Origin of the sequence: Acidovorax sp. MR-S7 (assembly GCF_000400995.2) — a bacterium.
GTDB lineage: Bacteria > Pseudomonadota > Gammaproteobacteria > Burkholderiales > Burkholderiaceae_C > MR-S7.
In genome coordinates, this window is sequence record NZ_DF238987.1 from 1 (window position 1) to 54612 (window position 54612).

Genomic DNA, 54612 nt, shown 5'->3' on the forward strand with positions numbered 1-54612 from the left:
CAGGCTCATTTGCTTCATGTCGGCAATGTCTCACATCACGCGGGTGGCGGCAGGGTTGTGCAGACCTTCCCTAACCTACTGTCCCATATACGGTTTCAATCCTTGCGTGCTTTGCACGAAAGACTTGACACCAGAACTTTTTTGTTGCCCGATTTCTTTTGAACTTTTCTGAGGGCGGCATCCATCATGGAATTCCTGCTTGTGTTTCTGGGCGGCGGCGTGGGTGCCGCGCTGCGCCATGGCGTCAACATGCTCGCGGCGCGGCTGCTGAGCGGCGCGTTCCCGTGGGGTACGCTGTGCATCAACGTGCTGGGCTCGTTCGTGATGGGCGCGGTGGTGGAGTTCTGGGCGCAAAAGAGCGGGCTGCCGCAGCAGGCGCGCCTGTTCCTGACCACCGGCATCCTCGGCGGCTTCACGACCTTCTCCACCTTTTCGCTGGAGGTGGCGCTGCTGCACTCGCGCGGCGAGACGGCGATGGCGGCGCTCTACGCGGCGGGTTCCGTGGCGCTGGGCGTGGGGGCGCTGTACCTGGGCATGGCATCGGTACGCTGAACCGCTTCACATTCGCCTCACAAACTTCATCGCCTTCTCACCCGCGCGGCGAACACTGCTCCTCCATGAACCACCCATGGAGGAGCCGTCCCTTGAAACATCCCTTGTTCGCAAAAATCGCCGCGCTCGCGGCCGTCGGCATGCTGCTGCTGTTCGGCCTGGGCCTGATCAAAGACGTGGTGCGCGACCGGCAGCTCTACCGCAGTGCGGCCGCCCACGGCGTGGCGCAGAGCCTGGCCGGCCCGCAGACGCTGATCGGCCCGCTGGTGCACAGCGCCTGTGTGGAGAGCTGGGACGAGACCGTGGGCACCGGCGCCGAGCGGCGCACCGAGGAGCGGCGGCGCGAGTTCCTGCTGACGGCCCCGCCCGAGCGGCTGCAGGTGCAGTCCGCCGCACTGATGCAGGAGCGCGCGCGCGGCCTGCACAAGGTCAACGCCTACACCCTGAAGGCCCACCTGACGGCCCAGTGGCCCGACCTCGCGGCCCTGCGTCCCGAAGGCACGGTGCGCGGCTCGCGCATGCAGTGCGGCGCGCCCATCCTGATGCTGGCGGTACAGGACGCGCGCGGCATCCGCGCCGCGCAGGTGGATGTGGACGGCAGCGCGCAGGTGCTCAGGCCCGGCACCTTCCACCCGGTGTACGCGCGCGGCCTGCATGCGGCACTGCCCGAGGGGCTGCGCCACCGCGAGGGCGTGCTCACGGCCGCGCTCGACCTGGAGCTCGTGGGCACCGAGCGCCTGGCCATCGTGCCGCTGGGCGGCACGACCGAGGTGCAGATGCAGAGCACTTGGCCCCACCCGTCGTTCGCGGGGCGCTTCCTGCCGTCGGAGCGCGAGGTGGGCGACGGCGGCTTCACCGCGCGCTGGCGCCTGTCGTCGCTCGCCACCACGGCGCAGCAGGACATTGCCAAGGGCCGCACGGTCTGCGATACGCCCGGAGACGGCGGCGACCGCTGCGCCGACAGCTTCAGCGTGGCCTTCGTCGACCCGGTGAACCCCTACACGCTGTCGGACCGCGCCGCCAAGTACGGCGTGCTGTTCATCGCCCTCACCTTCGTGGCCGTGGGCCTGTTCGAGCTCATGAGCAATGGCCCCCACGCTCCGCCGCTGCGCGGGTCGCTGCCCCCCGAGGGGGCCGCTTTTTCGTCTTGGGACGGCCCGGCGACGAAAAGGCTGCGCGTGCACCCCGTGCAGTACCTGCTGGTGGGCAGCGCGCTGTGCAGCTTCTTCCTGCTGCTGGTGAGCCTGTCGGAGCATCTGCCCTTCGGCCTGTCCTATGCGCTGGCGGCCGGGGCCTGCGTGCTGCTGCTGGGCTACTATGCCAGCCACATGCTGGGCGGGCGCTGGCGCGGCCTGCCGTTCGGCGCGGGCATCGCGCTGCTCTACGGGCTGCTCTACGTGCTCCTGCAGCTGGAGCAGACGGCGCTGGTGGTGGGCGCGGTGGCGCTGTTCGCAGTGCTGGCGGCGGTGATGGTGCTCACGCGCAAGGTGGACTGGTATGGGCTGGCAGCACGGCGCATGCCCGTGCAGGAGGTGGCAGCATGAATGCACCCCTCACCCCCGCCGAGGCCCGGCGTGTGCAGCGCTACCACGACCGGCTGATGCGCGCGCTGCAGGAACGCGACCGCGCCGCCCTGCGCCACGCCAAGCAGCGCGTGCTGGCCGCGGCCTACACGCCCCGGCGGCGCGGCATCACGCCGGCGCTGCGGCAGGCGCTGCGCGAGCTCGCGTGGCGCATGGCGGGGCTGTTGCCCGCGCGGCGCTGGTGAGGTGCGTCAGGCGTGCGCTTCGGCTTCGTGCTCGGCCGACGAGCAGGCACCGCCGCAGCCATGGATCAGCTCCTGCGGCAGCGCATCGGGCGACTGCACGGTGCCGGTGGCGGGGTCGAAGCCCACGCGGCGCAGGTGCAGCGCGAGCGCGGCGTCCATGGCCTGCGTGTGCTGCGGAAACCAGACGGCCAGCTCGGCCGCCATGCCGCGCAGCACGTGCAGCTCGCCCTGGGCCGCGCGCTCGGCGCCTTCGCGCATGACCTTCAGCACCACCTTGTGCTGCAGGCTGTGGCAGTTGCCGGAAGCGAAGCGCGTGGCCTGCATCCAGCGGTCCTCCTGGTCGAAGTGGGCCTGCGTGTGTTCCACCAGTTCCTGCCAAGCGGACAGCAGCCGCGCATCGTCCGCAAGTTCGACGGACTGCAGCAGCGCCACGAATTCCTGGTGGGTGTCGTCCATGAGGGGCAGATCGAGCGCCAGTCCTGCGGACCATTCCAGTGCGGCCATGGCCTGTATTCCTTCCATTGCGAAGCCGTTTCCAAAGCGGCGCGAGCATAGGAGCGATGGCCGCAGCACGTGTTGACACAGGTCAGGGCGCTCCGCTGCGCCCATGAAAAAACCCCGCCAGCGTCGGGCTGGCGGGGTCTGCGGCATGCGGGGCGGGCGCCAGGCGCCTGCCGGTCACTGGCCGTACATGCGCTTGGCGTCAGCCACGCAGGCGTCCTTGGCGTCGCCGCTCATGGCATCGCAGCGTTCCTTGGCGGCCTTGTAATCGGCTTCGCGCTTGGCTTCCGCGGCGTCCTTCTTCGCGTCGGCCACATCGGCCTGCTTGGCAGCGGCGCTGTCGGCGCCCTTGGCCTGGGCGCGCGCCACCTTGGCGTTTTCCTTGGCGGCCACGTGGGCGGCCTTGGCGTCCTTCACGCAGACGTCCTTGGCGTTGCCCTGCTGGTCGTCGCACTTTTCCTTGGCGACATCGTAGGCGGCGTCGGCACGGGCTTCATGCACCTTGTAGGTGGCCTTGTCGCTGGGCTTGTACTGGGCTTCCAGCTCGGCCTTGGCGATCTTTTCGTTGCCCTTGGCCTCGGCCATGCAGATGTCCTTGGCGTTGGCCTTCAGCGTGTCGCACTGGGCCTTGGCGGCCTTGTAGTCGGCGGAGATGCGGTCCTTGGCGGCGCTGTGCTCCTCGCGGGTCATGGCCATGCCGGACGTGGCGAGCAGGCCGGCCGCGACCAGGGCGATCAGATTGCGTGTGTTTTTCATGGATAGTCCTCCTGCGGAATGTGGAAGGGCGCGGGCGGCGCGACAGACGCGCCGCACACGGACATCAGTCGTCGAAACGGAAGTCGGGGTTGCGTTGCTGCCAGCTCTTGAGCTGCTCTTCCGCTGCGTCCTTGGCCAGGCCCTGGCGCTCCTGCAGCTTGCCCAGGAACTGGTCGCGCTTGCCGGCGATCACGTCGAGGTCGTCGTCAGTGAGCTTGCCCCACTGCTCCTTGATCTTGCCGGTGAACTGCTTCCAGTTGCCCTTGATGCGATCCTCATTCATGACTGGCTCTCCTTGGGAATGCTTCGCCGCCTGCCCGTCCCGCCGGCGGCGGGAATCGCGGTGCGTGGGGCGATGGAGAGACTGTAGGCAGCGTGCGCTGCGCAGCCCGTCGGCGCAGGTGCGCGGGCCGCGTCAGCGCGGAGCGACAGCCGCATGTAGGCCGAAGGAGTACGGACCGGGCAAAAAAAAGACGTGCAGCGCACGTCTCTCGGGGGTGGCGGGAAGCGCGGCTCAGTGCGCTAGGTGCAGCCCGCACTCGCGGTTGTCTTCGCCCTTGGTGGGGTCCACGTAGTCGAAGTTGTTGGGCAGGTCGTGGGCCACGAGGTATTCGTAGAGCTGCTTGGACGTCCAGTGCAGCAGCGGCGCGACCTTGACGAGCCCGTCGGGGTTGATGGACACGGGCTCCATCTGCGCACGCACGGCGGTGTCGCTGGCGCGCAGGGCCGTGAACCACACCTGGGGCGCGGTCTCGCGCAGCGCGCGGGCGAAGGGCTCGAGCTTGACCTCCTCGGTGAACGCGGCGTGGCGCGGATCATCCAGCGCCGGCACAGGGCCGTCCACGGCCTCACGGTGCGCGCGCGAGCGGCGCGGCAGGTAGATGCTGAGGTTCAGCCGCAGGCGCCGGGTCACCTCGTCGGCGAAGCGGTAGGTGGCCTCGGTGTTGTAGCCGTTGTCCATCCACACCACGGGCATGTCGGGCTGGGCACGCGTGCACAGGTGCAGGATCACCGCCTCGAACGGACGGAAGTTGGTGGTGACGATGGCCGGCCGGCCCAGGCCCACGGCCCAGTCCACCAGCCCCTGGGCGTCGTGGCCGAGGGTGGCGTTGATGTGTGCGAGGTCGATGCTGCTCATGGCAAGGTGCTTGCGGGGGAGAAAACCGCCCATTGTGCGCCCTCGGTGTTTGCGCGCTCAGCGCCCCTGCTGCTCCAGCCACTGCGCCAGCTCCTCGGCGGCCTGGGCCGAGGCCTCGGCCAGGGCGCGCGCGCCGCCCGCGGCGTCCTGCGTGGCGGCGGGGCGCTGCACGGCGAACACGCGCTGGGCCACCAGCGTGTCGCCGGCGCTGGCGGCACGCGCCACGGAGGCGCGCAGGCGCACCAGGCCGACGCTGCTGGCCCGGGCGCTGAAGACCTGGCTGAACTCCTCCAGCTCCACGCGCACCACGGTGGGCCAGCCGGTGCCTTCGACCTGCTGGGCGATGCCGTCCTCGCCCAGCACCACCACGCGGCGCTGGCCGAGCCGGTCGCGCAGCGCCTGCTGCAGCAGCTGCGCCGGCGGCTGGCTCCAGCGCGCGTGGGCATAGGGCCGCAGTTGCTGGGCGTTGGCGTAGGCCAGGCGGTAGAGCAGCGCGGAGCTGCCTTCGGGGATGCCCACGGTGGAGATCTCGGCCAGCGCGACCGGGGGCAGGCTGGCCTGCCGGCCTTCGGGCGCGGGGGCCATGAGGCCGGGGCCGAAGTCGTACACATCGGCGCGCGCGGGCGGCTCGGGCAGGATGGAGCAGCCGGCGGCCAGCGCCGCGAACATCAAGCCGAAAACGGCTCTAGCGCTTGCTGAATAAGCGCGACCAGCTATGGATTTGGTAGTAGCAGTCATTCCACTGGATCTCCATTGCGCGCGTTGGGCGGCACGAAGCCGGGCTCGCCCGGCCCGGCGGATGCGCGGCCCGCGCCGTAGATGAGCGATTGGGGGTTGTCGCTGATGCCCGAGGCCGTGCGGCCCAGGCGGCGCGCGGCGCGCGCCGTTTCGTCCGCCGCATGGTTCAGGCGCGGCAGGGACACGCGGCCGAAGCGGTCCGCCGCGGCCGAGAGGCTGCGCGCGCCGCTGGCGATCTCGTCGAGCGCGCCGCCTTCGGCGCTGAGGGTGCGCACGGCCTGGCTGACTTCCTGGGCGGCCGTGGCGGCGCTGCTGCCGGCCTGGCGCAGCGACTGCAGGGTCTGGCGCGCATCCTGGGCGACGTCGGGCACCACGGCCAGCGCCGGGTCGAGGCGCGTGGTGACGGTGTGGTCCAGCCGCCGCGCCAGCGCATCGACGCTGCCGGCCGCGCGGCCGAGCTGGTCCAGCGCCGTGCCGAAGCGCTCCTGGTTCTCGTCGCCCAGCAGGGTGTTGATGCGCTCGGTGGCCTCCTGCACCTGGGCCAGGATGGCCGGGCCCTGCTCGGCCAGCTGGCTGAAGGGCGAGCTTTGCAGCGGCAGGCGCGGCAGCCCGCTGGGGCCGGAGGCGGGGCGCGGCACCGGGGCGTCCGCGTCGTCGAGCTGGACGTGCGCCAGGCCGGTGACGCCCTGGTAGCCCAGGGTGGCGAAGGTGGTGGGGCTGATGGGTGCGTCGGTGTTGACCGCGATGCGGATGAGCACGTTGCCCGAGGTCTGCGGGTCGAAGCCGATGCGGGTGACCTTGCCCACGGCCACGCCCTTGTAGCGCACGGCGGCCTGGGGCTGCAGGCCGCTCACGCTTTCCTTGCTGGACAGCTCGTAGAGCGTGTAGTCGGTGGTGTCGCGCGTGAGCCAGAGGCCCAGGCCGGCCAGCAACGCCGTCACGACGATCACGAAGAGGCCCGCTGCCAGGGCATGGGACTTGTTTTCCATCAGGGTTCCTTGGCCGCCGGCGCGGCAGTGGGAGCGTCTGCGGGCGGGGCCGCCATGGCGCGGCGGCCGCGCTCTCCGAGAAAGAAATGATCGATGAAGGGGTGCGGGAAGTGCGCCACCTCCTGCGGCGTGCCTTCCACGATGACACGCTTGTCGGCCAGCACGGCCACGCGCGTGGACAGGGCGAACAACGTGTCCAGGTCGTGCGTGACCATGATGACGGTGAGGCCCAGCGCCGCGTGCAGCTCGCGCAGCAGCGCGCAGAACTCGTCGGAGCTGTTCGGGTCCAGACCCGCCGTGGGCTCGTCGAGCAGCAGCAGCGGCGGGTCCATGATGAGCGCGCGCGCCAGGGCCACGCGCTTGATCATGCCGCCCGACAGGTCCGCTGGCATGCGCAGGGCGTGCTCGGCCTTCAGGCCGGTCAGGCGCAGCTTGACCATGGCCGCGTCGTTCACCACCTCCTGCGGCAGCGTGCCCAGCTCGCGCAGGGCGAAGGCCACGTTGTCCAGCACGTTGAAGGCCGAGAACAGCGCGCCGTGCTGGAACAGCATGCCCACGCGGCTGCTGGCGCCGTCGCCGCCCAGTTCGCCAGCGGGCCGGCCCAGCACCGTCACGCTGCCGCGCGTGGGCCGCGTCAGGCCCAGGATGTGGCGCAGCAGCACCGTCTTGCCCGTGCCCGAGCCGCCCACGAGCGACAGGATCTCGCCGCGGCGCACGGTGAGGTCGAGGTTCTGGTGCACGGCGAAGGCCTCGCTGCCCTTGCCGAAGACGGTGGACAGGCCCCGGATGTCGACGACTGCGGTTTCGTCGCTCATTGTTCAGAATCCAACGTTCTTGAACGCGATGGCGAACAGCGCGTCCACGATGATGACCATGGTGATCGCGCTCACCACCGATGCGGTGGTGCCCTCGCCCAGGCTCTGGGTGTTGGGCTTGACGCGCAGGCCCCAGTGGCAGCCGATGAGCGCGATGAACACGCCGAACACCACCGACTTGGCCATGGCCAGCCACAGGTTGCCCACCTTCACCGCGGCAGGCAGCGCCTGCGCGAAGTAGGCCGGCGAGATGCCCATGGCCACGTCGGCGGCGAGCATGCCGCCCGCCAGCGCGGCCAGCGTGGTCCACAGCGCCACGAGCGGCATGGCCAAGCCCAGGGCCAGCGCGCGCGGCATCACGAGGCGAAAGCCGTGCGGGATGCCCATGACGCGCATGGCATCCAGCTCCTCGGTCACGCGCATCACGCCGATCTGCGCGGTGATGGCCGAGCCCGAGCGCCCCGCCACGAGGATGGCGCCGAGCATGGGCCCCAGTTCGCGGATCAGCGAGATGCCCAGGATATTGACGATGAAGGTTTCCGCACCGAACTGCCGCAGCTGCAGCGACATCAGGTAGGCCAGCACCACCCCGATCAGGAACCCCACCAGCGCCGTGATCGGCAGCGCCGTGGTGCCCATGCGGTACAGGTGCCCCGAGATGTCGCGCCACGGCCCGCGCCGGGGGGTGCGCAGCAGCCGCAGCACGTCCAGCAGCAGCTGGCCCGTGAGTTCGACCAGGTGCTTCAGGTGGTCCAGCGCATGCAGCACCAGCACGCCCAGGCGGTCCACCTGGTCGCCCAGGCGCCAGCGCTCGGCGCCCGCCTGCTCGGTGGTGAACTGCGCCACGCGCTCGAGCATGGCGCGCTGGGCGTCGTCGAGCTCGACCTGCGCGGGCCAGGCGCGCCCCCAGTGGTTCCACAGGACCTGCGCGCCCACGTGGTCCAGCCGCTCCAGGCCCTGCAGGCTCCATGCATGGCCCGGCCCGCAGGCCTTGAGCTGCGCGGCCAGGCGCCGCCAGGCCTGGCGGTCGGCGAAGGCGGCCGCCACCCAGTCCCCCTGCGGCAATGCGCGGGGTGTGGCGGCGTTGTCCAGGGCGACCGATGGCGGAGTGAACAGGGGCATGTAGGAACGACGGAGGGCGCGAGGCCCGGTGCGCGCCCAGTTTTGCACAGTCCGCGGCGCTGGGCCGGGGGCTGGCGTGGGGGAGCGGCGCGTGCCGATGTAGTACGGCGCCGCATCATTCCATAGTTTCGGTCAAGAAAAAAGGCGCGTTGCGCGCCTTTCTTCACACGGCGGGAGCTACCGAGGCCGTCAGGCCACGCGCAGCCGGGGCTGCGCCTGCGTGTTCGCCGGGGGGGCGGAGAAATGGGCCATGATGGCCTCCACGCCGCTGCCCGCCACCGGCACGCCGCTGAGCTTGAGGCCCATCTCCACGCCGGCCACCATGGCCACCAGCGTAAGGTCGTTGCTGTCGCCCAGGTGCCCCAGGCGGAACATGCGCCCGCGCAGCTTGCCCAGGCCCTGGCCCAGCGAGAGGTCGAAGCGCTCGTAGATCAGCGTACGCACGGCGTCCGCGTCCACCCCTTCGGGCAGGATCACGCCGGTGAGGATGGGCGAGTAGACCGCCGGGTCCGCGCACTGGATGGGCAGGCCCCAAGCCTGCACCGCCGCGCGCACGCCCGCGCCCCAGCGCTGGTGGCGCGCGAACACCACTTCCAGGCCCTGCCCCAGGATCATGTCCAGCGCCTCCGACAGGCCGTAGAGCAGGTTGGTGTTGGGCGTGTACGGCCAGTAGCCGTTCTTGTTCATCTCGATGATCTCGTCCCAGGCCCAGAAGGCACGCGGCAGCTTCGCGGTCTTGGAGACCTCCAGCGCCTTGGGCGACACGGCGTTGAAGCTGATGCCCGGCGGCAGCATCAGCCCCTTTTGCGAGCCGCTCACCGTCACGTCGATGCCCCAGGCGTCGTGCTCCAGGTCGGCCCCGGCCAGGCCGGAGATGCTGTCCACCATGAGCAGCGCCGGGTGGCCCGCCGCGTCGATGGCCTTGCGCACGGCGGCGATGTCGGAGGTGACGCCCGTGGAGGTTTCGTTGTGCACCACGCACACGGCCTTGATCGTGCGTTCCGTATCGCGGCGCAGGCGGTCCTCGATCATGTCGGCCTGCACGCCGCGGCGCCAGCTCGGCGCGTGCGGCAGGTCCTTGTCCACGCCGTCCCAGGCCAGCACCTCGGGCCGCAGGCCCAGGCGCGTGGCCATCTTGATCCAGAGCGAGGCGAAGTGGCCGGTCTCGTACATCAGCACGTGGTCGCCGGGGCTCATCACGTTGGTGAGCGCGGCCTCCCACGCGCCCGTGCCCGACGCCGGGTAGATCACCACGGGGTGCTGCGTCTTGAAGATCTTGCCGATGTCGCCCAGCACCTTGCGGCCCAGCGCACCGAACTCGGGACCCCGGTGGTCGATGGTGGGCAGGCTCATGGCCCGCAGAATGCGGTCCGGCACGGGGCTGGGGCCCGGGATCTGCAGAAAATGGCGGCCTGTGGGGTGAAAATCCAGTTGCAGCATGATGAACTCCTTTCCGGCCCTATTTTGCATGCAAAAAACAAAATTGGATAAGCGTTAACACCTAAAATTGGGTTCGGAGGGGTTAAAAATGAATTCATTTTTATGACCAAAGCACAACCAGCCAGCAAACCGGCGGAGATCCCGCGCGTGGCCCTGCACGAGCAGGTGGCCGAGCGCCTGCGCGCCATGCTCGTCGAAGGGCAGATCAAGCCGGGCGCCAAGCTCAACGAACGCGAGCTGTGCGAGCTGCTCAGCGTCTCGCGCACGCCGCTGCGCGAGGCCATCAAGCTGCTGGCCGCCGAGGGGCTGGTGGAGCTGCTGCCCAACCGGGGCGCCGTGGCGGCGTGCATGGACGAGAGCGACATCATCAGCACCTTCGAGGTGCTCGCCAGCCTGGAGGGGCTGTCGGGCGAGCTCGCGGCGCAGCGCGTCACGGACGAGGAGCTCGACGAGATCCGCGCGCTTCACTACGAGATGATGGCCTGCTTCGCGCGCAAGAACCTCGCAGGCTACTACGAGCTGAACGCGCGCATCCATGCGGCCATCAACGCCGCCGCCAAGAACCCCGTGCTGAGCCAGGTGTACCGCAGCGTGAACGCCCGCGCCCACCCCATGCGCTTCCACACCAACCAGGACCCCAACAAGTGGCAGCACGCGGCGCGCGAGCACGGCGAGATGCTGGAGGCCCTGGCCGCGCACGACGCGCCGCGGCTGCGCGCGCTGCTCATGGCCCACCTGCATTCCAAGCGTGACACGGTGCTGGACCAGATGCGCCGCGGCGCACTGGGCGCCGCTACCAAGTAGCGGGCCGCAGTCAGGCCACCGCGGGGTCGTCGCGCCGGCCGCGGATGCGGGCCAGCACGGCGCTGATCACGGGCCACAGCAGCAGCACCAGGGCCAGCGTGATGATGGAGCCCGACAGCCCGTTGTGCCAGAACACCCCCACGTTGCCGCCGCTGCCCAGCATGCTCTGGCGGAACGCATCCTCCATGCGGTCGCCCAGCACCAGCGCCAGCACCATGGGCGCGAGCGGGTAGTCGAGCTTCTTGAACACGTAGCCCACCACGCCGAAGACCAGCATCATCCAGATGTCCGACGCCGAACCGTTCACCGTGAAGGAGCCGATGGCGCAGACCATCAGGATCATGGGCGCGACGATGGAGAACGGGATGCGCAGGATGGCCGCGAACAGCGGCACGGTGGACAGCACGATCAGCAGCCCCGCGAGGTTGCCCATATACATGCTGGCGATCAGGCCCCAGACGAAGTCCTTCTGCTCGGTGAACAGCAGCGGCCCCGGCTGCAGGCCCCAGATCATCAGCCCGCCCAGCAGCACCGCCGCCGTGGCCGAACCGGGGATGCCCAGCGCCAGCATGGGCAGCAAGGCCGAGGTGCCGGCCGCGTGGGCGGCCGTCTCGGGCGCCAGCACGCCCTCGGGCTCGCCCTTGCCGAAGTGGTCGCCGCGGCGCGAGAACTTCTTGGCCAGGCCGTAGCCCATGAAGCTGGCGGCCACCGCGCCGCCCGGGGTCACGCCCATCCAGCAGCCCACGGCCGACGAGCGCAGCATGGTGAGCCAGTAACGCGGCAGGCCGGCCCAGGTCTTGAGCACCACCTTCAGGTCGATGCTGGCCTTCTTGCCCTTGAAGGCCAGGCCTTCCTCGATGGTCATCAGGATCTCGCTGATGCCGAACAGGCCGATCACCACCACCAGGAAGTCAAAGCCGCGCATCAGCTCGCCCGAGCCGAAGGTCATGCGCAGGTCGCCCGAGATCGTGTCCATGCCCACGGCGGCCAGCAGCAGGCCCAGGCCCATGGCCGCGACGATCTTGGCCTTGGGCTCCTTGCCCATGCCGATGAAGCTGCAGAACGTGAGGAAGAACACGGCGAAGAACTCGGGAGGGCCGAACTCCAGCGCGAACGAGGCCACCAGCGGCGCGAGAAAGGTGATGAGCAGCACGCCCGAAATGGCACCCACGAAGGAGCCGGTGAAGGCCAGCGTGAGCGCCTCGCCCGCATGGCCGCGCTGGGCCATGGGATAGCCGTCGAACGTCGTGGCCACCGACCACGCCTCGCCCGGGATGTTGAACAGTACCGAGGTGATGGCGCCGCCGAACAGCGCCCCCCAGTAGATGCAGCTGAGCAGGATGATCGCCGACGTGGGCGACATGCCGAAGGTCAGCGGCAGCAGGATGGCCACGCCGTTGGGCCCGCCCAGGCCCGGCAGCACGCCCACCACGATGCCCAGCAGGATGCCCACGAGCATCAGCCCCATGTTGCTCCACGACAGCACGACGCTGAAGCCGTGCAGCAATGCACCTAGGTCTTCCATCATTTACTCCGATCTGTATTGCCGGCGACACGCAAGCAGCGCGCGCCCTGAGCCAGCGGACGCCGTGGAGCGGGCTTTGCCCGGCCACCGGCGGCGTCCCTCCTCCCGCAGGAGAGGGGGGAAGGCGCGCAGCGCCTCAGGGGGGTGTCCCACATCAATAGCCCAGCCAGGCTTCCAGCGGCCCCTTGGGCAGCGGCACCTTGAACTGGATCTCGAACACCACGAACAGCAGGAGGTTGGTGAACACTCCCAGCGCCAGCGACTTCCACCAGGCATAGCCACCCGCGAAGCGCATGAAGGCGGCGATGAACAGGGCCGAGGCCACGTAGATGCCCAGCGTCGTGATCAGGGCGACGTAGACCAGCAGCGGCACCAGCACCTGCGACACGCTCCTGAGCTGCTCCCAGGTGGCGAACAGCTCCTGCGCCCGTTCGCGCCGGGCCTGCCATGCCACGGCCAGCGCCGCGATGCCGACCGCCACGCCCACGCGCAGGGGGAAGTAGCCCGCCTGGGGCCCCGAGTCGTCCCAGCCCGCGCCGATGCGCAGGTTGTCCCAGACCACCAGCGCCGCGATGGCCAGCAGGAGCGCGGCCACGCCCCACTCCACCGCGCACCGGGTCAGGCCGCGCGGCTCCTGCACCGCGTGGCCGTGCGCCGCATCCGTCATGGCGGGCCCGCTCACTTCTTGGCCATGAAGCCGGCCGACTTCATGATTTCCGCATGGCGGGCCTCATCCTTGGCGAGGAAGTCCGCGAACTGCTGGCCCACCATGAAGTCGGGACGCAGCGCGTTCTTCTCCAGGTACTCCTTGAACTCGGGCGTCTCCACCACCTTCTTGAGCAGGTCGGCGTAGAACTTGGTCTGCTCCGCCGTCACGCCGCCCGGCAGGAAGAAGCCGCGCAGCATGTTGTAGGACACGTCCAGCCCCTGCTCCTTGCAGGTGGGAATGTCGGCCCAGCTCTGGGCTTCGGTGACCTTGGCGGTGTAGCCCGAGCGCCTGTCGGAGAACAGGCACAGCGCCCGCACCTGCCCCGCGCGCCATTGCGCGATCGACTCGCTGGGGTTGTTGGTGTTGGAGTCGATGTGCTTGCCCACGAGCTGGGTGCTGGCCTCGCCGCCGCCCTTGTAGGGGATGTAGGTGAATTTCACGCCCGCCTTGTGCTCGACCTCGGCGGTGATCACCTGGTCCTCGCGCTTGGAGCTGGTGCCGCCCATCTTGAGCTTGCCGGGCGCCTTCTTCACTTCCGCCAGGTAGTCGCCCGCGGTCTGGTAGGGCGTGGCGGCATTCACCCACAGCACGAACTCGTCCTGCGCGACCATGCCCACGGGCGTGAGGTCCTTCCAGTTGAAGGGCAGGCCGGTGGCCATGGGTACGGTGAAGATGCCGGTGGAGGCGACCAGCACCTTGTGCGGGTCCTTGGCCGCGCTCTTCACGTCCAGGATGCCCTCGGCGCCGGAGGCGCCCGCCTTGTTCTGGATCACGATGGGCGTCTTCACCAGCTCGTGCTTGGTGATGGCCGCCTGGATGACGCGCGCCATCTGGTCGGAGGCGCCTCCGGGCGAGAACGGCACCACGAACTCGACGGCCTTGGTGGGCGCCCAGTCGGCATGCGCGGAGCCCAGCAGGCTCAGCAACGAGATGGCGGCGCCGGCGACGGCGCGGACGGGGTTTCTTGCGTACATGGCTTGTCTTCCTCGATGGGGGTGGGGGGCTGCAATGGCTGCAGCGGCTCCGGCGTGCCGCCGCGCAGACGCGAGACATTCCTTGCGAAGGCAGGGCACAGTTTTGCATTCAAAAGACAAATGCAAATCATGGATTTCCCTGAATCACAGAGGATTGGCGCATTGTGTTTATGAATACAAAATTCAAATTGACACCATCCCACGTTCCGGCGGATGCTCGGGCCGTCCACGACCGCGCCGCGCATCCCCACCCAGAAAGCCGCCATGCACAGAGATCCGCAAGCCCGCCTCGCCCCTGCGGGGACCGTCCTCCCGTCCAACGAAGTCAGCCACGCGCTGGAACAGCGCCTGCGCAAGGAGACGCAGGCGGAGGTGATGTTCGACGCCGCCTCGCGCGGCCGCTACGCCACGGATGCGTCGATCTACCAGATCATGCCGGTGGGGGTCATGGTGCCGAAGACGGAGGACGACATCGCCACCGCCCTGGCCGTCGCGCGCGAGCTGCAGGTGCCCGTGCTGCCGCGCGGCGGCGGCACCAGCCAGTGCGGCCAGACCACGGGCGCGGCGCTGGTGGTGGACAACACCAAGCACTTCCGCAAGGTGCTGCACGTCGATCCGCAGGCGGGCACGGCCACGGTGGAGCCCGGCATCGTGCTCGACCACCTCAACGCGCAGCTCAAGCCGCACGGCCTGTGGTACCCGGTGGACGTGTCCACCAGCGCCCAGGCCACGCTGGGCGGCATGGCGGGCAACAATTCGTGCGGCTCGCGCTCCATCGCCTACGGCAACATGGTGCACAACGTGCTGGGCGCCAGCGCCTGGCTGTCCAGCGGCGAGCTGCTGGACTTCGGGCCCGTGGCAGCCTTGAGCGGGCGCGCGGCGGAGATCGCGGCCTTCGTGCGCGACCTGGCGGGCCAGCACCGCGCCGAGATCGAGGCGCGCTGGCCCAAGGTGATGCGCCGCGTGGCGGGCTACAACCTGGACATCTTCCACAACCAGAGCGAACGGCCCTACACCGCCGACGGCTCGGTGAACCTCGCGCACCTGCTCATCGGCTCCGAAGGCACGCTGGCCTATACGCGCGGCCTCACCCTGCAACTGGCCGAGCTGCCGCGCGCCAAGGTGCTGGGCGTGGTGAACTTCCCCACCTTCCACGCGGCGATGGACGCGGCGCAGCACATCGTCAAGCTCGGCCCCTGCGCGGTGGAGCTGGTGGACCGCACCATGATCGACCTGGCGCTCACCAACCCGGCCTTCCGCCCCACGATGCAGACGGCGCTGATCGACGGCACGCCCGCCGCCATCCTGCTCGTGGAATTCGCCGGGCCCGAGAAGGCCGGCCTGCGGCCCAAGCTCGACCAGCTCGTGGAGCTGATGGGCGACCTGGGCCTGCCCGGCAGCGTGGTGCGCATGCCCGAGGACGCGCCGCAGAAGAACCTGTGGGAGGTGCGCAAGGCCGGCCTGAACATCATGATGAGCCTCAAGGGCGACGGCAAGCCGGTGAGCTTCATCGAGGACTGCGCCGTGCCCCTGGAGCACCTGGCCGAGTACACCGACGCGCTCACCGAGGTCTTCGCGCGCCACGGCACGCGCGGCACCTGGTACGCCCACGCCTCGGTGGGCACGCTGCACGTGCGCCCCATACTCGACATGCGCGTGGACGGCCCCGAGGGCGGCGCCGCCAAGATGCGCGCCATCGGCGAGGAGGCGGCGGAGCTGGTGCGCAAGTACAAGGGCGCCTACAGCGGCGAGCACGGCGACGGCCTGTGCCGCGGCGAGTGGATCGGGTGGCAGTTCGGCCCCGCGATCAACGAGGCCTTCCGCGCCATCAAGCAGCACATGGACCCGGTCGGCCTGTTCAACCCCGGCAAGATCATCGATCCGCCGCGCATGGACGACGGCGCGCTCTTCCGCTTCGCACCGCCCAGCGCGCCGCGGCCTTACCAGCGCATTCCCATCACGCCCGTGCTCGACTGGTCGGCCTGGAACGTGAACGCCGACCCGGTGACCGAGGAAGTCACCGCGCCCGGCACCGGCGGCGACGTGACCGGCGGCTTCGCCAAGGCCGTGGAGATGTGCAACAACAACGGCCACTGCCGCAAGTTCGACGCGGGCACCATGTGCCCGAGCTACCGCGTCACGCGCGACGAGCAGCACGCCACACGCGGGCGGGCCAACACGCTGCGCCTGGCGCTGTCGGGCCAGCTCGGCCCCGACGCCTTCACCAGCGAAGCCATGCGCGAAACCATGGACCTGTGCGTGGGCTGCAAGGGCTGCAAGCGCGACTGCCCCACGGGCGTGGACATGGCCAAGATGAAGATTGAATTCACCGCGCACTACAAGCGCCGCCACGGCCACACGCTCAAGGACCGGCTCATCGCCCGCCTGCCCGAGTACGCCGCCAGCGCCAGCCGCATGCCCTGGCTCATGAACCTGCGCAACCGCGTGCCTGGCGCCGCCTGGCTGGGCGAGAAGCTGCTGGGCCTGTCGGCCCGCCGCAGCCTGCCCGCGTGGCGCAGCGACACCTTCTGGCGCATGCAGGAAGCCGACCGCGCGCTGTTCTCCAGCCATGCCGACACGCTCGCCGCCGCCCGCACCACGGGCAAGGCTGCCGTGCTGTTCGTGGACACCTTCAACGGCACCTTCGAGACCGAGAACGCGCTGGCTGCCGCCCGCGTGCTGCACGCTGCCGGCTACGCCGTGCACACCGTCGAGAAGGGCCATGGCAGCCACCACTGCTGCGGCCGCACCTACCTGGCCGGGGGCATGGTGGAGGAGGCGCGCGAGCGCATGGAGCAGCTCATCGACGCGCTGCTGCCCCTGGCGCGCGAGGGCGTGGCCGTGGTGGGGTTGGAGCCCTCGTGCCTGCTCACGCTGCGCGACGAGGCGCTGGCCATGGGCCTGGGCGACAAGGCGGTCGCCGTGTCGCGGCAGGCACTGATGTTCGAGGAATTCGTCGCGCGCGAGGCCCAGGCCGGGCGCTTCGCACTCGCGCTGCGCCCCGCCGGGCGGCAGGTGCTGCTGCACGGCCACTGCCACCAGAAGGCGTTCGGCGCGGTCACGCCCATCATGGAGGTGCTGGGGCTCATCCCCGAGACGCGCGCCGAGCTCATCGAAAGCTCCTGCTGCGGCATGGCCGGCAGCTTCGGCTACGAAGCCGCGCACATCGACATCAGCATGCAGATGGCCGAGGCCAGCCTGCTGCCCGCCATCCGCAAGCAACCCGACGCCATCGTGGTGGCCGACGGCACGAGCTGCCGCCACCAGATCGCCGACGGCGCCGCGCGCGAGGCCATCCACGTGGCGCGGCTGCTGGAATCGCTCATGGCTCGTTCTTGAAAAAACATCAAAATCCGGCCCCAGCGCTTATACAGCAAGCGCTAGCAGCTATATAAAACATAGCTGCTAGCGCTTTCCCTCTCGACACCCGCGCCGGGGCTCGCACAATGCGCCGCCAGCCCCTTGCACTTCTTTTCTTCCACCGCGCGGGCTGCCCTTATCCATGAGCGACACCACCTTCGACTACATCATCATCGGCGGCGGCACGGCCGGCGCCCTGCTGGCCAACCGCCTGTCGGCCGACGCGAGGAACCGCGTGCTGCTCGTGGAGGCCGGCCGCAAGGACGACTACCACTGGATCCACATCCCCGTGGGCTACCTCTACTGCATCGGCAACCCGCGCACCGACTGGCTCTACCAGACCGAGCCCGACGCGGGCCTGAACGGCCGCCAGCTGCGCTACCCGCGCGGCAAGACGCTGGGCGGCTGCAGCAGCATCAACGGCATGATCTACATGCGCGGCCAGGCGCGCGACTACGACCAGTGGGCGCAGATCACCGGCGACGACGCCTGGCGCTGGGACAACGTGCTGCCCGCCTTCCGCCGCCACGAAGACCACTGGCGCCTGGACCGCCCCGAGGGCGTGAACGAGAATTTCAAGCGCCTGCACGGCAGCAAGACCACCGGCGGCGGCGGCGAGTGGCGCGTGGAGAAGCAGCGCCTGCGCTGGGACGTGCTGGACGCCTTCGCCCAGGCCGCACAGCAGGCCGGCATCCCCGCCACCGACGACTTCAACGGCGGCGACAACGAGGGCGTGGGCTACTTCGAGGTCAACCAGAAGGCCGGCTGGCGCTGGAACACCGCCAAGGCCTTCCTGCGCCCCACCTGCTACGGCCGGCCGAACTTCGAGATGTGGACCTCGGCGCAGGCCTCGCGCCTGCTCATCGAGACGCAGGCCGACGGCAGCCGCCGCTGCACCGGCGTGCAGGTCTGGACGGGCGAGGAGATGGTCACCGCCCACGCGCAGCGCGAGGTGATCCTGAGCGCGGGCGCGGTCAATTCGCCGCAGCTCCTGCAGCTCTCGGGCATCGGCCCCGGCGCGCTGCTGCAGCGCCACGGCATCGCGGTGGTGCACGACCTGCCCGGCGTGGGTGCCAACCTGCAGGACCACCTGCAGATCCGCGCCGTCTACAAGGTCAAGGGCGTGCCCACGCTGAACGCGCTGGCCGGCACGCTGCTGGGCAAGGCGCGCATCGGGCTCGAATACGCATGGAAGCGCAGCGGGCCGATGAGCATGGCGCCCTCGCAGCTCGGCGCCTTCACGCGCAGCGACCCGGACCGGCCGCACGCCAACATCCAGTACCACGTGCAGCCGCTGTCGCTCGAAGCCTTCGGCGAGCCGCTGCACGGCTTCCCCGCGTTCACCGCCAGCGTGTGCAACCTCAACCCCACGAGCCGGGGCAGCGTGCAGATCAAGAGCGCCGACTTCAAGGCCGCGCCCGCCATCGCGCCCAACTACCTCTCCACCCCCGAGGACCGGCAGGTGGCCGCCGACAGCCTGCGCGTCACGCGGCGCATCGTGGCCCAGCCCGCGCTCGCGCCCTACCAGCCCGAGGAATACAAGCCCGGCCCGCAGTACCAGAGCGACGAGGACCTGGCCCGCCTGGCGGGCGACATCGCCACCACCATCTTCCACCCCGTGGGCACCACCCGCATGGGCCGCGCCGACGACCCGATGGCCGTGCTGGACGCGCAGATGCGCGTGCGCGGCATCCAGGGCCTGCGCGTGATCGATGCCGGCGCCATGCCCACCATCACCAGCGGCAACACCAACTCGCCCACGCTGATGATGGCCGAGAAGGCGGCCGAATGGATCCGCGCGCAGCCGCGCTGAGTGCCTTCTAGCGGATGCCGCCCACGTAGCGCGGCGCGGGAGCCTCCCGCCGCTCCAGCAGGGGCTTGCGCGCGCTCGCCTCGGCCAGTGCCTCGGCCGTGGCGCGCTCCAGCTTGGCGGCCCATTCGGCCAGCTCGGGCGCATCGTCCTGCTGGGCACGCTGGCGCGCGAAGCGGATGATCTCCTGCGCATAGTCGGCGTTGGCCGCCATCCATTCGGTGTCGGTCACCCGCCCCGTCCTGCGCCGCAGCAGCACGTGCAGGTGGGCGGCGATGGCCAGTCTGTCGCTGTCGTTCATGTCCGCTCCTCAACCGCCCACGCGCTCGCGGTGCTGCGAAAGGTCCAGTCCCGCGGCCTCGCCCTCCTCGTCCACGCGCAGGCCCAGGGCGAAGTCCACCATCCAGAGCAGCACCAAGGAGGCCGCCAGGCTGAAGGCCAGCACCGCGCCCACGCTCAGGGCCTGGGTGAGCACGTTGCCCTCCACGCCGCCCACGGTGCGGCTGGCGAACACGCCCGTGAGCAGCGAGCCCACGATGCCGCCCACGCCGTGCACGCCGAAGACGTCGAGCGAATCGTCTGCGCCCAGCAGGCGCTTGAGGGCCGTGGCGCCCCAGTAGCAGGCCAGCCCGGCCACGGCGCCGATGGCGAGCGCCGCGCGCGGCGTGACGAAGCCGGCCGCCGGCGTGATGGCCACCAGCCCCGCCACCAGCCCGGAGCACAGCCCCAGCAGCGAAGGCTTGCCGCGCAGCACGGCCTCGCCCAGCATCCAGGCCAGCGCGCCGGCCGCCGCGGCGATGTGCGTCACCGCCATCGCCAGGCCCGCGCGCCCGTCCGCGGCCAGTGCGGAGCCGGCATTGAAGCCGAACCAGCCCACCCACAGCAGCGCCGCCCCCGCCATGGTGAAGCCCAGGTTGTAGGGCTCGAAGGCCTCGCGCCCGTAGCCGCGCCGGGGGCCCAGGTACCACGCGCAGGCCAGCCCCGCCGCGCCGGCGTTGACGTGCACCACCGCGCCGCCGGCGAAGTCCAGCGCGCCCATGCGCGCCAGCCAGCCGCCCGGCTCCCACACCCAGTGCGCGATGGGTGCGTAGACCAGCAGCGACCACAGCCCGATGAAGACCAGCATCGGCGCGAAGCGCATGCGCTCCACGAAGGCGCCCACGACCAGCGCCGCCGTGATGATGGCGAAGGTGAGCTGGAACATGGCGTAGACCGACTCGGGGATGTGCGGCGCCACGTGGCTCACGGCCACGCGCCCTGCCGCCAGGTCGAACTGCAGGCCGTCGAACCCCATGCGCGCGAACCCGCCCAGCCAGGCCGTGTCCGGGGTGAAGGCCAGCGAGTAGCCCGCCGCGAACCACAGCACGCTGACCAGCGCGGCGATGGCCACCACGCTGGCCATGGTGTTGAGCACGTTCTTGCGCCGCACCATGCCGGCGTAGAACAGCGCCACGCCCGGCAGCGTCATGAGCAGCACTAGCGCCGTGGCCGTGAGCATCCAGCCCGTGTCGGCCGCGCTGAGCGCCTGCGCGTCCACCATGCCGGGCCGCACGGGCGCGCCCGCGGCCTGCGCCTGCACGGCGCAGGGCAGCAGCCCCCAGCCCGCCACTCCCACCAGGACCCCATGCCATCCGTACCGCATCGCTCGCCCTCCTTGTAACGTCGGGAAACGCATCGCACAAGTTGTGCCAAACGGGAAAACGAGAGGTATCGGGGAGCGGGCGCCCTGTCCAGGGGGTGCGGGAAATCACCGATGCACCATCGGGGTGCGAGGGTTACATTGCATGCACTCGAAGCGCGCCTCGGCACGCCACACGAGGGGACCGAGGAGACAGCCCTAAATTCCAAGAACACACAATCATTAGCATCCGCGTCGAGATGCTCGCAATTCCCAAGGCACCTGTGACCCAGGTGCTTTTTTTTTGTCCTCCGGCACCGCCCCGGGCGGGCTGCAGGGCGGTGCGACAATCCGGCGGATGGAATGGATCATCGTCTCGCTGGCCTCGCTGCTGGCTGGTTTCGTGGACGCGATCGTCGGCGGAGGCGGTCTGATCCTGCTGCCGGCCCTGTTCGCCACCTTCCCCGCCGCCCCGCCCGCCACGCTGCTGGGCACCAACAAGAGCGCCGCCATCTGGGGCACGGGCGTGGCCGCCTGGCAGTTCAGCCGCCGCGTGCGGATGCGCTGGCCGGCCATGCTGCCGGCGGCGCTGGCCAGCTTCGCCGGCGCCTTCGCCGGGGCGTGGGTGGTCACCCTGATCTCGGCGGACTTCCTGCGCAAGCTGCTGCCCGTGGTGCTGGCCGGTTTGCTGCTCTACACCCTGGCGCGCAAGGACCTCGGCCGCGAGCACGCCCCACGCTTCGCGGCGCGCCGGGAAACCCTGGCGGCCAGCCTGATCGGGGTGCTGATCGGTTTCTACGACGGCTTCTTCGGCCCCGGCACGGGCAGCTTCTTCGTCTTCCTGTTCGTGCGCGTGCTGGGCTACGACTTCCTGAACGCCTCGGTGTCGGCCAAGCTGCTGAACCTGGCCACCAACCTGGCGGCGCTGATCCTGTTCACGCTCAAGGGCCACGTGTGGTGGCACATCGCGCTGCCGCTGGCCGTGGCCAACGTGGTCGGCAGCGTGCTGGGCACGCACCTGGCGCTCAAGCACGGGGCGGGCTTCGTGCGCGGCATCTTCATCCTGGTGGTGGGGCTGCTGATCCTCAAGACCGGGTACGACGCATTCCTACGCTGACGAAGCGCCCGCGGGTGCAGCATGCCCCTTTCGTTCCACCCCACCTGCCGGAGAAGCCCATGCCTGCCCTGACCTTGATCGGCGCGCCCACCGACGTGGGCGCCAGCGTGCTCGGCGCCAGCATGGGCCCGGACGCGCTGCGCATCGCGGGCATCGCCCGTGCGCTGCGCGAGCGGGGCTTTACCGTGCGCGACATCGGCAACCTGGCCGGCCCGGGCAATCCGCAGGACGCGCCCTCGGAGGGATTTCGCCACCTGGCCGAGGTGGTAGCCTGGAACCAGGCGGTCTTCGCCGCCACGCACGCTGCCCTGGAGGCCGGCGAGTTGCCGCTGCTGATGGGCGGCGACCACTGCCTGGCGATCGGCTCCATCAGCGCCGTGGCCCGGCACTGCCGCGCGCGCGGCAAGCGGCTGAAAGTGCTCTGGTTCGACGCCCATGCCGACGCCAACACGCCCGACACCACCCCCAGCGGCAACCTGCACGGCATGCCCGTGGCCTGCCTGCTGGGCCAGGGCCCGCAGGCGCTCACGCAGCTGGCCGGCAGCGGCCCGGCCCTGCACGCGGGCGAAATCGCCCAGGTCGGCGTGCGCAGCGTGGACCCGAACGAAAAGCGCTTCGTGGACGAGCACGGCATCGAGGTGTTCGACATGCGCACCATCGACGAGCTGGGCATGCGCGCCGTGATGCAGGCTGCCCTGAAGGACGTGGACCGGGACACGCACCTGCACGTGAGCTTCGACATGGACTGCCTGGACCCCTCCGTGGCCCCCGGCGTGGGCACGGCCGTGCGCGGCGGCCCCACCTACCGCGAGACGCAGCTGTGCATGGAGATGCTGGCCGACAGCGGCGCGCTCGGCTCGGCCGACCTGGTGGAGCTGAACCCGGCGCTGGACGTGCGCAACCAGACGGCCGAACTGGCCGTGGACCTCCTGGAGAGCCTGTTCGGCAAGTCCACGCTGATGCGGATGTGACAGGGTTTGTGGCGATGCGCGCCGCCCAGGCGGGCTCCCTATAATGTGACCGCCTCGTGACGCGCCCCACCCGGGCCCCTTTGCGCGGGCAACGGTTTTCCGGCTTGTGATCCGCAAGGCCGGATTTTTTGTACCTGAAAACACTCCCACGCAGGAACACGTTCATGCAGATGCTCAAGACCCTGGCCGCCGCCGTGCTGGCCGTGTGCACCGCTGTCGCCGTGCAGGCGCGCCCGCTGGAGGACATCCGCAAGAGCGGCACCATCGTCCTTGGCTCCGAGGGGCAGTACGCGCCTTTCAACTTCTTCAAGGGCAAGCAGCTCACGGGCTACGAGATCGAGGTGGCCGAGGCCGTGGTCAAGAAGATGGGCCTCAAGCACGAGTGGAAGACCGTGGGCTTCGACGCCCTGCTCACCGGCCTGGCGCAGGACCGCTGGGACCTGGTGATCGCCTCGCATGCCATCACCGACGAGCGTTCCAAGGCCGTCACCTTCACGCTGCCGCACTACTGCTCGGGCGGCCAGATCGTCTCCATGAAGGCCGAGATCGGCAAGGCCGGCGACCTGGCCGGCAAGGTGGTGGCCGTGCAGACCGGCACCACCTACCTGGAAGCCGTGAAGAAGGTGCCCGGCGTGAAGGACGTGAAGAACTTCCCTACCGACGAGGCCGCCCGCAACGCCCTGGCTTCCAAGCGCGTGGACGCCTGGGTGACCGACCGCTTCGTGGCCAAGGAAATGCTGGCCAAGGCGCCCCAGGCAGGTTTCCACACCGGCGACATGCTGTTCGTCGAGCAGGTGGCCGCCGCCGTCTCCAAGGGCAACCAGGGCCTGGCCGATGCCTGGAACAAGGCTTTGAAGGAGGCCATCGCCGACGGCAGCGTCGCGGCGATCTCCAAGAAGTACTTCCAGGAAGACGTGACCTGTAAGTAACCTCTTTCATACTCCCGGCCGGGCGCGGCGCGCCCTGCCCGCTTCTCCCATGCTTCTCGCTCTCTGGCCCGCACACTGGAGCCGTTCCCAGCGCAGCAACGCGACCCTGGTGGCGGCCCTGGTGCTGATGGCCCTGGTCCTCTCGCTGCTCGGCCAGTTCCTCTCGTTCTTCCCCGAGCCCATCGGCTCCAACGCGGCCCTCTTCTCCGAAGGCGCGCTCACCACGCTCACCCTCACGCTGGTCAGCGGCGCCGTGGGCCTGGTGCTGGGCACCGCAGCGGCGCTGGCGCGCACCTCGCGCCTGGCATGGCTGCGCTGGGTGGCCAGCTTCTACATCTGGGCCATCCGCGGCACACCGCTGCTGGTGCAGATCCTGTTCGTGTATTTCGCGCTGCCGGTGCTGGTGCCGGGGCTGAACCTGCCCGACTTCGCCGCCGCCGTGGTGGCGCTGGGCCTGAACGTGGGCGCCTACAACGCCGAGGCCATCCGCGCCGGCCTGCAGGCCGTGCCGCGCGGGCAGACCGAGGCGGCGCGCGCACTGGGCCTGTCCCGCACCCATGTCTTCTTCGACGTGGTGTTCCCCCAGGCGTTCAAGATCGCGCTGCCGCCGCTGGTGAGCAACTTCGTGGCGCTGCTCAAGGATTCGTCGCTGGCCTACGCCATCGGCGTGGTGGAGCTGACCAACGTGGGCAACCGCATCCAGTCGGCCACCTTCCAGCCCGTGGCGACGCTGGTGACGGTGGCCATCACCTACCTGATCCTGACCACGCTGGTGACGCAGGTGACGCACGCGATCGAGCACCGCTTCGACGTGGAAGGGCGCGTGAAATGACGCAGGACACGAACGCCACGCCCTACATCGTCTGCCAGGACGTGCGCAAGGCCTTCGGCAGCCACGAGGTGCTCAAGGGCGTCTCGACCGTGTTCCGCACGGGCGAGGTCACGGTCATCATCGGCGCCTCGGGCTCGGGCAAGAGCACGCTGCTGCGCGCCATCAACCGCCTGGAGCCGCACGACAGCGGCAGCATCGCCATCGACGGCGTGGAAGTGACCGACGACCCGCGCACGCTGCAACTGCAGCGCAGCGAGGTGGGCATGGTGTTCCAGCAGTTCAACCTGTTCGGCCACATGAGCGTGCTGGACAACGTGACCCTCGCGCCCCGGCGCATCCGCCGCACGCCGCGCGGTGAGGCCAACGACAAGGCCATGGCGCTGCTGCGGCGCGTGGGCATGCAGGACCATGCGCACAAATACCCCTGGCAGCTCTCGGGCGGCCAGCAGCAGCGCGTGGCCATCGCCCGCGCGCTCGCCATGCAGCCGAAGGTGATGCTGTTCGACGAGCCCACCAGCGCCCTCGACCCCGAGATGGTGCAGGAGGTGCTGGACGTGATGCGCGAGCTGGCACGCGGCGGCATGACGATGATCGTGGTGACGCACGAAATGGGCTTCGCCCGCGAGGTGGCCGACCGCGTGATGTTCTTCGACCAGGGCTGCATCGCGCACGACGCGCCGCCGGCCGAGTTCTTCGCCCGCCCGGCCAACGACCGCATCCGCGCGTTCATCGGGCGCATGGGCGCCTGAACCCTCATCCCCCAAAAACCATAGCTGCTCGCGCTCGCTATACAAGGGTTTCAGCATCGAAGCATACTGAAACCGGCTTACAACAAGCGCGACCAGCTCCTTTTTTTGACAAGCAACCGCATGCGTCCCGAACGCCAGGGCCTGCTGGCCCTCCTGGTGGTGGTCGTCGTCTGGGGCACCACCTTTCCCGCGATGAAGATGCTGTCGGCGTACCTGGACGCGCCGCAGATCATCTGGGCGCGCTTCGCCATCGCCCTGCTGGTGCTTGCGCCGATGTGGCGCGGCCTGCGCGCGGCCGAGCGGCGCTGGGGGCTGCTGCTGGGCGCGCTGCTGTTCCTGGCGTTCTGGCTGCAGATCGAAGGGCTGGCGCGCACCACCAGCAACCGCAACGCCTTCGTCACGGGGCTGAACGTGCTCGTGGTGCCGCTGCTGGCCATGGCCGTGCTGGGGCGGCGCTACGGCGGCGCGCTGTGGCTGGCCTGCGGCATGGCGCTGGCGGGCATGGTGCTGATGTTCCACGAGGACGCGCCGTGGAACCTGGGCGACACGCTCACGCTGGCGAGCACGCTGTTCTACGCCGTCTACATCCTGGCACTGGAGGAATGTGCGCGCCGCAACTCCGCGCAGCCGCTGCGCGCCACGCGCATGGCGGCCGTGCAGGCGCTGGTGATGTTCACCGCCGCCGGCGCGCTGGTGCTGGCGCGCCACGGCGGCGCTGCCACGTCGCTGCAGGCGCTGGCCGCGCTGCCCGGACCGGCGCTGGCGGCGCTGGTCTACCTGGGCGTGGTCGCCAGCGTGCTGGTGGTGACGCTGCAGGCCTGGGGCCAGCAGCGCGTGGACGCGATGCGCAGCGCCATCGTCTTCGGGCTGGAGCCGGTGTTCGCCGCCGCCACGGCCTGGGTGCTGATCGGCGAGCGGCTGGGCGTGGCGGGCCTGGCGGGCGCAGCGCTGATCGTGGCGGCGCTGGTGGTGAGCCAGATGCCGCCGCCTCCCGCAAGGCTCAGGGCGTCGTGAGCGGCACGTCCTCGGCGCGGCGCGGCGTGCCCATGGGCGCGCCGGCCTGTCCCTTGGCGACGGCGGCGAGGTCTTCCGCGCTGGGGTACTGGCCCAGCAGCCAGTAGTCGAACACGCGGCGCACGATGGGCGCGGCCGCGGCGGCGCCGAAGCCCGCGTTCTCCACGATCACCGCCACGGCCACGCGCGGCTCCTCCACGGGCGCGAAGGCGGCGAACAGCGAATGGTCACGCTGGTGCTCGGCCAGCAGCTGGGCGTTGTACTTCACGTTCTGCCCGAGGCTCACGGCCTGGGCGGTACCGGTCTTGCCGGCCGAGGTGTAGGGCGCACCCGCGAACACGCGCCGTCCCGTGCCGGCCTGGTTCACGGCCATGAGGGCGTTGTTCACGATGGCCACGTTCTTCGGCTTGAAGCCCAGGTTCTCGCCGGGCGGCTGCTGCACCTCGGTCACCTCGCCGGTCACCGAGTCCTTCACCGCCTTGATGAGGTGCGGGCGGTGGCGCGTGCCGCCGTTGGCCAGCGTGGCCTCGGCCACGGCGAGCTGCAGCATGGTGAAGTTGTTGTAGCCCTGGCCGATGCCCAGCGACACGGTTTCGCCCGAATACCAGCGCTTGGCCTCGGGGCGCTTGTAGGCATTGCGCTTCCACTCGGTGCTGGGCAGCACGCCGCGCAGCTCGCCGCCGAGGTCGATGCCGGTGATCTGGCCGAAGCCCAGCGGCTTCATGAAGTCGTGGATGGCGTCCACGCCCATCTCGACGGCCAGCGAATAGAAATAGGTGTTGCTCGAATACTGGATGGCGCGGTGCATGTCCACGCCGCCCAGCCCGCCTTCGTGGCTGCGGAAGGTGCGCCCGCCGTAGTTGAAGAAGCCGGGGTCGTTGAACACCGCCGTGGGGTTGCGCTTGCCCAGCTCCAGCGCGGCCAGGGCCATGAAGGGCTTGTAGGTGGAGCCCGGCGGGTAGGTGCCGCGCAGCGCGCGGTTGAGCAGCGGCTTGTTGATGGACTCGTTGAGCGCCTGCCAGTTCTCCTGGTCGATGCCGTCCACGAACAGGTTCGGGTCGAACGTGGGCTTGGAGACCAGCGCCAGCACCTCGCCGTTGCGCGGGTCCAGCGCCACCAGCGCGCCGCGCCGGTCGCCGAACATCTCCTCCACGAGCTTTTGCAGCTTGATGTCCAGCGACAGCATGACCGTGCCGCCGGGCGTGGCCGGGTGGCTGTTGAGGCGCCGCACCGCGTGGCCGCCAGCCGAGGTCTCCAGGCGCTCGAAGCCGGTGTGGCCGTGCAGCGTGGACTCGAAGCTCTGCTCCACGCCGAGCTTGCCGATGTAGTCCGTGCCGCGGTAGTTGGCCGCGTCGTCCGAGTCCTCGATGCGCTCCTTCTCGCGCTGGTTGATGCGGCCGATGTAGCCGATGGCGTGACTGGCCACCTCGCCCATCGGGTAGTTGCGGAACAGGCGCGCCTTGATCTCCACGCCGGGGAAGCGGTAGCGCTGCGCCGCGAAGCGCGCCACCTCCTGGTCGGTCAGACGCGTGCGGATGGGCAGCGACTCGAAGCTGCGCGACTCGTCCATGAGCCGCTTGAAGCGGCGCCGGTCGCGCTGCTGGATGTCCACGATCTTGGCCAGCTCGTCGACCGTCGCCTCCAGGTCGATCGCGCGCGAGGGCGTGATCTCCAGCGTGTAGGCCGAGTAGTTGGTGGCCAGCACCACGCCGTTGCGGTCCAGGATCAGCCCGCGGTTGGGCACGATGGGCACCACCGCCGTGCGGTTGCTCTCGGCCTGGTCCGCCAGGTCTTCGTGGCGCATGACCTGCAGCACCACCAGCCGCCAGACGATGAGCAGGAACGCCAGGAGCACCACCGCGCCCACCACGAACACGCGCAGGCGAAAGCGCGACGCATCGGCCTCGACGTTGTGCAGCTCGGTCATTGCGCCGGCCCGCTGCGCCCAGCCTCACCCGTCCGATGGCTGCGGAGCAAGCCATGCCAGCGGACGCCGTGGAGCTGGCTTTGCCAGGCCACCGGCGTCGTCCCCCTGGAGGGGGAAGGCGCGAAGCGACTCAGGGGGTGGTTCATAGCGGCCGGTTGTCGTCCTGGTCGGGCGGACGGCGCTGGGGTGCGAGCAGCAGCCAGCTCGCCAGCGGCCAGATCACCGCCTCCAGCAGCGGGGCGGCCACGCCGTCCAGCCCGGGCAGCAGGCCGCCGCCGGCCATGCGCAGCAGCAGCTCCAGCGCGTGCGCGCCGGCGAAGAGCGGCAGCAGCTGCAGCGCCTGCGCCAGCGGGCCGAACCACAGCAGGCGCCGGTTCGACAGGTGCACGGCGAACATGAGCGCGCAGTAGACCAGCGCATGCTGGCCCAGCAGCGCGGACTGGTGCACGTCGATGCACAGCCCCATGGCGAAGGCCAGTCCCATGCCCACGCGCTGGGGCTGGTGCATGCCCCAGAACGCGAGCAGCACCATCACCCAGTCGGGCGTCCACACCACGCGGCCCAGCGGCAGCATGTTCAGCGCCAGGGCTGCCACCAGGCTGGCCGCGATGAAGGCGGGGCTGACGGGCAGCAGCAGCTGCTGCCCCTTGGGCATGATCATTTGCGGCCTCCGCGCTTGGGCGCCTGCGGCTCGGGCGCGGGCCGCGGCGGCAGGCTGGCCCCCTCGGCCGTTTCGCCGGTCAAGGGCTGCAGCACCATCACGTGGCGCGCACCGTAGACCTGGGCCAGCGGCGCGCAGTAGATGCGGGCGAAGGTGGAGTCCGCGCGCCGCTCCACGCGGATCACGCGGGCCACGGGCAGGCCTGGCGGGTACAACCCGTCCACGCCGCTGGTGGTGAGCAGGTCGCCCTCCTGCACGTCGGCGTTGCCGGGGGTGAAGCGCAGCTCCATGCCGCCGCCGTGGCCCATCGTCGGGTCGCCGTAGGCCACGCTGCGTGCGCCGGTGCGCAGGTTGAGCACGGGGATGGCCTGGTCGCGGTCGATGAGCAGCGTGACCTCGCTGAGCATGGGATAGACGCGCGTGACCTGGCCCAGCACGCCCGAGGCGTCCATCACGGGCGAACCGGGCTCCACGCCGGCGAGCTGCCCGCGGTCCACCATGATGCGGCGGGTGTAGGGGTCCGCCGTGTCGTAGATCACCTGTGCGGCCTGGGCAGGGGTCTGCAGGCGTTCGCGCAGCGCGAGCAGCTGGCGCAGCTCGGCGTTCTCGCGCAGGAGCTGGTCGGTTTCGCCCGCGCGCACCGCCATCTGCGCCATCTGCCGGCGCGCCGCGTCGGTGCCGGCCTGCGCCTCCTGCAGCGACTGGAAGTAGCCCGCGCCCTGGCCGGCGAACTCCACCGGCTGCAGCATCAGCCACTGCAGCGGGTACAGCACCGTGGCCACGCCCTTGCGCAGCGGCTCGGTGACGTGGAAGCGCGCGTCCGCCACCATCAAAAACAGCGCCAGGGCGCTGTAGAGGGCGAGACGCGAGAGCGGGGAAGGCCCCTGCCGGAGAAAGGACGGCGCCGAGCGGTCCAGGGTTCCCAGGGGCATATACGATCAGCTATCCACGCGCGTGCGTCACGCGCAACGCGTGAAACTGGCGCGCCCCAAGCGAGGGCCGCCGCGCAAGGGCCGCCCCGCCGCGCTGGCGGCGTCCCACTTCCCGCAGCGCGCAGCACTGCGAGAGAAGGGGGAAGCGGCGCAGCCGCTCAGGGGGATGCCCATATTCAATCACTGGTGAAGATGCTGCCCTGGCGGTCCATACGCTCCAGCGCGATGCCGCAGCCGCGCACCACGCAGGTCAGCGGCTCCTCGGCCACGAGCACGGGCAGGCCGGTTTCCTCGGCCAGCAGGCGGTCCAGGTCGCGCAGCAGCGCGCCGCCGCCGGTGAGCATCATGCCGCGCTCGGCGATGTCGGCGCCCAATTCCGGGGGCGTCTGCTCCAGCGCGTTCTTGACGGCGGAGACGATCTGGTTGAGCGGCTCGGTGAGCGCCTCCAGCACTTCATTGCTGGAGATGGTGAAGCTGCGCGGCACGCCCTCGGAGAGGTTGCGGCCCTTGACCTCCATCTCCTTGACCTCGGAGCCGGGGAATGCCGAGCCGATGTGCTTCTTGATGGACTCGGCCGTGGGCTCGCCGATCAGCATGCCGTAGTTGCGGCGGATGTAGTTGATGATGGACTCGTCGAACTTGTCGCCGCCCACGCGCACGCTGCCCTTGTAGACCATGCCGCCCAGCGAGATCACGCCGACTTCGGTGGTGCCGCCGCCGATGTCCACGACCATCGAGCCGGACGCTTCGGACACGGGCAGGCCCGCGCCGATGCCGGCGGCCATGGGCTCCTCGATCAGGTAGACGGCGGTGGCGCCTGCCGCCTCGGCCGCATCCTTGATGGCGCGGCGCTCGACCTGAGTGGAGCCGCAGGGCACGCAGATGATGATGCGCGGGCTGGGCGTGAGCACCGAGCGCGGGTGCACCATCTTGATGAACTGCTTGATCATCTGCTCGGTGATGACGAAGTCGGCGATCACGCCGTCCTTCATCGGGCGGATGGCCTCGATGTTGCCGGGCACCTTGCCGAGCATGGCCTTGGCCTCGTGGCCGACGGCCTGGATGACTTTCTTGCCGTGGGGGCCGCCTTCGTGGCGGATGGCGACGACCGAAGGCTCGTCGAGCACGATGCCCTTGTCACGGGCGAAGATCAGGGTGTTGGCGGTGCCAAGGTCGATGGCCAGGTCGGTGGAGAAGTACCGACGGAATGCTCCGAACATGCAGGGATCCTCTCAGGCACGGCATGCACGTCGGCCTGCCGTCGCCGGAAATCTAGGGGGTGTTTGTGGGCTTTTTTCGCACAATGACCGGCGGTAGGGAGGGTATTGCGGCAAAGCCGGGATAATAACGCATCCCCTGTGAATAACTTCCCATGGCACGGCCCGGATTGGAGCTTTACATCCGGTTTCCCTCGCCCTTTTCCCTATGGCACTGACACCCCAGGACATCGGCCGCATCGCCAATCTAGCGCGGCTGGAACTGAGCCCCGATGACAGTGAGCGCATGCTCACCCAGATCAACGGTTTCTTCGGCATCGTCGAGAAGATGCAGGCTGTGGATACCAGCGGCATCGCACCCCTGCCGCACCCTGTCGCCGCGATCCAGGAAATCGCCCTGCGATTGCGCGACGACGTGGCCAGCGAGCCGAACCAGCGCGAGGCCAACCAGCAGAGCGCCCCCGCCGTCGAACGCGGCCTGTTCCTCGTGCCCAAGGTGATCGAATGAGTTCCACCGCACTGCATGACCTGGGCGTGGCCCAGTTGGCCGCCGAGCTGCGCGCCAAGCGCGTTTCGGCCGCCGAGGCTGCCCGGCACTTCCTCGACCGCGCCAAGGCGCACCAGAACCTGGGCGCCTACGTCGCCATCGACGAGGGCGCCACGCTCGCCCAGGCGCGCGCGCAGGATGCCGCGATCGCCGCCGGCACCGCCGCGCCGCTCGCGGGCGTGCCGATCGCGCACAAGGACATCTTCGTCACGCGCGACTTCCCGAGCACCGCCGGATCGAAGATGCTCGACGGCTACCGCTCGCCGTTCGACGCCACGGTGGTCACCAAGCTGGCCGAGGCCGGCTGCGTGACGCTCGGCAAGCTCAACTGCGACGAGTTCGCCATGGGCTCGGCCAACGAGAACTCCGCCGCCGCCCCCGTGGGCTTCGACGCGCCCGCGCCGGTGCGCAACCCGTGGGACGCGGAGCGCATCCCCGGCGGCTCCTCGGGCGGCAGCGCCGTGGCCGTGGCCGCGCGCCTCGCGCCCGCCGTGACGGGCACGGACACGGGCGGCTCGATCCGCCAGCCCGCGTCGTTCTGCGGCATCACGGGCATCAAGCCGACCTACGGGCGCGCGAGCCGCTACGGGATGATCGCGTTCGCGTCGAGCCTCGACCAGGCCGGCCCGATGGGCCGCAGCGCGGAAGACTGCGCGCTGCTGCTCTCGGCCATGTGCGGCCCCGATCCCGACCGCGATTCGACGAGCCTGGACGTGCCCGCTGAGGACTTTTCCGCCAAGCTCAATGATTCGCTGGACGGCCTGCGCATCGGCATCCCCGCCGAGTTCTTCGGTGAAGGCCTGCAGGATGACGTGCGCGCCGCCGTCGAGGGCGCGCTCAAGGAATACGAGAAGCTCGGCGCCAAGCTGGTGCCCATCAGCCTGCCGCGCACCGAGCTGTCGATCCCCGTGTACTACGTCATCGCGCCTGCCGAGGCCTCGTCCAACCTCAGCCGCTTCGACGGGGTGAAGTTCGGCCACCGCGCCAAGGACTACACCGACCTCGTGGACATGTACAAGAAGACCCGCGCCGAGGGTTTTGGCGACGAGGTCAAGCGCCGCATCATGATCGGCACCTACGTGCTCTCGCACGGCTACTACGACGCCTACTACCTGCAGGCGCAGAAGATCCGCCGCATGATCGCCGACGACTTCCAGCAGGCGTTCAAGAGCTGCGACCTGATCGCCGGCCCCGTGGCCCCCAGCGTGGCCTGGAAGCTCGGCGAGCACGGCAGCGACCCTCTCGCCGACTACCTGGCCGACATCTTCACCCTGCCCGCGTCGCTGGCCGGCCTGCCCGGCATGAGCGTGCCCGCGGGCTTCGGCGCGCACGGCATGCCCGTGGGGCTGCAGCTGATCGGCAACTACTTCCAGGAAAGCCGATTGCTCAACGCCGCGCACCGGCTGCAACAGGCGACCGACTTCCACCTCCGCGCACCGGAGGGCATCTGACATGACCGCGAAACTGATCCAGGGCTACGAGGTCGTCATCGGCTTCGAGACGCACGCCCAGCTCGCCACGCAATCGAAAATCTTCAGCCGCGCCAGCACGGCCTTCGGCGCGGAACCGAACACGCAAGCCTGCGCGGTCGATCTGGCGCTGCCCGGCACGCTGCCGGTGATGAACCGCGAGGCGGTCGCCTGCGCTATCAAATTGGGACTGGCACTCGGCTCCCACATTGCGCCAGAGAGCATTTTCGCGCGCAAGAACTACTTCTATCCCGACCTGCCCAAGGGCTACCAGATCAGCCAGTTCGAGATCCCCGTGGTGCAGGGCGGCGAGGTGTCGTTCTACCTCGGCGACGAGAAGAAGACCGTGCGCCTGGTGCGCGCGCACCTGGAGGAAGACGCGGGCAAGTCGCTGCACGAGGACTTCGTCGGCCAGTCGGGCATCGACCTGAACCGCGCGGGCACGCCGCTGCTGGAAATCGTGACCGAGCCCGACATGCGCGGCACGGAAGAAGCCGTGGCCTACGCGCGCGAGCTGCACAAGATCGTGACGTGGATCGGCATCTGCGACGGCAACATGCAGGAGGGCTCGTTCCGCTGCGACGCCAACGTCTCCGTGCGCAAGCCGGGCCAGCCGCTGGGCACGCGGCGCGAGATCAAGAACCTGAACTCGTTCAAGTTCATGCAGCAGGCCATCGACTACGAGATCCGCTGGCAAATCGAGCAGATCGAGGACGGCCACGCGATCCAGCAGGCCACCGTGCTGTTCGACCCCGACACGGGCGAGACGCGCGCCATGCGCACCAAGGAGGACGCGGCCGACTACCGCTACTTCCCCGATCCCGACCTGCCGCCGCTGCGCATTGCCGCAAGCTGGATCGACGAGGTGAAGGCCCGCATGCCCGAGCTGCCGCGCGCCATGGCCGCGCGCTTCGTGGAGCAGTACGGCCTGCCGGAATACGACGCGACCACGCTCACGCAGAGCCAGGCGATGGCTGCCTACTTCGAGGATGCGGCGAAGGCCAGCGGCGCGGCCAAGCTCGCGTCGAACTGGGTGATGGGCGAAATTTCGCGCCGCCTGAACGCCGAAGAGATCGGAATCGAGCAGGCCAAGGTCGGCAGCGCGCAGCTGGCCGCGCTGATCCGCCGTATCGGCGACGGCACGATCAGCAACAACGCGGCGCGGCAGGTGTTCGACGCGCTCTGGAGCGGCGAGGGCAGCGACGTGGATGCGGTGATCGAGGCCAAGGGCCTCAAGCAGATGAACGACACGGGCGCCCTGGAGGCGATCATCGACGAGGTGATCGCCGCCAACCCCGCGAACGTGGAGCAGTACAAGGCCGGCAAGGACAAGGCGTTCAACGCGCTCGTGGGCCAGGTGATGAAGGCCAGCAAGGGCAAGGCCAATCCGGCGCAGGTCAACGAGCTGTTGAAAGCCAAATTGGCCTGAAGCGCTTTCCAGCCAAGCGCTGGCAGCTATCAAAAAGAGAGGGCTCCCTGGGGGAGCCCTTTTTCCTGTTCAGCGCGTACCGGGTGGCGGCGTCCACTGTTCGGCGGATGCGCGCTGGGCCGCCCAGAGCTGGCGCAGCTGGGCCAGCTCGGCGTCGAAGCGCTGGGCAATGCGGCGCTTTTCCTGGTCCTGCGCAGCGATGAAGCGCTGCTGCTCGGCTACGGCCTCGTCGTTCTCGGCGATCTGGCGCTGCAGCTTCGCAGGGGCCTTGGCGGGGTCGCGGCGGTAGAACTCCAGCTCCACGTCGATGCGCTTGCGCTCGCCGCGCAGGTCGGCGATGCGCTTGTGCGCCACGGCGACCACTTCGTCCACCTGCGCGAGGGCGTTCAGGCGCTCCTCGCGGTGCGTGGCCTCGTCGGGGTAGCGGGCCAGCAGCACGCGCTCGCGGCGGCGCTCCTCGGCGATGCGGGCGCGCTGCTCGGCCTCCTTGCGGCGCTGCACCTCCTGGGCGGCGCGCTCATGCTCGGTGAGCGTGGGGCCGATGCGGCGGCGCTCGGCGCCGGTGTGGTCCAGGATGCGCTGCTCGCGGTCGATGCAGTCGGCGATGGGACGGTCGGCCGTGATGCGGCGGCCACTCTTGTCGATGCAGGTGTAGACCTCCTGCGCGGGCTTGTCCTGCTGCGCCCACACGGGCGCCATACCCGACGCCGCCAGCGCGCAAAGCACCGCCGCGCCGCACCTGCCGATCCGCCCTGCTGCACCTGCTTTCAAGTCCCTGCCCCCCGCGCTGCCGCTATTCGTCGTTGACGCCGTAGCGCTGGCGGTAGGCCAGCACCCGTTCGTGGTGGTCGTGCATTTGTGCATCGCCACCGCTTGCCGATAGATATTGCAATAAGTCTGCCAGTTTGGCGATAGCGCAGACCTGCATGCCCAGCTCGCGCCGCACATACTGCACGGCGCTGTGATCCACGTCACGCCCGTTCTCGGTGGCCTTTTCCTGGCGGTCGAGCGCGATGGCGATGGCGTGCGGCGTGGCGCCCGCGGCGCGGATCAGGGCGATGGATTCGCGCGCGGCGGTGCCGGCGCTCATCACGTCGTCAATGATGAGCACGCGGCCCTGGAGGGGCGCGCCGACCAGCGTGCCGCCCTCGCCGTGGTCCTTGGCTTCCTTGCGGTTGTAGGCGAAGGGCACGTTGCGGCCCAGGCGCGCCAGCTCCACGGCCACGGTGGCGCCCAGCGGGATGCCCTTGTAGGCGGGGCCGAAGAGCATGTCGAACTCGATGCCGCTGGCCACCAGGGCCTGTGCATAGAATTGCGCGAGGCGGCCCATCTTGGCGCCGTCGTCGAACAGGCCGGCGTTGAAGAAATACGGGCTCATGCGGCCTGCCTTGGTCTTGAACTCGCCAAATCGCAGCACGCCCGCCTCCACCGCGAACCGCACGAACTCCTGTGCCAGATCCTGGCCCTGCCGCTCCACCATGACTTCTTCCTTGTTCAAATTAACCAGTCTCAACCTCAACGGCATCCGCTCGGCCACGTCCAAGGGCGTGGAGGCGTGGATCGCCCAGAACCGCCCGGATTGTATTTGCGTGCAGGAGATCAAGGCCCAGGCGGGCGACGTGCAGGGCCGCTTCGAGGAGCTCGCGGGCCTGAAGGGCCACTTCCACTTCGCGGCCAAGAAGGGCTATTCGGGCGTGGGCATCTACACGCGCCACGCGCCGAGCGACGTGGTGGTGGGCTACGGCTGCAACGAATTCGACCCCGAAGGCCGGTACGTGGAGCTGCGCTTCGACACGCCCGCGCGCAAGATGTCGATCATCAGCGCGTATTTTCCGAGCGGCTCCTCAGGCGAGGAGCGGCAGTTGGCCAAGTACCGCTTCTTGGCCAACTTCCACCCGCACCTGATGCGGCTGAAGGCCGAGCGCGAGTTCATCCTATGCGGCGACATCAACATCGCCCACCAGCAGGCCGACCTGAAGAACTGGCGCAGCAACCAGAAGAACAGCGGCTTTCTGCCCGAGGAACGTGCGTGGATGACAAAGCTGTTGCACACGACTGACGAAGGCGGCGGCCTCGTGGACGTGTACCGCCTGCTGCAGCCCGACACCACGGATGCCTGCTACACATGGTGGAGCAACCGCGGCCAGGCCTATGCGAACAACGTGGGCTGGCGGCTGGACTACCACCTGGCCACGCCGGCCCTCGCGCGGCTGGCGCGCACCGAGGAAATCTACCGCGCACAGAAGTTCAGCGACCATGCGCCCATCACGGTGGGCTATGAGCTGGCGCTCTGAATTCAGGAGCTGCTTGCGCTTGGTATTTGCCGATTTCCCTATCATTTGATACGGAAAACAGCCTGCTACAAGCGCAAGCAGCTCCTGATTCGATAGCTCACCCGCGCGCCGCCATGTGGCGCTGCGCGCTCTCCCAGCCCAGCTCAGCCAGCGGACCGGCCTTGGCCCCCGTCTCCTGCGCGTCCTCCGCAGCCGCATTGCCATCAAACGCGCGCTGGGCGATGCCGTGCAGGATGGCCGCCATGCGGAACAGGTTGTAGGCGATGTAGAAGTCCCAATCGCCTGCCGCATCACGGCCGGTGGCGTCGCCGTACCAGGCGATGTACTCTGCCTCCTGCGGAATGCCCAGCGCGGCCAGGTCCAGCCCGCCGATGCCACGCCACAGGCTGGGCGGGATGCGCCAGGCCATGCACTGGTAGGACAGGTCGGCCAGCGGGTGGCCGAGGGTCGACAGCTCCCAGTCCAGCACGCCGATGACGCGCGGCTCGGTGGGGTGGAAGACGAGGTTGTCCAGCCGGTAGTCGCCGTGCACCAGCGTGGTCTCGTCGCCCGCGGGCAGGTGCTCGGGCAGCCAGTCCATGAGGCGGTGCATGGCGTCATTCATCGGCAGCGTGGATTCGCGGCACTGGCGCGACCAGCGGGCGATCTGGCGGCCCACGTAGTTGCCCTCCTTGCCGTAGTCGCCCAGGCCCACGGCGCGGTAATGAACGGCATGCAGCGCGGCGATCACGCGGTTCATCTCGCGGTAGATGGCGCGGCGCTCGTCGGGATGCATGCCGGGCAGCGACTGGTCCATGAGCACGCGGCCCTGGAGGAATTCCATCACGTAGAACGGCGTGCCCAGCAGCTCGCTGCCCTCGCAGTAGTGGAGCATGCGCGGCACGGGCACATCGGTATCGGCCAGCGCCTTCATCACGCGGTATTCGCGGTCGATGGCGTGGGCCGAGGCGATGAGCGTTCCCGGCGGCTTCTTGCGCAGCACGTAGTCGCGCCCTTCGCCCGCCGTGATGCGGTAGGTGGGGTTGGACTGGCCGCCCGCGAGCACGCGCACCTCCAGCGGCGCGCTGCCCGCCAGGCCCTGGGCGCGCAGGTAGTCGCCGAGCGCTTCCACCGGCAGGGGATTCGCGGGGCCGCTCATAGCGAACTCACCAGGTGCGCGCCGTCGACGGCCAGCGTGGCGCCCGACATGGCCGCGCCCGCGTCGGAGGCCAGCAGCAGCAGCGGGCCGTCCAGGTCGGCCACTTCGCCGAAGCGGCGGCTGGGGATGCGCGCGCGCAGCTTGTCGCCCGCGGGGCTGGTGAGGAAGTCGCGGTTCAGGTCGGTCACCACGTAGCCGGGCAGCAGCGCGTTCACGCGGATGCCGTGGCGCGCCAGCTCCAGCGCCAGGGCCTTGGTGGCCTGGATCACGCCCGCCTTGGAGATGGCGTAAGGCGCCACGCCGCCCGTCACGCGCTCGCCCAGGATGGAGGCCACGTTGACGATCGCGCCGCCCTTGCCCGCCGCCACCATGCGGCGCGCGGCCTCGGTGGCCACGAGCCAGTTGCCCTTGAGGTTGGTGCCGAGCACGTGGTCGAAGTCTTCCTCGGTCTGCTCCAGCACGGGGCGCGTCACCGTCACGCCCGCGTTGTTGACCACCACGTCGGGCACACCCCAGGCGCCCACGGCGTCGAGGCAGGCGCGCACGCTGGCGTTGTCGGTCACGTCGAGGGAAAACGCGCGGGCTTCGCCGCCCTGCGCGGCGATGGCCTCCACCACGCCCTGCAGCTTGTCCACGCGGCGCGCGGCCAGGGCCACGCGCGCGCCGGCGGCGGCCAGCACCTGGGCGAAGTGCGTGCCCAGGCCGCTGGAGGCGCCGGTCACCAGCACCAGCTTGCCTTGCAGGCCGAATCGGTCGATCGTGCCCTTCATGCGGCACCCCCTTCGCGCAGCAGTTCGGCCTCGGCCTTTTCGGCCAGGTGGGCGAGCTTGCGCGCCATGCTCCAGCGGTGCACCTCGCTCGGGCCGTCGTAGATGCGGAAGGCACGCATGTCGGTGAAGATGCGCATCACCGGCGTCTCGCCCGTCACGCCCTGGCCGCCGAGCATCTGCACGCTGCGGTCCACCACGCGCCACTCGGCCTCGGAGCAGACGACCTTGGCGCGGCTCGACTCGAAGTTGCACTTCTCGCCCTGGTCCAGCAGCCAGGCCGTGTGCCAGATGTGCAGGCGCGCGGTGTGCAGGTCCATGTCGTTGTCGGCCAGCATGAAGCCCACGCCCTCGTGCTCCACCAGCGGCTTGCCGAAGGCGTGGCGCTTGCGCACGTAGTTCAATGCCGTGTCGTGCGCGCGGCGCGCCTGGCCCAGCCAGCGCATGCAGTGCGTGAGCCGCGCGGGCGCCAGGCGCACCTGCGCGTAGCGGAAGCCCTTGCCGATCTCGCCCAGCACATCGGCGGTGGGCACGCGCAGGTTCTCGAAGTGCAGCACGCCGTGGCCGCCGGTGAAGCAGGAGTCCATCGCGTCCATGTTGCGCTCCAGCGTGATGCCGGGGCGGTCCATGTCCGACAGGAACATGGTGGCCGAACCGTCCTCCATGCGCGCCATGATGATGGCGTAGTCGGCCCCGTCGGCACCGGTGATGAACCACTTGCGGCCGTTGATGACGTAGTCGTCGCCGTCGCGCACCGCCGTGGTCTGCAGCATCGATGGGTCCGCGCCTGCGCCGGGGGAGGGCTCGGTCATCGCGAAGCACGAGCGCAGCGCGCCCTCCACCTGCGGGCGCAGCCAGCGCTCCTTTTGCGCGGGCGTGGCCACCTCCTCCATCAGGTGGATGTTGCCCTCGTCGGGTGCGTGGATGTTGAGGGCCGTTGGGCCCAGGCGCGAATAGCCCGCTTCCTCGAATACCATGGCCTTCTCCACGTGCGTGAGGCCCATGCCGCCCATCTCGCGCGAGGCGTGGGGCGTGAGCAGGCCCGCCGCCCTGGCGCGCGCCACCAGCTCGCGGCGCAGCGGCTCGTCGGGGCCATGGTGGGACTGGCGCGGGTCGTTCTCGAGCGGAATGACCTGCTCGGCGATGAACCGGCGCACTTTGTCGCGCAACGCGACCAACTCGGGCGAAAGGGAAAAGTCCATGGAAAAGATCTCCTGATCGGCGATAATTGCCCCATCATATTGTTGAGCAATATTGATGGCAATACCCATGACCGACGAAACCGATACACCCACCTCCGCCGCCGACGCGGTGTTCCACGGCATCGTGCAGGGATTGGCGCTGCAGAAGTTCGTGCCCGGCCAGCGGCTCGTGGAGGTGGACCTGGCCGCGCAGTTCGGCGTGAGCCGCAACTCCGTGCGCGAGGCGCTGCAGCGCCTGGCCGCCCAGGGGCTGGCGGATCTGCACCGCAACAAGGGCGCGGCCATCCGCGCGCTGTCGCCGCAGGAAACCCTGGAAGTGCTCGACGTGGCCGAGCGCATGACCGGCCTGCTCGCGCGCAGCGCCGCACGCCGCATCGCAGCCGGCGCCTCCGGCGCGGCCGTCGAGCAGGCGCTGGCCCAGCTCCACACTGCCGACGGCGCGCAGGATCCCGACGCCTTCGCCCACGCCCGGCGCGCCTTCTACCGCGCCCTGCTGGACACCAGCGCCAGCCGCGAGTTGCGCCGCCTGCTGCCGACCATCCACATGCCCATCGTCTACGCCCAGCACCGGCCGGCGGCGCTGCAGCGCATCCGCATGCGCGACTACCGGGCGATGGGCGAGGCCGTCATCCAGGGCGACGAGGACGCTGCGGACGCTGCGGGCATGGCGCACGTGCGCAACGTGCGCGAGGCGATCGAGGCGGCCCTCTCCCCCGACCGGGCTCAGGCGAGGCGATAGAACCGCGCCGCGGTATCGCGGTAGAGCTGCCGCTTCTCGTCCTCCGACATGCCCGCGGTGATCCGCTTGAAGGTGTTCCACAGCACCTGGTAGCTGCACGTGCCCTTGTCCACGGGGAAGTTGCTCTCGAACATGCAGCGCGACGGTCCGAAGATTTCGATGCAGGTGAGGATGTAGGGGCCCCAGGCCTGCGCCAGCTCCGCGGAAGTGGGCGGCCTGTCCGCCTGGTGGAATCCAAAGCCGAACACGCTCATGCCCAGGCCGCCGAGCTTGATGCAGACGTTGGGCAACTGGGCGAACTTCTGCAGCAACCGTTTCCATTCGGCAAAGACGGCATCCCGCTGCCCCGCATAGGGGCCCACGCCCAGGGGCACGCCAATGTGGTCGATCACCACAGGGATGTCGGGAAAGGCGCACGCCAGGTCATGGAGTTCGTCGAGCTGGGTGTGATAGGCCCAGGAGTCGAACGTGAGCCCGAAGCGCGCGAGCGTGGCATAGCCCTCGCGGAACTTCGGATCCATGTAGAGGTGCAGCGGCGGAGAGTGCATCACGCCGTACTGGAACTGCGTATGTGCGGCCGCGTGGCAGCGGATGCCGCGAAAGCGCCCCGCTGCGGCCTGCAGGTGCGCGGTCAGGGTTTCCTCGACGCGTGCGCCCAGCGTGAAATCCGCGAAGCCCACGATGCCCTCGCAGACCCGCGTGCCCGCCTGCGCGGCGTTGGCGCTGGCGGCGATGGCCACGACACGCTCCGTCTCGCCCACCGGGCGCAGGTGCTCGGGGCCGTCCGTGCGGTAGCCGAAGCCCACCTGGATGAAGACCGTGGACTGGATGCGGTGCCCCGAACCCAGATCGGCGAGCAGGTCGTCCTGCATGTAGCCGCCCCACAGGGTGTCGGACAGGTGGTGATGCGGGTCGACGATGGGCAGCTCCGGCTCCAGCGGCGCCTCGTGGTGCCGTGCGAGCCATTGCGGACGGACTTCGGCGCGGGGGACGACGGGAAGGGTGCTCATGCTCAGATTCCGAGAAAGGCTTTTTGTACGAATGCGTCCTGCAGCAGTTCCTGGCCGGAGCCCGAGCGGATTACCGTGCCCTGCTCGAACACGTAGGCATGGTGCGCCATCTTGAGGGCGAGGCGCGCGTTCTGCTCCACCAGGATCACCGAGATGCCGGTCTCCCGGTTCAGGCGCACGATGGCCTGCGCGATCTCGGACACGATCTTGGGCGCGATGCCCAGCGAGGGCTCATCGAGCATGAGGATCTGCGGATGCGACATCAGCGCGCGGCCGATGGCCACCATCTGCTGCTCACCGCCGGAGAGCGAGCCCGCGAGCTGGTTGCGGCGCTCCTGCACGCGCGGGAACAGCGCGTAGACCTGCTCCAGCGAGCGGTTGCGCACCGCCGCCGAGCCGACGGTGTGCGCGCCCACCATGAGGTTCTCCCAGACGGTCATGCGCGGAAACAGCCGGCGCCCTTCGGGAGACAGCGCCAGCCCCATCGAGACCCGCTGCGCCGGGCCGGTGGCCTCGATGCGCTGCCCGTCCAGGTGGATGCTGCCGGCCGAGACTTTCTTCAGGCCCATCAGCGCCTTGAGCGTGGTGCTCTTGCCCGCGCCGTTGGAGCCGACGAGCGCCACGATCCGGCCGGCCGGCACCGTGAAGCCGATGCCGTGCAGCGCCTCCACCAGCCCGTAGTGGACAACGACATCCTTGACTTCAACCGTGGGCATCTTCGTCCACTCCCAGATAGGCTTCGATCACCGCGGGGTTGTTGCGCACCTCGTCGGGCGTGCCTTGCGCGATCTTCTGTCCCTGCACGAGCACGATGATCTTCTCGCAGGTGTTCATGACGAGCGCCATGTGGTGCTCCACGAACAACAGCGAGATCTCGTGCCGGTCGCGCAGCGTCTTGAGCAGGCCGCCGAACTCGGCGCATTCCTCGGGGTTGAGACCCGCGGCGGGCTCGTCGAGCAGCAGCAGCCGCGGCCGCGTCGCCAGGCCGATGGCGACGCCGATGCGCTTCTGGTGGCCGTAGGCCAGCCCCCCGGCCACTTCGTTGCGGTAGGGCGCCAGGCCCGTGATCTCCAGCACCTCGTCCACTTCCTCGCGCACCTTGCGCAGGGCGTTGCGGTAGCGTGCGGTCTGCGCGATCTGCGCCCACACGGGCACGTCGAAACGCGCCAGCGCGCCCCGGTACAGGTTCTCCTGCACCGTGGCGGTGGGGTACACCGTGGCCGACTGGAAGGTGCGCGCCAGTCCGTGGCGCACCACCTGGCTCGGTTTCATGCCCTCGATCTGCTGGCCCGCGAACTGGATGTTGCCGGCCGAGGGCGGCAGCGAGCCGCTGATCACGTTGAAGGCGGTGCTCTTGCCCGCGCCGTTGGGGCCGATCAGGCCGACGATCTCGCCCGCGTTGAGCTCGAAACTCAGATCCTTGACGGCAGCCAGGCCGCCGAAATAGCGGGACAGGCCATCCACCTTGAGCAGTGCGGTCATGCCTTGCCCCCCTTCCCTCGGAGCTTCGTGGCGATCCCCACCAGGCCACCCGGCAGGAACTTGAGCACCAGGATCAGCGTGATGCCGTAGAGGATGTTCTGCGTCTCGATCGCGCTGCGGAACAGCTCGGGCAGCGGCGTCATGATGAGCGCGCCCAGGATCGGCCCCAGCACCGACGCGCGGCCGCCGATCACCAGCATGACGATGGCCGCCACGGAAATGTGCTGGTTGAACGACTCGGGCGAGACGAAGCCCAGGTAGTGCGCCAGCAGCGCGCCCGCGAACCCGGCCATGGCCGAGCCCAGCACGAACGCGAACATCTGCGTGCGCTGGATGCCGATGCCGCTGGCCTCGGCCAGCTCCTGGTTGTCGCCCACGGAGTCCAGCGCCGTGCCCTGGGGCGTGCGGAACAGCGCGATCAGCAGCACGATGGAGGCGAAGGCGCAGACCGCCGCCAGCACGTAGAACGAGGTCTTGGTGTCGAACGCGAAGCCGAACATGGACGCAGGCGGAATATTGGCGATGCCGTTCGCCCCGCCTGTATGGCTGCCGCCCTCCAGCAGGATCAGCCGGAACAGCTCGCCAAAGCAGAAAGTCACGAGAACGAAGTACACGCCCTGCAGGCGAAGGATCACCGAACCGAGCAGGTAGGCCACCGCAGCGGCGACGGCCACGCCGAGCGCGACCGACAGCAGGAACGGCGCATGCCACTGGGTGGTGGCCATCACCGAGGCATAGGCGCCCATCCCCATGAATGCGGCGTGGCAGAACGACAGCTGCCCGGTGCGGCTGAGCAGCGACAGCCCGTTGACCAAGATGATGTTCAGGCAGACCAATACCGCCAGGTGCATGTAGAACGGGCTGCTGGTGAACAGTGGCAGGGCGAACAGAACCAGCAGGCCGGGCAGCCAGCGGCGCCAGTGCGCCTGCGGGTGTCCGGCGCCGGGGTCGGGGGCGCGAGGCTTCATGGTCGGGGCAGTGGAAGAGGCATGCATGGCGTCAGCGTCCAGACTTTCCGAGCAGGCCCGAGGGGCGGAAGATCAGCATCAGGATCACGAAGCCGAAGAGCAGCATGTCGGACATAGCGCTGGACATGAAGGTGTTGGCCCCGCTCTCCACCACGCCCAGCAGCAGGCTGGCGAGCGCGGCGCCGGGAATGCTCCCCAGCCCGCCGAGGATCACCACGATGAAGGCCTTGAGCAGAGGGGTCGAGCCGATGCTCGGCGAGACCGAGAACACCGGCGCCATCAGCGCGCCCGCCACGGCAGCCAGCGCCACACCGATGCCGAAGCCCAGCGGATACATGAGGTGCGAGCGGATGCCCTGGGCGCTGGCGATCTCGGTGTCCTGCACCACGGCACGCAGCGCGCGCCCGCCCTTGCTGTGCATGAGGAACAGGTAGAGCAGCGCCAGCACGGCGATGGAAAACGCCACCACGTACAGCCGCGACATGGGCAGCATGATGGGGCCGAGGGACACCACGCCTTCGGCCACCGGCGGCATGGACTGCGGATCCGGCCCGAAGAGCAGCAGGGCGCCGTTCTGCAGGATCATCCCCAGCCCGATCGTGCTGATCATCCCGTTGAGCTCGTTGCCGCGGAAGCCCTTGAGCACGACCACCTCGATGAGCCAGCCCGCGACCAGGGTCACGGCGAAGGTGGCAAGCACCGCCACCAGGAAAGGCAACTGGAACCGGGTGACACAGACATAGGCGACGAACGCGCCCAGCATGTAGAACTCGCCATGCGCGAAATTGACCACGCGCATGACGCCGAAGACCAGTGTGAAGCCAATGGCCATCAGCAGGTAGAGCAGCCCGATGATGAGGCCATTGGTCAATGCCTGACCAATGAGGAACGTGAAATCCACGGCGGTACCCAGCAGGTTCTGTGCTTACTTGCAGGCAGTGAGGGAGCAGGTGCTCTCGACCACTTCCTGCCCGTCCTGCACGCGCGCGATGTAGAACGGCGCGCTGATCTGGTGGTTGGAGCCGTAGACCTCCTTGCCCGTCCAGTTGAGGGTGCCCAGGATGCCCTTGAAGTCCTTGATGCCTTCGAGCGCCACGCGCACCTTGTCCGTGTCGGTGGTGCTGCCCGCCTGGCCAATGGCCTGGAACAGCATGCGCGTGCCGTCGTAGAACGCGGGGCTGAAACCGTTCATGCGCTTCTTGTACTTGCCGAAGTAGCGCTCGGCATAGGCCTTGACCTCCGCATTGGCGGGGTCGATCGGCGTGTTGACCAGCATGCCGTTGGTCGCGCCCGCGCCCGCCACGTTGACGATCTCGGTGGTGGCCGGGCCGCCGCTGCGGATGATGTGCCCCTTGAAGCCCAGCTCGCGCGCCTGCTTGACGATGAGGCCGGCGGTGCCCGGCGCATTGCCGTCGAGCTCGATGGCGTCCACGCCCTTGGCCATGATGCGGGTGAGCAGCGGCATCATGTCCACGCGCTCGCGTTCGAAGAACTCCTTGGCGTCCATCTTCGCGCCGGCCTTGGCGTAGGCCTTCTCCAGGTCCTGGGCGATCTGCTGGCCGGTCTCGTCGTTGGGGAACAGCGCGCCCACCTTCTTGATGCCCTTGGCCTTGACGATCCAGTCGATCTGGGGCTGCGATGTCTCCATCGTCGTCAGGTTGGGGCGGAAGCTGAACGGCTTGTCGGCCGCCAGGGCCTTGTCGGTGAAGCCCAGGGTCAGCATGACGACCTTGTTCTTCTCCATGATCGGGCCCACGGCCAGCGCGGCGGCCGAGCCCACGGGGCCGATCACGTACTTGACCTTGTCCTCGAACACCAGGCGGTTGGCGGCGGTGACGGCCTCGCCGGCCTGGTACTTGTCGTCATAGGCGACGACCTTGACCTTGTATTTCTTGCCGCCCACGTCGAGGCCGCCCTTGGCGTTCACGTCGTCGGCGGCCAGCTCGGTCGCGTACAGCATGGCCTGGCCCCAGGCGGCGCCCGCGCCGGACAGCGTCACGATGGCGCCGATCTTGAGTTCTTCCTGGGCGAATGCGCCGCAGCCCACGCACAGCAGCGAGGCGGCAAGGATTTTTTTCATGGTTGTCTCCTGGAGGATGGTTGGGGGTTGGAATGGAGTGCCGGCATGGCTCAGAGGGCTGCTATCTCGTCCAGCACGGGCAGGATGTATTTCCTGAACTGCGCGGGGTTCTCGCTCATCGGGAAATGCCCCAGCTCCTTCATGAGGGTCACCTTCGCGCCGGGAATGGTTTCGGCGGTGCGGATCGAGTCCTCGGGACTGCAGGAAAAGTCGTATTCGCCCGTCAGCAGGTAGAGCGGCGTGGCGGCCGTATCGATGCCGCCCAGCTTGCCGCGCAGGTCGGAATCCACGCGGTAGAAATACAAATCGCCCTTGAAGATCCCGGGGCCGCTCTGCTTGTATTGCCACAGGGTCTCATGGCGGTATTCGCTCGGGCTTTGCGGTGCGATCAGGCCTGACACCAGCGCGGCGCAGACCTCGCCGCCATGCACGTCGGGGCGGTTGAGCCAGCCCGTGTCGTACCAGGGCTGCTGGTGGTCAGCGCTCTCCAGGCCGATGAGCGCCCGGAATTCGGCGCCGTGGGCATGCGCCAGCTGCAGCACGATCCGGCCGCCGATCGAGCAGCCCATGACCACCGGCCTGTCCAGCCCCAGCGCGGCGCTGAACGCGCGGATCGTGGCCACGTAGCGCTCGGTGGTGAGTTCGTAGTCCCGCTCGTGGAAGCCGACGGGCGGATAGGACTTTCCGTGCCAGGGCATGTCGAACGCGATGACGCGGAATTTGCCAGTGATAGCGCCGTCGCTGAGCAGATGGCGGAACTGCCGGCCATCGGAGCCGGCCGTGTGCAGGCACAGCAAGGGAATGCCCTGGCCGCATTCCTCGAAATAGATGCGGCACGTCTCGCTCAGGACATCCACGTGGATGTAGCGGCCGACGATGGGCTCGATGCGGTCATTCATCTGGTGTCTCCTCGCTGGTGGTTCAGGCGCCCGCGGGCACGTGGCGCGGCATTTCCAGCACGTCCTTGAGGTACTGGAGATGCGAGAACAGCAGCCGGGTGTCCCCCTCGATCACCATCTCGCCCCGCTTGTGCAGGGCGAAGATGTCGTGCCAGCCGGGAAGAGGCACCTGGTCCCAGAGCCGCTCCCAGGCCTCGGCCGTTCCCTGCACGAAGAGCGCGCACGGATGGAACAGCGCGAACCGCTGCGTGACTTCGGCGACTTCGCCCTGGTGGATGCGCAGCAGAAACCGCGCCGTGCCGACGACGACGACGAGGTCGGCCGTCAACGCCCGGCCCCGGTGCACGAGGCAGGCGTTCGCGTTGACATGCGGCGCGAGGGACGCGAACCGCTCGGCCAGGGAGGTGTGCGTGGTGTGTGAGCTCATGCCGTTGCGCTCGGGTGGTTCAGCCGATCCCCGGCAGAAGGGGCGCCGCGGTCATGGACTGCAGGCGCTCGAAGCTCATCCCTTCGCACATCCAGCGGACTGCCAGCCCTTGCGCCGTGACGTCGATGACCGCGCAATCCGTGTAGATGCGGTCCACCACGCGCGCACCCGTGAGCGGGTAGGTGCACTCGGTGACGATCTTGGGCTCGCCCGCCTTGCTCACGTGCTCCATGACCACGAAGACCTGTCGCGCGCCGACCACGAGGTCCATGGCACCGCCCACGGCGGGGATCGCGTCGGGCGCGCCGGTGTCCCAGTTGGCCAGGTCGCCCAGGCTGGACACCTGGAACGCGCCGAGCACGGTCAGGTCGATGTGCCCGCCGCGCATCATGGCGAACGAGGTCACGTGGTCGGTGATGGATGCGCCCGCCAGCAGCGTGACCGGTTCCTTGCTCGCGTTGATGAGGCTCAGGTCCGCGGCGCCGCCCGCGGGCGCGGCGCCCATGCCCAGGATGCCGTTCTCGCTGTGCAGGATCACGTCGCGGCCCGGCGGCAGGCACTTGGAGATCAGCGTGGGGATGCCGATCCCCAGGTTGACGTAGCTGCCGTCGGGAATGTCGTTCGCGACCTTGGCCGCCATCTCGGCGCGGCTGAGCCGCCGGATATTCGCCCTCATGCCTGTCCTCCCACTTGCACCACGCGCTGCACGAAGATGCCCGGCGTCATCACATGCTCGGGCGCGAGCGTGCCCAGCGGCACCACCGCATCCACCTGCGCCACCGCCACCCGGGCGGCCATGCACATGACGGGGCCGAAGTTGCGCTCGGCGTTGCGGTACATGAGGTTGCCCCAGGGGTCGGCCGTCTGCGCCTTCACGAAGGCGAAGTCGCCGTGCAGCGGCTGCTCCAGCACGTAGCCCACGCCGTCGATGACGCGGGTTTCCTTGCCATCGGCCAGGCGGGTGCCGTACGAGGTGGGCGTGAAGAAGGGCCCCAGGCCAGAGCCCGCCGCGCGCATGCGCTCGGCCATCGTTCCCTGGGGCACGCATTCGAGTTCGATCCTGCCGGCGCGATACCACTCGGCGAATGCGACGGCGTTGGGCTCCAACGGGTTGGACGAGCGCGCGAACGAACACACCATGCGCCGCACGCGCCCGGCTTCCACCAGCTGGCTCAAGCCGATCTTGCCGTTGCCCGCGTTGTTGTTGACAATGGTGAGTTCGCGCGCGCCCTGGTCGAGCAGCGCGCAGACGAGTTCGGTGGGCACGCCGGAGATGCCGAAGCCGCCGATGAGGATCGTCGCCCCGTCGCGCACGTCGCGCACGGCCTCGTGCACCAAGGCAGTCACTTTGTTGAGCATGCCGGCTCCTTGCCTGGTGCGTTCACAGCGTTTCCTCCACGCCGAAGATCGCCGTGGACTGGCTCGACAGCGTGCCGCCGTTGCCGTGCGCCAGGGCGATGCGCGCATCCTTGACCTGGCGCGCACCGCACTCGCCGCGCAATTGCCGCACCGCCTCGATCACGAGGAAGATGCCGTACATGCCCGGGTGCACGCACGAGAGCCCGCCGCCGTTGGTATTGACCGGCAGCCGTCCGCCCGGCGCGATGCCGCCGTTCTCCACGAACGCGCCGGCCTCGCCCTTCTTGCAGAAGCCCAGGTCTTCGAGGAACAGCAGCGTGTTGATCGTGAAGGCGTCGTAGAGGCCCACCACGTCCACGTCCGAGGGCGCGAGGCCCGCCATCTCGAAGGCGCGCCGGCCCGACTCCGACGCGGCGGTGACGGTGAGGTTCTCCATGGACGAGATCTGCCGGTTCCACACCGCCGTGGCGTTGCCGAGCACGTACACAGGCTTGGGCACCTGGGCCTTGGCGCGGTCTGCGCGCATGAGCACGAAGGCGCCCGCGCCGTCGGTGACGAGGCAGCAGTCGCGCACCGTGAGCGGCGTGGAGACCATGCGCGCGGAGAGCACGTCGTCGATGCTGAGCGGATCGCGCATCACCGCCTCGGGGTTGAGCTGTGCCCAGCGGCGCGCGGCCACGGCCACCTCGGCGAGCTGCTCGCGCGTGGTGCCGAACTCGTGCATGTGGCGCGACGCGGCCAGCGCGTAGGACGTGAGCGGCTGGATCGGCGCGTAGGGGTGCTCGTAGGGCAGCGGGTCGATCAGGCGGAACGCCTCCGACATGGCCTTGCGCGAGAACGTGCCCGTCTTCTGCGTGCTGCCGTAGCACACGAGCACCGCATTGCACTGGCCGCTCTCCAACGCCAGCATCGCGGGCATCAGGTGGGCGATGAAGCTGGAGCCGCCCAGCATGGTGCTGTCGATGAACTGCGGCCGCAGGCCCAGGTATTCGGCCACCGGCAGCGCCCACATGCTGGCCGCCGAGCTGCAGGTGGCCAGGCCGTCGATGTCGCGCAGGGTGAGCCCCGCGTCGGCCACCGCCGCGAGCGCGGCCTGGCCCAGGATTTCCATGGCGCTGAAGCCAGGCGCCTCGCCGATGCCGGCATGACCCACGCCCACGATGGCGGCCTTGCCGCGCAGTTGCTGGAGACTCATTGCGCACCTCCCGCGCCTTGGGGAACGAAGACCACGAGCGGCTTGCCGTCCTGCTCCACGATGCGGGCCTGCACGCGCATGCCGATGCGCACCTGATCCTGCGGATGCTCCTGCACACGGCCCATCATGCGCACGCCTTCGTCCAGGTCGACGAGCACGATGGCGTAGTCGGTGCCGGTGCCGGGCTTGCCCATGACCACGCTGCAGGCATGGACGGTGCCCTGGCCGCGGGCATCGACCCAGCGCAGATCGGCGCTGCCGCAGTGCGGGCAGACAACCCGTGGGTAGAACACGTGCCGCGCACACGCGCCGCATTGCTGGACGCGAAGATGGCCCTGGGCCAGATGGTGGAGATAGGCGGCGTCGGGGCCGCCCAGGGATGGGGCGATGGCGGTCATGGTCGTTCAGGTGGGTTCGGTGGGCACCACGTAGCCGGAAAGGGACTCGCCCTGCGCCACGAGTTGCGCGAGCAGCGGCGCAGGCTCCCACAGCGGGCCGTGGAGGCGGTGGAATTCCTCGATGCGCGCGAGCACCTGGGGCAAGCCCACGGTGTCGGCATAGAACAGCGGGCCGCCGCGCGCGGCGGGAAAGCCGTAGCCGTTCACGTAGATCACGTCGATGTCGCTGCCGCGGCGCGCCACGCCGTCCTGCAGGATGCGCGCGGCCTCGTTGACGAGCGCGTACATGGTGCGCTCCACGATCTCCTCGTCGGTGATCGCGCGGCGCGTGATGCCCGACTCGCGGGCACACGCATCGATGATCGATTCCACGGCCGGATCGGGCACGGGCGCGCGGCTGCCCGGCTCGTAGCGGTAGAAGCCCGCGCCCGTCTTCTGCCCCAGGCGGCCCGACTCGCAGAGCCGGTCGGCGATGTGGCAGTAGCGCAGGTGCCTGGGGCGCGTAGGGGCCTGGCGCTTGCGCGCGGCCCAGCTGATGTCCAGGCCGGCCATGTCGCCCATGCGCAGCGGGCCCATGGCCATGCCGAAGCGCTCCACGGCCTGATCCACCCGCGCGGGGCTCGCGCCCTCCTCCAGCAGGAAGTGCGCCTCGCGCGTATACGGGCTCACCATGCGGTTGCCCACGAAGCCGTCGCACACGCCCACCACGGCGGGCACCTTGCCAATGCGCTTGGCCACGCCCAGCACCGTGGCGATCACGTCGGGCGCCGTGGCCCGGCCGCGCACGATCTCCAGCAGCTTCATGACGTGAGCGGGGCTGAAGAAGTGCAGTCCCACCACGTCCTGCGGACGGCGCGTCACGGCGGCGATGTCGTTGATGTCGAGCCGCGAGGTGTTGGTCGCCAGGATGGCGCCGGGCCTGGCTATGGCGTCCAGTTGCTGGAACAGGCCGTGCTTGACGGCGATGTCCTCGAAAGCCGCCTCGATGACCAGATCCGCCTCTGCGAGCTCCTGCATGGCCGTGGAGCCGTGGATGCGCGCCAGGCGGTCCTGCATCTGCGCCGCGTCCAGCTTGCCCTTGGCCACCGTGGCCGCGTAGTTGCGGCGGATCGTCTCCAGCCCCTTGGCGAGGGCCGCGTCGGTGACCTCGACCAGCGTCACGGCGTAGCCCGCATTGGCGAAGGCCATCGCGATGCCGCCGCCCATCGTGCCCGCGCCTATCACACCCACGCGCTGCACGGGGCGCAGGGCCGCGCCCTGCGCATCGGGCGGCGGCTTGGCTGCCTCTCGCTCGCCGAAGAACAGGTGGCGCAGCGCCTTGGACTGCGTGCCGTTCACGAGCTCGACGAAGCGCTGCCGTTCGAATGCCAGACCTTCCTGCAGCGGGCCGTCGAGCGATTTCTCGACGCAGGCGATGCACTGCAGCGGCGCCTCCAGGCCACGCGCGGTCTTGCGCGCCTTCTCGCGCGCGGCGCCGAACAGCGCCGCCGCATCGGCGGGCGGCGTGACGGCGCGCGCGCCCGTGGGCCGCAGCGCCTTCGCGGGATCGAGACCGGCCGCAAACGCGATCGCCCGCGACAGCCAGTCGCCTTCGAACACCGCGTCCAGCAGGCCCGCCTCCAGCGCCTTGGTGGCGCTGACCGTCCTGCCGGAGACGATCCAGTCCAGCGCCGTCTCGACGCCCACGAGCCGGGGCAGGCGCTGCGTGCCGCCGCCGCCGGGCAGCAGGCCCAGCTTCACCTCGGGCAGGGCCACCGACGCCTGGGCATCGGCCACGCGCCAGTGGCAACCCAGAGCCAGCTCCAGGCCGCCGCCGAGCGCAGAGCCGTGGATAGCTGCCACCACGGGCTTGCCGAGGTTCTCGATGCGCTGGATCAGTTGGGGCGTAGTCGGCTCGGCCACGCCGCGTGGTGTGTTGAACTCACGGATGTCCGCGCCACCCGAGAACATGCGGCCCTCGCCCGCGAGCACGATGGCGTCGATGGCCACATCCGCCACGGCCGCGTCCAGCGCCGCCGACAAGTGCTGGCGCAACGCAAACGACAGGCCGTTGACGGGCGGGTTGGCCCATCGGATCAGGGCCACCCGGCCGTGGCGCTCGAAGCCGCCGTTCATCGCAGTTCCACCAGGGGCTGGCCTTCGGCCACTTCCGCGCCGACCTCGACCAGGTAGCGCACCACGGTGCCGCCGGCCTCCGCCTCCACGGGAATCTCCATCTTCATGGATTCGACGATCAACAGCGGGTCGCCGGCCGACACGCTGTCGTCGGGAGCGGTGCAGTGGGTGACGACGCGGCCCGCCAGCGGAGAGCAGAGAGTGGGCATGGGAAATCTCCTGGATGGACGTTGTTTCAAAGAGGGCGCGATGCGATCGCAGCGCCCAGTTGGGTGTGCAGCTGGCCGGCCGCGAACGCCGGGTCGCGCAGGACGCGCAGCACGTAGGGAATGTTGGTTTTCACGCCTTCGACGCGAAAGCGCTCCAGCGCGCCGGCCAGCCGGGCGACCGCTTCGGCCCTGTCGGCACCATGCGCGATGACCTTGGCGAGCATCGGGTCGTAGTGGCTCGACACACGGGTGCCGGCGGCATAGCCCGTCTCCACGCGAATGCCCTCGCCCGCCGGCGGCGTGAACACGGCGAGTTCGCCGGGGGACGGGAAGAAGCGCACGGGGTCTTCCGCGTAGATGCGCGCCTCCACCGCGTGGCCGTTGCATGCGACGGGCGCGGGCAGCACGGCGGCGAGCGGCTCGCCCGCGGCCAGCCGGATCTGCGCCGCGACGATGTCCACGCCCGTGACTTCTTCCGTCACCGCGTGCTCCACCTGCAGCCGCGTGTTCACCTCCAGGAACGTGAAGCCCGTCGCGGGGGTGTAGAGCATCTCCACGGTGCCGATGACGTCGTAGCCGATGCCGGCCAGGATCGCCTCCAGCCGCCGGGCCATGGCCTGCACAGCGTCTCGGGGAATGTCCGGCGCGGGCGCCTCCTCGACGACCTTCTGGTTGCGCCGCTGTACGGAGCAGTCGCGTTCGTACAGGCAGCGCACCTGCCCGTGGCGGTCCGCGAGGAACTGGAATTCCACGTGCCGCGGCATGTCTATCAGCGTCTCGAAATACAGCTCCGATGCGCCGAAGGCCTTGGCCGAGGTGGACTGCGCCTGCCGCCAGGCCGCGGCGATCTCCCCCGCCCCACGCACCGGCAGCATGCCGATGCCCCCGCCGCCGTTCGCGGGCTTGAGCATGAGGGGGAAACCCATGCCGCAGGCGACCCGGGTCACTTCGTCGAGGTCGTCCGGCAGCAGGGCGCTGCTGCGCGTCATGGGCATGCCGTGCGCCTGCATCAGCGCGCGCGCCGCCGTCTTGTGGCCCAGGGTCTTGATCCAGCGCGGGCTGGGGCCGACGAAGCACAGCCCCTCGGCCTCCACGCGTTCGGCGAAGGCCGCGTTTTCGGACAGGAAGCCATAGCCCGGGTGCACCGCATCGGCGCCGGTGTCCCGGGCCGCACGCAGCACGGCCTCCTGGTTCAGGTAGCTCGCGGAAGCGGGCGCGTCGCCGATGCAGACCGCCGCATCGGCCTCTTTCAGATAGGGCATCCGCTCGTCGGCGCTGGAATGCACCGCGACGGACTCGATCCCCAGGGCCTTCGCCGCGCGGATCACACGGGCCGCCACCGCACCGCGGTTGGCGACCAGGATGCGGCGGATGGAGCGGGACGCCCGCGCTGGCATGGTTTCGCTCATGGACGGAACCCGAAGCGCACCGGGCCGGCTTGGCGCAGCGGCGCGGCGAGGTTGGCGAACTCGACCAGCAGGGCGCGCGTGTCCTGCGGGTCGATGATGTCTTCCACCACGAACGCCTCGGCGCTGCGGAAGGGCGAAGTCAGGCTGCGCACGCGGGCCTCGATGCGCGCGCGCGCTGCGTCGGGGTCGCCGGCGGCCTCGATCTCGGCCTTGTAGGCCACCTCCAGCCCGCCTTCGATGGGCAGCGAACCCCACTGGGCCGAAGGCCACGCATAGCGGAAGTTGAAGCGCTCGGCGTTCTGGTGCCCGCCTCCGGCGACGCCGAAGGCCTTGCGCAGGATTACCGTGCACCAGGGCACCGTGCTCTGCGCCACGGCGGTAAGCGCACGCACGCCGGCGCGCATCACGCCTTCCTTCTCGGCCTCCAGGCCGATGCGGAAGCCAGGCACGTCCACGAGGTTGAGCACGGGCAGGTGGAACTGCTCGGCCAGGTCCACCATGCGCATGT

Annotated in this window: 56 protein-coding genes (1 of these 56 only partly in view); 17 read left to right on the plus strand and 39 right to left on the minus strand. The window is 69.4% G+C overall.

Going from position 1 to position 54612, the window contains the following annotated elements; genetic code table 11:
- Nucleotides 1-186 precede the first annotated feature (186 nt).
- The 3 genes from crcB (at nt 187) to AVS7_RS20445 (ending at nt 2320) form a co-directional block, all read left to right on the plus strand.
- Nucleotides 187-552 carry a fluoride efflux transporter CrcB gene (crcB, locus tag AVS7_RS20435; RefSeq protein ID WP_020229924.1) on the plus strand — a complete coding sequence of 122 codons (366 nt, stop codon included), beginning with the start codon at nt 187-189 and terminating at the stop codon, nt 550-552.
- A 92-nt stretch (nt 553-644) separates the two neighbouring features.
- On the plus strand, nt 645-2096 hold the full coding sequence (locus AVS7_RS20440) for a cell envelope integrity protein CreD (RefSeq protein WP_034691304.1): 1452 nt from the start codon (nt 645-647) through the stop codon (nt 2094-2096).
- Nucleotides 2093-2320 (plus strand): hypothetical protein, encoded by a 228-nt coding sequence (locus tag AVS7_RS20445; protein WP_020229926.1) that lies wholly within the window; start codon nt 2093-2095, stop codon nt 2318-2320. The genes AVS7_RS20440 and AVS7_RS20445 overlap by 4 nt, the downstream gene beginning before the upstream one ends.
- Before the next feature lie 6 nt (nt 2321-2326).
- On the opposite strand, the gene AVS7_RS20450 is transcribed toward AVS7_RS20445, so the two are convergent.
- From AVS7_RS20450 to AVS7_RS20490, 9 genes are all read right to left on the minus strand, one after another.
- Nucleotides 2327-2824 (minus strand): hemerythrin domain-containing protein, encoded by a 498-nt coding sequence (locus AVS7_RS20450; RefSeq protein ID WP_020229927.1) that lies wholly within the window; start codon nt 2822-2824, stop codon nt 2327-2329.
- Between the two features lie 174 nt (nt 2825-2998).
- Complete coding sequence (locus AVS7_RS20455; protein WP_020229928.1) at nt 2999-3577, minus strand: hypothetical protein; 579 nt, start codon at nt 3575-3577, stop codon at nt 2999-3001.
- 64 nt (nt 3578-3641) lie between these two features.
- The gene (locus AVS7_RS20460; protein WP_020229929.1) at nt 3642-3860 is read right to left on the minus strand and encodes a CsbD family protein; all 219 of its coding nucleotides are present in this window, start codon (nt 3858-3860) and stop codon (nt 3642-3644) included.
- A 231-nt stretch (nt 3861-4091) separates the two neighbouring features.
- On the minus strand, nt 4092-4715 hold the full coding sequence (locus AVS7_RS20465; RefSeq protein WP_020229930.1) for a phosphoadenosine phosphosulfate reductase family protein: 624 nt from the start codon (nt 4713-4715) through the stop codon (nt 4092-4094).
- A 57-nt stretch (nt 4716-4772) separates the two neighbouring features.
- Nucleotides 4773-5384 carry an ABC-type transport auxiliary lipoprotein family protein gene (locus AVS7_RS20470; RefSeq protein WP_020229931.1) on the minus strand — a complete coding sequence of 204 codons (612 nt, stop codon included), beginning with the start codon at nt 5382-5384 and terminating at the stop codon, nt 4773-4775.
- Between the two features lie 65 nt (nt 5385-5449).
- Entirely contained in the window at nt 5450-6442 is a 993-nt protein-coding gene (locus AVS7_RS20475; RefSeq protein WP_020229932.1) for an MlaD family protein, read from the minus strand.
- Nucleotides 6442-7257: an ABC transporter ATP-binding protein gene (locus AVS7_RS20480; protein WP_020229933.1), complete on the minus strand. Its 816-nt coding sequence runs from the start codon at nt 7255-7257 to the stop codon at nt 6442-6444. Before AVS7_RS20480 ends, AVS7_RS20475 begins: the two co-directional genes overlap by 1 nt.
- Before the next feature lie 3 nt (nt 7258-7260).
- A complete protein-coding gene (locus AVS7_RS20485; protein ID WP_024001962.1) occupies nt 7261-8379 on the minus strand; it encodes an ABC transporter permease in 1119 nt (372 codons plus the stop codon).
- A gap of 189 nt (nt 8380-8568) precedes the next feature.
- Entirely contained in the window at nt 8569-9819 is a 1251-nt protein-coding gene (locus tag AVS7_RS20490) for an alanine--glyoxylate aminotransferase family protein (RefSeq protein ID WP_020229935.1), read from the minus strand.
- 102 nt (nt 9820-9921) lie between these two features.
- On the opposite strand from AVS7_RS20490, the gene AVS7_RS20495 reads away from it, so the two are divergent.
- Nucleotides 9922-10623: a GntR family transcriptional regulator gene (locus AVS7_RS20495; RefSeq protein ID WP_020229936.1), complete on the plus strand. Its 702-nt coding sequence runs from the start codon at nt 9922-9924 to the stop codon at nt 10621-10623.
- 10 nt (nt 10624-10633) lie between these two features.
- Here the strand turns inward: AVS7_RS20495 and AVS7_RS20500 are convergent, their stop codons facing one another.
- From AVS7_RS20500 to AVS7_RS20510, 3 genes are all read right to left on the minus strand, one after another.
- Complete coding sequence (locus tag AVS7_RS20500) at nt 10634-12148, minus strand: tripartite tricarboxylate transporter permease (RefSeq protein ID WP_034691311.1); 1515 nt, start codon at nt 12146-12148, stop codon at nt 10634-10636.
- 154 nt (nt 12149-12302) lie between these two features.
- Entirely contained in the window at nt 12303-12815 is a 513-nt protein-coding gene (locus AVS7_RS20505; protein ID WP_020229938.1) for a tripartite tricarboxylate transporter TctB family protein, read from the minus strand.
- An 11-nt stretch (nt 12816-12826) separates the two neighbouring features.
- Nucleotides 12827-13831: a tripartite tricarboxylate transporter substrate binding protein gene (locus tag AVS7_RS20510; RefSeq protein WP_020229939.1), complete on the minus strand. Its 1005-nt coding sequence runs from the start codon at nt 13829-13831 to the stop codon at nt 12827-12829.
- A gap of 264 nt (nt 13832-14095) precedes the next feature.
- Between AVS7_RS20510 and AVS7_RS20515 the strand changes: the two genes are divergently transcribed.
- Together AVS7_RS20515 and AVS7_RS20520 are read left to right on the plus strand one after the other, a co-directional pair.
- On the plus strand, nt 14096-17170 hold the full coding sequence (locus AVS7_RS20515) for an FAD-binding and (Fe-S)-binding domain-containing protein (RefSeq protein ID WP_034691312.1): 3075 nt from the start codon (nt 14096-14098) through the stop codon (nt 17168-17170).
- A 163-nt stretch (nt 17171-17333) separates the two neighbouring features.
- Nucleotides 17334-19004 carry a GMC family oxidoreductase gene (locus AVS7_RS20520; protein ID WP_020229941.1) on the plus strand — a complete coding sequence of 557 codons (1671 nt, stop codon included), beginning with the start codon at nt 17334-17336 and terminating at the stop codon, nt 19002-19004.
- A gap of 7 nt (nt 19005-19011) precedes the next feature.
- On the opposite strand, the gene AVS7_RS20525 is transcribed toward AVS7_RS20520, so the two are convergent.
- Both AVS7_RS20525 and AVS7_RS20530 read right to left on the minus strand, forming a co-directional pair.
- Nucleotides 19012-19302: a hypothetical protein gene (locus tag AVS7_RS20525; RefSeq protein ID WP_020229942.1), complete on the minus strand. Its 291-nt coding sequence runs from the start codon at nt 19300-19302 to the stop codon at nt 19012-19014.
- A 9-nt stretch (nt 19303-19311) separates the two neighbouring features.
- Nucleotides 19312-20643: an ammonium transporter gene (locus AVS7_RS20530; RefSeq protein WP_020229943.1), complete on the minus strand. Its 1332-nt coding sequence runs from the start codon at nt 20641-20643 to the stop codon at nt 19312-19314.
- Nucleotides 20644-20977: 334 nt separating this feature from the next.
- On the opposite strand from AVS7_RS20530, the gene AVS7_RS20535 reads away from it, so the two are divergent.
- The 6 genes from AVS7_RS20535 (at nt 20978) to AVS7_RS20560 (ending at nt 26231) form a co-directional block, all read left to right on the plus strand.
- Nucleotides 20978-21736, plus strand: coding sequence for a TSUP family transporter (locus AVS7_RS20535; RefSeq protein ID WP_020229944.1), 759 nt, complete (start codon nt 20978-20980; stop codon nt 21734-21736).
- Between the two features lie 59 nt (nt 21737-21795).
- Entirely contained in the window at nt 21796-22707 is a 912-nt protein-coding gene (gene rocF, locus AVS7_RS20540) for an arginase (RefSeq protein WP_020229945.1), read from the plus strand.
- A 164-nt stretch (nt 22708-22871) separates the two neighbouring features.
- Complete coding sequence (locus AVS7_RS20545) at nt 22872-23636, plus strand: ABC transporter substrate-binding protein (RefSeq protein ID WP_020229946.1); 765 nt, start codon at nt 22872-22874, stop codon at nt 23634-23636.
- A 49-nt stretch (nt 23637-23685) separates the two neighbouring features.
- Nucleotides 23686-24468, plus strand: coding sequence for an amino acid ABC transporter permease (locus tag AVS7_RS20550; protein ID WP_024001967.1), 783 nt, complete (start codon nt 23686-23688; stop codon nt 24466-24468).
- The gene (locus AVS7_RS20555; protein WP_020229948.1) at nt 24465-25217 is read left to right on the plus strand and encodes an amino acid ABC transporter ATP-binding protein; all 753 of its coding nucleotides are present in this window, start codon (nt 24465-24467) and stop codon (nt 25215-25217) included. Before AVS7_RS20550 ends, AVS7_RS20555 begins: the two co-directional genes overlap by 4 nt.
- A gap of 120 nt (nt 25218-25337) precedes the next feature.
- The gene (locus tag AVS7_RS20560; RefSeq protein WP_020229949.1) at nt 25338-26231 is read left to right on the plus strand and encodes a DMT family transporter; all 894 of its coding nucleotides are present in this window, start codon (nt 25338-25340) and stop codon (nt 26229-26231) included.
- On the opposite strand, the gene mrdA is transcribed toward AVS7_RS20560, so the two are convergent.
- From mrdA to AVS7_RS20580, 4 genes are all read right to left on the minus strand, one after another.
- Complete coding sequence (mrdA, locus tag AVS7_RS20565) at nt 26218-28158, minus strand: penicillin-binding protein 2 (protein WP_020229950.1); 1941 nt, start codon at nt 28156-28158, stop codon at nt 26218-26220. The two genes, AVS7_RS20560 and mrdA, sit on opposite strands and share 14 nt — an antisense overlap.
- A 142-nt stretch (nt 28159-28300) precedes the next feature.
- Nucleotides 28301-28819 (minus strand): rod shape-determining protein MreD, encoded by a 519-nt coding sequence (mreD, locus tag AVS7_RS20570; RefSeq protein WP_020229951.1) that lies wholly within the window; start codon nt 28817-28819, stop codon nt 28301-28303.
- Complete coding sequence (gene mreC, locus AVS7_RS20575; protein WP_024001968.1) at nt 28816-29751, minus strand: rod shape-determining protein MreC; 936 nt, start codon at nt 29749-29751, stop codon at nt 28816-28818. Before mreC ends, mreD begins: the two co-directional genes overlap by 4 nt.
- A 176-nt stretch (nt 29752-29927) precedes the next feature.
- Nucleotides 29928-30971, minus strand: coding sequence for a rod shape-determining protein (locus AVS7_RS20580; protein WP_020229953.1), 1044 nt, complete (start codon nt 30969-30971; stop codon nt 29928-29930).
- 205 nt (nt 30972-31176) lie between these two features.
- Between AVS7_RS20580 and gatC the strand changes: the two genes are divergently transcribed.
- The 3 genes from gatC to gatB are packed head-to-tail and all read left to right on the plus strand — an operon-like array spanning nt 31177 to nt 34413.
- Nucleotides 31177-31476, plus strand: coding sequence for an Asp-tRNA(Asn)/Glu-tRNA(Gln) amidotransferase subunit GatC (gene gatC, locus AVS7_RS20585; protein ID WP_020229954.1), 300 nt, complete (start codon nt 31177-31179; stop codon nt 31474-31476).
- Nucleotides 31473-32966 carry an Asp-tRNA(Asn)/Glu-tRNA(Gln) amidotransferase subunit GatA gene (gene gatA, locus AVS7_RS20590; protein ID WP_020229955.1) on the plus strand — a complete coding sequence of 498 codons (1494 nt, stop codon included), beginning with the start codon at nt 31473-31475 and terminating at the stop codon, nt 32964-32966. Before gatC ends, gatA begins: the two co-directional genes overlap by 4 nt.
- Before the next feature lies 1 nt (nt 32967).
- Complete coding sequence (gene gatB / locus AVS7_RS20595) at nt 32968-34413, plus strand: Asp-tRNA(Asn)/Glu-tRNA(Gln) amidotransferase subunit GatB (protein ID WP_020229956.1); 1446 nt, start codon at nt 32968-32970, stop codon at nt 34411-34413.
- A gap of 69 nt (nt 34414-34482) precedes the next feature.
- Here the strand turns inward: gatB and AVS7_RS20600 are convergent, their stop codons facing one another.
- Nucleotides 34483-35112: a hypothetical protein gene (locus tag AVS7_RS20600; protein ID WP_020229957.1), complete on the minus strand. Its 630-nt coding sequence runs from the start codon at nt 35110-35112 to the stop codon at nt 34483-34485.
- A gap of 94 nt (nt 35113-35206) precedes the next feature.
- Entirely contained in the window at nt 35207-35893 is a 687-nt protein-coding gene (pyrE, locus tag AVS7_RS20605) for an orotate phosphoribosyltransferase (RefSeq protein WP_020229958.1), read from the minus strand.
- A gap of 10 nt (nt 35894-35903) precedes the next feature.
- Here pyrE and AVS7_RS20610 point away from each other — a divergent pair, with 10 nt between their 5' ends.
- Nucleotides 35904-36707, plus strand: a complete 804-nt coding sequence (locus tag AVS7_RS20610; RefSeq protein WP_020229959.1) for an exodeoxyribonuclease III — start codon at nt 35904-35906, stop codon at nt 36705-36707.
- Nucleotides 36708-36804: 97 nt separating this feature from the next.
- Here the strand turns inward: AVS7_RS20610 and AVS7_RS20615 are convergent, their stop codons facing one another.
- The 3 genes from AVS7_RS20615 to AVS7_RS20625 are packed head-to-tail and all read right to left on the minus strand — an operon-like array spanning nt 36805 to nt 39814.
- Nucleotides 36805-37845, minus strand: a complete 1041-nt coding sequence (locus tag AVS7_RS20615; protein ID WP_020229960.1) for a phosphotransferase — start codon at nt 37843-37845, stop codon at nt 36805-36807.
- The gene (locus tag AVS7_RS20620; protein ID WP_020229961.1) at nt 37842-38615 is read right to left on the minus strand and encodes an SDR family NAD(P)-dependent oxidoreductase; all 774 of its coding nucleotides are present in this window, start codon (nt 38613-38615) and stop codon (nt 37842-37844) included. Before AVS7_RS20620 ends, AVS7_RS20615 begins: the two co-directional genes overlap by 4 nt.
- Entirely contained in the window at nt 38612-39814 is a 1203-nt protein-coding gene (locus AVS7_RS20625) for an acyl-CoA dehydrogenase family protein (RefSeq protein WP_020229962.1), read from the minus strand. The genes AVS7_RS20620 and AVS7_RS20625 overlap by 4 nt, the downstream gene beginning before the upstream one ends.
- Before the next feature lie 67 nt (nt 39815-39881).
- On the opposite strand from AVS7_RS20625, the gene AVS7_RS20630 reads away from it, so the two are divergent.
- On the plus strand, nt 39882-40553 hold the full coding sequence (locus AVS7_RS20630) for a GntR family transcriptional regulator (RefSeq protein WP_020229963.1): 672 nt from the start codon (nt 39882-39884) through the stop codon (nt 40551-40553).
- On the opposite strand, the gene AVS7_RS20635 is transcribed toward AVS7_RS20630, so the two are convergent.
- The 16 genes from AVS7_RS20635 to AVS7_RS20710 all read right to left on the minus strand — a co-directional run.
- A complete protein-coding gene (locus AVS7_RS20635) occupies nt 40538-41563 on the minus strand; it encodes an amidohydrolase (RefSeq protein WP_020229964.1) in 1026 nt (341 codons plus the stop codon). The two genes, AVS7_RS20630 and AVS7_RS20635, sit on opposite strands and share 16 nt — an antisense overlap.
- Nucleotides 41564-41565: 2 nt before the next feature.
- Nucleotides 41566-42279, minus strand: a complete 714-nt coding sequence (locus AVS7_RS20640) for an ABC transporter ATP-binding protein (protein WP_020229965.1) — start codon at nt 42277-42279, stop codon at nt 41566-41568.
- Nucleotides 42266-43045 (minus strand): ABC transporter ATP-binding protein, encoded by a 780-nt coding sequence (locus AVS7_RS20645; protein ID WP_020229966.1) that lies wholly within the window; start codon nt 43043-43045, stop codon nt 42266-42268. Before AVS7_RS20645 ends, AVS7_RS20640 begins: the two co-directional genes overlap by 14 nt.
- Complete coding sequence (locus AVS7_RS20650; RefSeq protein WP_020229967.1) at nt 43042-44013, minus strand: branched-chain amino acid ABC transporter permease; 972 nt, start codon at nt 44011-44013, stop codon at nt 43042-43044. The genes AVS7_RS20645 and AVS7_RS20650 overlap by 4 nt, the downstream gene beginning before the upstream one ends.
- A 31-nt stretch (nt 44014-44044) precedes the next feature.
- Nucleotides 44045-44914 carry a branched-chain amino acid ABC transporter permease gene (locus AVS7_RS20655; RefSeq protein ID WP_024001971.1) on the minus strand — a complete coding sequence of 290 codons (870 nt, stop codon included), beginning with the start codon at nt 44912-44914 and terminating at the stop codon, nt 44045-44047.
- A gap of 24 nt (nt 44915-44938) precedes the next feature.
- The gene (locus tag AVS7_RS20660; protein ID WP_020229969.1) at nt 44939-46093 is read right to left on the minus strand and encodes an ABC transporter substrate-binding protein; all 1155 of its coding nucleotides are present in this window, start codon (nt 46091-46093) and stop codon (nt 44939-44941) included.
- A 50-nt stretch (nt 46094-46143) separates the two neighbouring features.
- On the minus strand, nt 46144-46992 hold the full coding sequence (locus AVS7_RS20665; RefSeq protein ID WP_020229970.1) for an alpha/beta fold hydrolase: 849 nt from the start codon (nt 46990-46992) through the stop codon (nt 46144-46146).
- 22 nt (nt 46993-47014) lie between these two features.
- On the minus strand, nt 47015-47419 hold the full coding sequence (locus AVS7_RS20670) for a hypothetical protein (RefSeq protein WP_020229971.1): 405 nt from the start codon (nt 47417-47419) through the stop codon (nt 47015-47017).
- Nucleotides 47420-47438: 19 nt separating this feature from the next.
- Entirely contained in the window at nt 47439-48083 is a 645-nt protein-coding gene (locus tag AVS7_RS20675) for a 3-oxoacid CoA-transferase subunit B (RefSeq protein WP_034691314.1), read from the minus strand.
- An 8-nt stretch (nt 48084-48091) separates the two neighbouring features.
- On the minus strand, nt 48092-48778 hold the full coding sequence (locus AVS7_RS20680; protein WP_020229973.1) for a 3-oxoacid CoA-transferase subunit A: 687 nt from the start codon (nt 48776-48778) through the stop codon (nt 48092-48094).
- 22 nt (nt 48779-48800) lie between these two features.
- Nucleotides 48801-49973 (minus strand): thiolase, encoded by a 1173-nt coding sequence (locus AVS7_RS20685; protein WP_020229974.1) that lies wholly within the window; start codon nt 49971-49973, stop codon nt 48801-48803.
- A complete protein-coding gene (locus AVS7_RS20690) occupies nt 49970-50371 on the minus strand; it encodes a Zn-ribbon domain-containing OB-fold protein (RefSeq protein WP_020229975.1) in 402 nt (133 codons plus the stop codon). Before AVS7_RS20690 ends, AVS7_RS20685 begins: the two co-directional genes overlap by 4 nt.
- 6 nt (nt 50372-50377) lie before the next feature.
- Nucleotides 50378-52486: a 3-hydroxyacyl-CoA dehydrogenase NAD-binding domain-containing protein gene (locus AVS7_RS20695; RefSeq protein ID WP_020229976.1), complete on the minus strand. Its 2109-nt coding sequence runs from the start codon at nt 52484-52486 to the stop codon at nt 50378-50380.
- Complete coding sequence (locus AVS7_RS20700) at nt 52483-52695, minus strand: acetyl-CoA carboxylase biotin carboxyl carrier protein subunit (protein WP_020229977.1); 213 nt, start codon at nt 52693-52695, stop codon at nt 52483-52485. Before AVS7_RS20700 ends, AVS7_RS20695 begins: the two co-directional genes overlap by 4 nt.
- Before the next feature lie 26 nt (nt 52696-52721).
- Nucleotides 52722-54104, minus strand: a complete 1383-nt coding sequence (locus AVS7_RS20705; RefSeq protein ID WP_024001974.1) for an acetyl/propionyl/methylcrotonyl-CoA carboxylase subunit alpha — start codon at nt 54102-54104, stop codon at nt 52722-52724.
- The coding region annotated (locus tag AVS7_RS20710; RefSeq protein ID WP_034691317.1) for an acyl-CoA carboxylase subunit beta crosses the window boundary (this coding region is incomplete at its 5' end): on the minus strand, nt 54101-54612 show 512 of its 1317 nt. 805 nt of the annotated region lie beyond the right edge of the window. The genes AVS7_RS20705 and AVS7_RS20710, both read right to left, overlap by 4 nt.

Bases quoted from the DNA above. Each gene is read 5' to 3' on its own strand.
- AVS7_RS20490 (WP_020229935.1), bottom strand. From the start codon at position 9,819: ATGCTGCAACTGGATTTTCACCCCACAGGCCGCCATTTTCTGCAGATC.
- AVS7_RS20580 (WP_020229953.1), bottom strand. From the start codon at position 30,971: ATGTTCGGAGCATTCCGTCGGTACTTCTCCACCGACCTGGCCATCGAC.
- AVS7_RS20500 (WP_034691311.1), bottom strand. From the start codon at position 12,148: ATGGAAGACCTAGGTGCATTGCTGCACGGCTTCAGCGTCGTGCTGTCG.
- gatB (WP_020229956.1), top strand. From the start codon at position 32,968: ATGACCGCGAAACTGATCCAGGGCTACGAGGTCGTCATCGGCTTCGAG.
- AVS7_RS20690 (WP_020229975.1), bottom strand. From the start codon at position 50,371: ATGACCGCCATCGCCCCATCCCTGGGCGGCCCCGACGCCGCCTATCTC.
- AVS7_RS20705 (WP_024001974.1), bottom strand. From the start codon at position 54,104: ATGAGCGAAACCATGCCAGCGCGGGCGTCCCGCTCCATCCGCCGCATC.
- crcB (WP_020229924.1), top strand. From the start codon at position 187: ATGGAATTCCTGCTTGTGTTTCTGGGCGGCGGCGTGGGTGCCGCGCTG.
- AVS7_RS20485 (WP_024001962.1), bottom strand. From the start codon at position 8,379: ATGCCCCTGTTCACTCCGCCATCGGTCGCCCTGGACAACGCCGCCACA.
- AVS7_RS20625 (WP_020229962.1), bottom strand. From the start codon at position 39,814: ATGGACTTTTCCCTTTCGCCCGAGTTGGTCGCGTTGCGCGACAAAGTG.
- AVS7_RS20450 (WP_020229927.1), bottom strand. From the start codon at position 2,824: ATGGCCGCACTGGAATGGTCCGCAGGACTGGCGCTCGATCTGCCCCTC.
- AVS7_RS20560 (WP_020229949.1), top strand. From the start codon at position 25,338: ATGCGTCCCGAACGCCAGGGCCTGCTGGCCCTCCTGGTGGTGGTCGTC.
- AVS7_RS20685 (WP_020229974.1), bottom strand. From the start codon at position 49,973: ATGAGTCTCCAGCAACTGCGCGGCAAGGCCGCCATCGTGGGCGTGGGT.
- mreD (WP_020229951.1), bottom strand. From the start codon at position 28,819: ATGATCATGCCCAAGGGGCAGCAGCTGCTGCTGCCCGTCAGCCCCGCC.
- gatA (WP_020229955.1), top strand. From the start codon at position 31,473: ATGAGTTCCACCGCACTGCATGACCTGGGCGTGGCCCAGTTGGCCGCC.
- AVS7_RS20640 (WP_020229965.1), bottom strand. From the start codon at position 42,279: ATGCCCACGGTTGAAGTCAAGGATGTCGTTGTCCACTACGGGCTGGTG.
- AVS7_RS20630 (WP_020229963.1), top strand. From the start codon at position 39,882: ATGACCGACGAAACCGATACACCCACCTCCGCCGCCGACGCGGTGTTC.
- AVS7_RS20660 (WP_020229969.1), bottom strand. From the start codon at position 46,093: ATGAAAAAAATCCTTGCCGCCTCGCTGCTGTGCGTGGGCTGCGGCGCA.
- AVS7_RS20520 (WP_020229941.1), top strand. From the start codon at position 17,334: ATGAGCGACACCACCTTCGACTACATCATCATCGGCGGCGGCACGGCC.
- AVS7_RS20470 (WP_020229931.1), bottom strand. From the start codon at position 5,384: ATGTTCGCGGCGCTGGCCGCCGGCTGCTCCATCCTGCCCGAGCCGCCC.
- pyrE (WP_020229958.1), bottom strand. From the start codon at position 35,893: ATGGTGGAGCGGCAGGGCCAGGATCTGGCACAGGAGTTCGTGCGGTTC.
- AVS7_RS20545 (WP_020229946.1), top strand. From the start codon at position 22,872: ATGCAGATGCTCAAGACCCTGGCCGCCGCCGTGCTGGCCGTGTGCACC.
- AVS7_RS20680 (WP_020229973.1), bottom strand. From the start codon at position 48,778: ATGCTCAACAAAGTGACTGCCTTGGTGCACGAGGCCGTGCGCGACGTG.
- AVS7_RS20480 (WP_020229933.1), bottom strand. From the start codon at position 7,257: ATGAGCGACGAAACCGCAGTCGTCGACATCCGGGGCCTGTCCACCGTC.
- AVS7_RS20525 (WP_020229942.1), bottom strand. From the start codon at position 19,302: ATGAACGACAGCGACAGACTGGCCATCGCCGCCCACCTGCACGTGCTG.
- AVS7_RS20650 (WP_020229967.1), bottom strand. From the start codon at position 44,013: ATGAAGCCTCGCGCCCCCGACCCCGGCGCCGGACACCCGCAGGCGCAC.
- AVS7_RS20530 (WP_020229943.1), bottom strand. From the start codon at position 20,643: ATGCGGTACGGATGGCATGGGGTCCTGGTGGGAGTGGCGGGCTGGGGG.
- AVS7_RS20600 (WP_020229957.1), bottom strand. From the start codon at position 35,112: ATGGCGCCCGTGTGGGCGCAGCAGGACAAGCCCGCGCAGGAGGTCTAC.
- AVS7_RS20505 (WP_020229938.1), bottom strand. From the start codon at position 12,815: ATGACGGATGCGGCGCACGGCCACGCGGTGCAGGAGCCGCGCGGCCTG.
- AVS7_RS20635 (WP_020229964.1), bottom strand. From the start codon at position 41,563: ATGAGCACCCTTCCCGTCGTCCCCCGCGCCGAAGTCCGTCCGCAATGG.
- AVS7_RS20465 (WP_020229930.1), bottom strand. From the start codon at position 4,715: ATGAGCAGCATCGACCTCGCACACATCAACGCCACCCTCGGCCACGAC.
- mreC (WP_024001968.1), bottom strand. From the start codon at position 29,751: ATGCCCCTGGGAACCCTGGACCGCTCGGCGCCGTCCTTTCTCCGGCAG.
- AVS7_RS20535 (WP_020229944.1), top strand. From the start codon at position 20,978: ATGGAATGGATCATCGTCTCGCTGGCCTCGCTGCTGGCTGGTTTCGTG.
- AVS7_RS20510 (WP_020229939.1), bottom strand. From the start codon at position 13,831: ATGTACGCAAGAAACCCCGTCCGCGCCGTCGCCGGCGCCGCCATCTCG.
- AVS7_RS20515 (WP_034691312.1), top strand. From the start codon at position 14,096: ATGCACAGAGATCCGCAAGCCCGCCTCGCCCCTGCGGGGACCGTCCTC.
- AVS7_RS20665 (WP_020229970.1), bottom strand. From the start codon at position 46,992: ATGAATGACCGCATCGAGCCCATCGTCGGCCGCTACATCCACGTGGAT.
- AVS7_RS20455 (WP_020229928.1), bottom strand. From the start codon at position 3,577: ATGAAAAACACACGCAATCTGATCGCCCTGGTCGCGGCCGGCCTGCTC.
- gatC (WP_020229954.1), top strand. From the start codon at position 31,177: ATGGCACTGACACCCCAGGACATCGGCCGCATCGCCAATCTAGCGCGG.
- AVS7_RS20445 (WP_020229926.1), top strand. From the start codon at position 2,093: ATGAATGCACCCCTCACCCCCGCCGAGGCCCGGCGTGTGCAGCGCTAC.
- rocF (WP_020229945.1), top strand. From the start codon at position 21,796: ATGCCTGCCCTGACCTTGATCGGCGCGCCCACCGACGTGGGCGCCAGC.
- AVS7_RS20620 (WP_020229961.1), bottom strand. From the start codon at position 38,615: ATGAAGGGCACGATCGACCGATTCGGCCTGCAAGGCAAGCTGGTGCTG.
- AVS7_RS20550 (WP_024001967.1), top strand. From the start codon at position 23,686: ATGCTTCTCGCTCTCTGGCCCGCACACTGGAGCCGTTCCCAGCGCAGC.
- mrdA (WP_020229950.1), bottom strand. From the start codon at position 28,158: ATGACCGAGCTGCACAACGTCGAGGCCGATGCGTCGCGCTTTCGCCTG.
- AVS7_RS20695 (WP_020229976.1), bottom strand. From the start codon at position 52,486: ATGAACGGCGGCTTCGAGCGCCACGGCCGGGTGGCCCTGATCCGATGG.
- AVS7_RS20700 (WP_020229977.1), bottom strand. From the start codon at position 52,695: ATGCCCACTCTCTGCTCTCCGCTGGCGGGCCGCGTCGTCACCCACTGC.
- AVS7_RS20615 (WP_020229960.1), bottom strand. From the start codon at position 37,845: ATGAGCGGCCCCGCGAATCCCCTGCCGGTGGAAGCGCTCGGCGACTAC.
- AVS7_RS20670 (WP_020229971.1), bottom strand. From the start codon at position 47,419: ATGAGCTCACACACCACGCACACCTCCCTGGCCGAGCGGTTCGCGTCC.
- AVS7_RS20495 (WP_020229936.1), top strand. From the start codon at position 9,922: ATGACCAAAGCACAACCAGCCAGCAAACCGGCGGAGATCCCGCGCGTG.
- AVS7_RS20460 (WP_020229929.1), bottom strand. From the start codon at position 3,860: ATGAATGAGGATCGCATCAAGGGCAACTGGAAGCAGTTCACCGGCAAG.
- AVS7_RS20555 (WP_020229948.1), top strand. From the start codon at position 24,465: ATGACGCAGGACACGAACGCCACGCCCTACATCGTCTGCCAGGACGTG.
- AVS7_RS20475 (WP_020229932.1), bottom strand. From the start codon at position 6,442: ATGGAAAACAAGTCCCATGCCCTGGCAGCGGGCCTCTTCGTGATCGTC.
- AVS7_RS20645 (WP_020229966.1), bottom strand. From the start codon at position 43,045: ATGACCGCACTGCTCAAGGTGGATGGCCTGTCCCGCTATTTCGGCGGC.